At 60.4% G+C, this 48,159-nt stretch carries 41 protein-coding genes; 22 read left to right on the top strand and 19 right to left on the bottom strand.

Annotated features, from left to right (window positions below):
• The 4 genes from QZ540_RS00835 to QZ540_RS00820 all read right to left on the bottom strand — a co-directional run.
• Window positions 1–388: ATP-binding protein (locus tag QZ540_RS00835; protein ID WP_294626993.1), on the bottom strand; the 388-nt coding region annotated here is incomplete at its 3' end.
• A 2-nt stretch (window positions 389–390) separates the two neighbouring features.
• Complete coding sequence (locus tag QZ540_RS00830) at window positions 391–1,443, bottom strand: DNA cytosine methyltransferase (RefSeq protein ID WP_294626991.1); 1,053 nt, start codon at window positions 1,441–1,443, stop codon at window positions 391–393.
• 18 nt (window positions 1,444–1,461) lie between these two features.
• Window positions 1,462–3,036: a restriction endonuclease FokI C-terminal domain-containing protein gene (locus tag QZ540_RS00825; protein WP_294626989.1), complete on the bottom strand. Its 1,575-nt coding sequence runs from the start codon at window positions 3,034–3,036 to the stop codon at window positions 1,462–1,464.
• 28 nt (window positions 3,037–3,064) lie between these two features.
• Complete coding sequence (locus QZ540_RS00820) at window positions 3,065–4,120, bottom strand: DNA cytosine methyltransferase (RefSeq protein WP_294626986.1); 1,056 nt, start codon at window positions 4,118–4,120, stop codon at window positions 3,065–3,067.
• Window positions 4,121–4,424: 304 nt separating this feature from the next.
• Here QZ540_RS00820 and QZ540_RS00815 point away from each other — a divergent pair, with 304 nt between their 5' ends.
• From QZ540_RS00815 to QZ540_RS00790, 6 genes are all read left to right on the top strand, one after another.
• The gene (locus tag QZ540_RS00815) at window positions 4,425–5,120 is read left to right on the top strand and encodes a 3'-5' exonuclease (RefSeq protein ID WP_012903182.1); all 696 of its coding nucleotides are present in this window, start codon (window positions 4,425–4,427) and stop codon (window positions 5,118–5,120) included.
• 201 nt (window positions 5,121–5,321) lie between these two features.
• Window positions 5,322–6,689 (top strand): threonine/serine exporter ThrE family protein, encoded by a 1,368-nt coding sequence (locus QZ540_RS00810; RefSeq protein ID WP_294626984.1) that lies wholly within the window; start codon window positions 5,322–5,324, stop codon window positions 6,687–6,689.
• A 210-nt stretch (window positions 6,690–6,899) separates the two neighbouring features.
• Window positions 6,900–8,249, top strand: coding sequence for a glutamate-1-semialdehyde 2,1-aminomutase (gene hemL, locus QZ540_RS00805; protein WP_294626982.1), 1,350 nt, complete (start codon window positions 6,900–6,902; stop codon window positions 8,247–8,249).
• A 32-nt stretch (window positions 8,250–8,281) separates the two neighbouring features.
• Complete coding sequence (locus tag QZ540_RS00800; protein WP_294626980.1) at window positions 8,282–9,463, top strand: sugar dehydrogenase; 1,182 nt, start codon at window positions 8,282–8,284, stop codon at window positions 9,461–9,463.
• A gap of 132 nt (window positions 9,464–9,595) precedes the next feature.
• Window positions 9,596–10,813: a carboxylate transporter gene (locus QZ540_RS00795; RefSeq protein ID WP_294626978.1), complete on the top strand. Its 1,218-nt coding sequence runs from the start codon at window positions 9,596–9,598 to the stop codon at window positions 10,811–10,813.
• A 69-nt stretch (window positions 10,814–10,882) separates the two neighbouring features.
• Window positions 10,883–12,061, top strand: a complete 1,179-nt coding sequence (locus tag QZ540_RS00790) for a transcriptional regulator (RefSeq protein WP_294626977.1) — start codon at window positions 10,883–10,885, stop codon at window positions 12,059–12,061.
• A gap of 93 nt (window positions 12,062–12,154) precedes the next feature.
• On the opposite strand, the gene hemB is transcribed toward QZ540_RS00790, so the two are convergent.
• The 7 genes from hemB to hemE all read right to left on the bottom strand — a co-directional run bounded on the left by hemB (window position 12,155) and on the right by hemE (window position 20,707).
• A complete protein-coding gene (gene hemB / locus QZ540_RS00785; protein ID WP_294626975.1) occupies window positions 12,155–13,156 on the bottom strand; it encodes a porphobilinogen synthase in 1,002 nt (333 codons plus the stop codon).
• Window positions 13,157–13,211: 55 nt separating this feature from the next.
• Complete coding sequence (locus tag QZ540_RS00780) at window positions 13,212–14,123, bottom strand: uroporphyrinogen-III synthase (RefSeq protein ID WP_294626973.1); 912 nt, start codon at window positions 14,121–14,123, stop codon at window positions 13,212–13,214.
• A 5-nt stretch (window positions 14,124–14,128) separates the two neighbouring features.
• Entirely contained in the window at window positions 14,129–15,265 is a 1,137-nt protein-coding gene (locus QZ540_RS00775) for a hydroxymethylbilane synthase (protein WP_294626971.1), read from the bottom strand.
• Window positions 15,266–15,439: 174 nt separating this feature from the next.
• Window positions 15,440–16,903, bottom strand: a complete 1,464-nt coding sequence (locus tag QZ540_RS00770) for a ferrochelatase (protein WP_294626969.1) — start codon at window positions 16,901–16,903, stop codon at window positions 15,440–15,442.
• The gene (gene hemQ / locus QZ540_RS00765) at window positions 16,900–17,718 is read right to left on the bottom strand and encodes a hydrogen peroxide-dependent heme synthase (RefSeq protein ID WP_294626967.1); all 819 of its coding nucleotides are present in this window, start codon (window positions 17,716–17,718) and stop codon (window positions 16,900–16,902) included. Before hemQ ends, QZ540_RS00770 begins: the two co-directional genes overlap by 4 nt.
• Window positions 17,719–17,833: 115 nt before the next feature.
• Window positions 17,834–19,384, bottom strand: a complete 1,551-nt coding sequence (gene hemG, locus QZ540_RS00760) for a protoporphyrinogen oxidase (protein ID WP_294626965.1) — start codon at window positions 19,382–19,384, stop codon at window positions 17,834–17,836.
• A gap of 141 nt (window positions 19,385–19,525) precedes the next feature.
• Complete coding sequence (gene hemE, locus QZ540_RS00755; protein ID WP_294626963.1) at window positions 19,526–20,707, bottom strand: uroporphyrinogen decarboxylase; 1,182 nt, start codon at window positions 20,705–20,707, stop codon at window positions 19,526–19,528.
• Between the two features lie 369 nt (window positions 20,708–21,076).
• Between hemE and QZ540_RS00750 the strand changes: the two genes are divergently transcribed.
• The 5 genes from QZ540_RS00750 (at window position 21,077) to QZ540_RS00730 (ending at window position 27,353) form a co-directional block, all read left to right on the top strand.
• Window positions 21,077–22,339 carry a glutamyl-tRNA reductase gene (locus QZ540_RS00750; RefSeq protein ID WP_294626961.1) on the top strand — a complete coding sequence of 421 codons (1,263 nt, stop codon included), beginning with the start codon at window positions 21,077–21,079 and terminating at the stop codon, window positions 22,337–22,339.
• A 262-nt stretch (window positions 22,340–22,601) separates the two neighbouring features.
• On the top strand, window positions 22,602–22,829 hold the full coding sequence (locus QZ540_RS00745) for a DUF3107 domain-containing protein (protein WP_044150274.1): 228 nt from the start codon (window positions 22,602–22,604) through the stop codon (window positions 22,827–22,829).
• Window positions 22,830–23,332: 503 nt separating this feature from the next.
• Window positions 23,333–25,075: a DEAD/DEAH box helicase gene (locus QZ540_RS00740; RefSeq protein WP_294626958.1), complete on the top strand. Its 1,743-nt coding sequence runs from the start codon at window positions 23,333–23,335 to the stop codon at window positions 25,073–25,075.
• Between the two features lie 8 nt (window positions 25,076–25,083).
• Entirely contained in the window at window positions 25,084–26,355 is a 1,272-nt protein-coding gene (locus tag QZ540_RS00735) for a site-specific DNA-methyltransferase (protein WP_294626956.1), read from the top strand.
• A gap of 206 nt (window positions 26,356–26,561) precedes the next feature.
• Entirely contained in the window at window positions 26,562–27,353 is a 792-nt protein-coding gene (locus QZ540_RS00730; protein ID WP_294626954.1) for an S-layer homology domain-containing protein, read from the top strand.
• A gap of 559 nt (window positions 27,354–27,912) precedes the next feature.
• Here the strand turns inward: QZ540_RS00730 and QZ540_RS00725 are convergent.
• On the bottom strand, window positions 27,913–28,884 hold the full coding sequence (locus tag QZ540_RS00725; RefSeq protein WP_294626952.1) for a PHP domain-containing protein: 972 nt from the start codon (window positions 28,882–28,884) through the stop codon (window positions 27,913–27,915).
• A 216-nt stretch (window positions 28,885–29,100) separates the two neighbouring features.
• Between QZ540_RS00725 and QZ540_RS00720 the strand changes: the two genes are divergently transcribed.
• Window positions 29,101–30,636, top strand: a complete 1,536-nt coding sequence (locus QZ540_RS00720; RefSeq protein ID WP_294626950.1) for an aminopeptidase P family protein — start codon at window positions 29,101–29,103, stop codon at window positions 30,634–30,636.
• 171 nt (window positions 30,637–30,807) lie between these two features.
• Here the strand turns inward: QZ540_RS00720 and QZ540_RS00715 are convergent, their stop codons facing one another.
• Window positions 30,808–31,815 carry a hypothetical protein gene (locus QZ540_RS00715; RefSeq protein WP_294626948.1) on the bottom strand — a complete coding sequence of 336 codons (1,008 nt, stop codon included), beginning with the start codon at window positions 31,813–31,815 and terminating at the stop codon, window positions 30,808–30,810.
• Window positions 31,816–32,063: 248 nt separating this feature from the next.
• Between QZ540_RS00715 and QZ540_RS00710 the strand changes: the two genes are divergently transcribed.
• The 3 genes from QZ540_RS00710 to QZ540_RS00700 are packed head-to-tail and all read left to right on the top strand — an operon-like array spanning window position 32,064 to window position 35,507.
• Window positions 32,064–33,392 carry a magnesium transporter MgtE N-terminal domain-containing protein gene (locus tag QZ540_RS00710; protein WP_294626946.1) on the top strand — a complete coding sequence of 443 codons (1,329 nt, stop codon included), beginning with the start codon at window positions 32,064–32,066 and terminating at the stop codon, window positions 33,390–33,392.
• The gene (locus QZ540_RS00705; RefSeq protein ID WP_294626943.1) at window positions 33,385–34,308 is read left to right on the top strand and encodes a DUF1003 domain-containing protein; all 924 of its coding nucleotides are present in this window, start codon (window positions 33,385–33,387) and stop codon (window positions 34,306–34,308) included. The genes QZ540_RS00710 and QZ540_RS00705 overlap by 8 nt, the downstream gene beginning before the upstream one ends.
• Window positions 34,305–35,507, top strand: coding sequence for a P-loop NTPase (locus tag QZ540_RS00700; RefSeq protein WP_294626941.1), 1,203 nt, complete (start codon window positions 34,305–34,307; stop codon window positions 35,505–35,507). Before QZ540_RS00705 ends, QZ540_RS00700 begins: the two co-directional genes overlap by 4 nt.
• Before the next feature lie 74 nt (window positions 35,508–35,581).
• Here QZ540_RS00700 and QZ540_RS00695 read toward each other — a convergent pair whose 3' ends face one another.
• The 4 genes from QZ540_RS00695 to dapE form a co-directional block, all read right to left on the bottom strand.
• Complete coding sequence (locus tag QZ540_RS00695) at window positions 35,582–35,959, bottom strand: twin-arginine translocase TatA/TatE family subunit (protein WP_294626939.1); 378 nt, start codon at window positions 35,957–35,959, stop codon at window positions 35,582–35,584.
• A gap of 183 nt (window positions 35,960–36,142) precedes the next feature.
• Complete coding sequence (locus QZ540_RS00690; protein WP_294626937.1) at window positions 36,143–37,513, bottom strand: hypothetical protein; 1,371 nt, start codon at window positions 37,511–37,513, stop codon at window positions 36,143–36,145.
• A gap of 5 nt (window positions 37,514–37,518) precedes the next feature.
• A complete protein-coding gene (locus QZ540_RS00685; RefSeq protein ID WP_294626935.1) occupies window positions 37,519–37,899 on the bottom strand; it encodes a taurine ABC transporter substrate-binding protein in 381 nt (126 codons plus the stop codon).
• Window positions 37,900–38,004: 105 nt separating this feature from the next.
• Window positions 38,005–39,183, bottom strand: coding sequence for a succinyl-diaminopimelate desuccinylase (dapE, locus tag QZ540_RS00680; protein WP_294626933.1), 1,179 nt, complete (start codon window positions 39,181–39,183; stop codon window positions 38,005–38,007).
• Window positions 39,184–39,284: 101 nt separating this feature from the next.
• Here dapE and dapD point away from each other — a divergent pair, with 101 nt between their 5' ends.
• The 7 genes from dapD to QZ540_RS00645 all read left to right on the top strand — a co-directional run bounded on the left by dapD (window position 39,285) and on the right by QZ540_RS00645 (window position 46,216).
• Entirely contained in the window at window positions 39,285–40,250 is a 966-nt protein-coding gene (dapD, locus tag QZ540_RS00675; protein WP_294626931.1) for a 2,3,4,5-tetrahydropyridine-2,6-dicarboxylate N-succinyltransferase, read from the top strand.
• Window positions 40,251–40,492: 242 nt separating this feature from the next.
• A complete protein-coding gene (locus tag QZ540_RS00670) occupies window positions 40,493–41,377 on the top strand; it encodes a DUF4253 domain-containing protein (protein WP_294626929.1) in 885 nt (294 codons plus the stop codon).
• 201 nt (window positions 41,378–41,578) lie between these two features.
• A complete protein-coding gene (galE, locus tag QZ540_RS00665) occupies window positions 41,579–42,592 on the top strand; it encodes a UDP-glucose 4-epimerase GalE (protein WP_049341848.1) in 1,014 nt (337 codons plus the stop codon).
• A 374-nt stretch (window positions 42,593–42,966) separates the two neighbouring features.
• Complete coding sequence (locus QZ540_RS00660; RefSeq protein ID WP_294626995.1) at window positions 42,967–43,731, top strand: amino acid ABC transporter ATP-binding protein; 765 nt, start codon at window positions 42,967–42,969, stop codon at window positions 43,729–43,731.
• Window positions 43,732–43,746: 15 nt separating this feature from the next.
• Complete coding sequence (locus QZ540_RS00655; protein WP_294626926.1) at window positions 43,747–44,577, top strand: glutamate ABC transporter substrate-binding protein; 831 nt, start codon at window positions 43,747–43,749, stop codon at window positions 44,575–44,577.
• 20 nt (window positions 44,578–44,597) lie between these two features.
• Window positions 44,598–45,281 carry an amino acid ABC transporter permease gene (locus QZ540_RS00650; RefSeq protein ID WP_294626924.1) on the top strand — a complete coding sequence of 228 codons (684 nt, stop codon included), beginning with the start codon at window positions 44,598–44,600 and terminating at the stop codon, window positions 45,279–45,281.
• Window positions 45,278–46,216, top strand: coding sequence for an amino acid ABC transporter permease (locus QZ540_RS00645; protein ID WP_294626922.1), 939 nt, complete (start codon window positions 45,278–45,280; stop codon window positions 46,214–46,216). The genes QZ540_RS00650 and QZ540_RS00645 overlap by 4 nt, the downstream gene beginning before the upstream one ends.
• A gap of 114 nt (window positions 46,217–46,330) precedes the next feature.
• Here the strand turns inward: QZ540_RS00645 and dapC are convergent, their stop codons facing one another.
• Together dapC and fdxA are read right to left on the bottom strand one after the other, a co-directional pair.
• Window positions 46,331–47,470: a succinyldiaminopimelate transaminase gene (gene dapC, locus QZ540_RS00640; protein WP_294626920.1), complete on the bottom strand. Its 1,140-nt coding sequence runs from the start codon at window positions 47,468–47,470 to the stop codon at window positions 46,331–46,333.
• Window positions 47,471–47,663: 193 nt separating this feature from the next.
• Window positions 47,664–47,984 carry a ferredoxin gene (gene fdxA / locus QZ540_RS00635; RefSeq protein ID WP_005505213.1) on the bottom strand — a complete coding sequence of 107 codons (321 nt, stop codon included), beginning with the start codon at window positions 47,982–47,984 and terminating at the stop codon, window positions 47,664–47,666.
• Window positions 47,985–48,159 lie beyond the last annotated feature (175 nt).

Here is a 48,159-nt window from a genome sequence, read left to right as displayed (position 1 = left end):
GACCATCCTTATAGGTCATATATTTTCGAACCTTTGCTAAAATCCCTTTACCCCTAGGCAAGTCGTATAGGTAGACATATTCTGGATTATCAGAATCTGACACAGGCCGAGGAATTGGGTCAAGTTCCGTACTAAACCAGTAATCAGACAAACTTTTGCCTCGTGGACAACTTTCAAGAGCTCTAAGAATTGAAGTTTTATTTGTCCCATTCGGACCAACAATCAATGTAATAGGAAAGTTAAAATCTATACTTTTATCATTCATTACATTTTTGTAGTTTAAAAATTTTATACTCTTAAGCATCGGCGCATAATCCCCGCCTTGATAGGAACCTCTAATAGATTTAACAGTATCCGATATACTGTTTTCGGAAGGACATGAGACCATGTTTATTCAACAACCTTTCTGATTAAATTGGACAAAGACAAAAATATGTTCTGGGACATCTGTACGGGGACAGCGTTACCAATTTGTCGAGCTATCGAGACCTTTGATCCGAACCACAAGAAATCGTCAGGAAACCCTTGCAGACGAGCGGCCTCAAAATGTGTGATTGCTCGGTCTTCAGTAGGGTGTATATACCGACCCTTCTCAGGTTTAAAGAACTCAGTACGGATAGTGACCGACGGCTTGTCCCAAGATAACCGTCCCATCACGTCCGCTGCTCCGGTCTTATGCTTGCGCCAGCAGGGAGAGAGCAGCTCATCTGGTATATCGAATCGATTGCCACCGGGGGAAATGTGCTTAAACCTTTCAAGCGACAGGTCAGTATAGTTCCGCCCAAGGTGTAACGCATCTGTCCTGTAGAACTCTTGATTACCAGGTAAGTTAATACCTGAGACTTCTAGCGGTATCCCTTGGAAGGCATCTTGAAGAGTTCGAGGTTCACACTCCTCAAATTCGATGGGCTCCTCAAGATATTTCTGATATCCGACGATAATTCCTCGCTTACGCTTCTGAGGAGAGCCTAGAAGCGATGAGTCTAGAACTCGAGAATAGATAGAATAGCCTTCAAGAAGACCACCTTTATTAGTCAAAGAACAAAATTCTTCAAATTCCTTAGATTTCAGGAATGGAGGGACATTCTCAAGCACAAAAATCTTTGCCTTAGATTTCAGAATTACTTGAATATATTCCTGCCATAGCTGATTCCTAGGGTCAGGCGCAGTCTTCTTGTTTAGCAAGGAAAATCCTTGACACGGTGGACCGCCAATGACTATATCCGCTTCAGGGATTTCATTACTTTGAACCCAAACACCAATATCTCCAACGTACTGGTTATCAGGGCTGAAATTTTTTGCGTACGTCTTTGCTGAGTCTTTATCAAGCTCCACAGAGGCAACAACTTCAAAATCTATCCCTAAATCTTCCATCGCTTTATGGAACCCTAGGGTAAGACCACCCGCCCCTGTAAATAAGTCAATAGCTCTAAGCGTTCTCATGTTTTACGAGCGTTACTCCTATCCAATATCTTCGAAAGTAATTGCGCGGTTCAACGAGAAGATTTCACGAATCTCCGCGTGAGTATATGGCTTCTTCTTGTGGCGTTCCACCATACGCACAATATCGCGTGCAGTAATCACAGATCCAGGAACTCCAGATTTCTCTGAGATAAGACGAATCTGAGGAGTTACCGAATTCTTGTAGTCAGAAACCACATACGAGAAGAACGCGAGCGCCGCGAATTCAGGGCCATACTTCGGGTACCGTTCGATGTACTCGACCATACGGTTACGGTGGTCATGTCCGATGCTGTATCCCTTGGCATATGCTTTACTGTCCAAAATGCCAGACCAGCCCTCTTCACGAGAGGCAATGACCACGTCAGGAACAATGCCCTTCTGACCGATATGTTCAGCATAAAGACCAAAAATATCGGCAAAAATTGAGGTCGTTGCCTTCTCAAATTCAGTAGCCCTATCGCGTGATTCAAAGGCCATCTGTACGTACTCGGAGAGGAAGGAATCAACAAGACCATTCGGGTACTTAGCGGAAAGAATACGTTCGGTTTCTACGGCAGAAACGCCCGCTTCCGCTGCGATATCAGCGATAAGCTGGGTATCCACCCGATTGATAAGACGCTCAGCCACGTATTTTTCAGCAACTAGGAGGACGTTCTTTTCTTCAATCTTCTTCGATGAAACGCTACCAGTCCCTTCACGACGCCGGTTGTCCCTGAACTTACCCGGGCGCAAACCATACCGACGTTGGAAATATTCCTCATCGTAAGGCTTAGCGACTAGCACTTTCGATGAGTACTCCTCAACGAGCTTACGTGCTTCATCTTCAGCACCCGAAGCAATCGTCCAGATACCCTTATAACGTTCGATAAGTTGGGTGTACCCCAGCCAGTTGCCGCAGGTATTCGCGATGTCTCCGTGATTCGCAAAAATCTTTTCTAAAAGAGGAGCTGCCCTAGGGGTGGCATAGAGCTCTACATAGTTCTCTTCCAGGGATTCGTCACCGATACGACGGTGTTCAAGGATACGAGATACGACGTCATCCACACACGACTGCTTATTCGATACGCCATGTGCGATGACGATTTTCCCGATTTCTTCCTTCTCGTTCAGGTAGCCTTCAAGACGCTCGTCCAGAAGAAGCTGCAGAAGAAAGACGAAAGGGCGAACCTTGAATCGTGAATCGACAGCAGACTGCCCCTTGTAGGTAAAGGCGCTGGGGAACTGATAATCCAAAACCTGCTTCTTGAGCACCGTAAGAGGAGGCATTTCCTGCTTTACCAGTGCTTCTCCAGCGTCTGTTAGCCAGAACTTCCCGTCCTCATCCATAAAGACAAGGCCGAGACTTTTCAGCCAGGCTCGATACGTGCGGGCCCCGCCACCAGTCTGATCTCGACGTTTTCCCTTCGCTTTAAGACCGGCAAGCTCCAGGTTCTTTTCGATGGTCAGTTCCGTTGTCTTATCAGTCGTTTTCCAGACCTTGCCCTCTGCTTCAAGAGCAATTGCCATCAGACAGCGGGGAACGGGCGGCAGACTACGCTTGGGGCGGGTAACCCACCACGTATTACGAGCCATACAAACTACTCCTTTGCAGTTTCTTTAATTAGTAGGAGGCTTCTTGACTAGGGTATTCTTCGCCCTTAAACGTCCTCAAAATCGCTTCAAATATAACACGGGCTCCTTCGGCAGGAACCGCCATGCCTATCTGCTTGCGAACAGACTCTTTACTACCTGCAAAGTTGTAGTTATCGGGGAAAGTCTGCAAACGTGCACGCTCACGGTTAGTGAGCGCACGGTTCTCTTCCCAGTGGTACATGTGAGTACCGCCGCCGCCAGAGCCAGTTACGGTGTAAGCGGGCTTTTCTGGGTGAAGACGCTTATAAATCTGAGAGATTTTCGCGCCCTTAACCTTCAGCTGAAGATGCTCAGGAATATCCGCAGTGAAAGCGTTCTGTCCCGGCTTAATGTATGACAAACGTTCCTGAACGACCTGCGACTGCTTAGTCAGTTCGGTACCAGTCATCTCAGCAGTGATAGGAGGCTGCTCCAATGCGGTACGAGCCGACACATCATGATTGCGATAAGGCTCAGTAGAGGGAACCTTGAACTCTACATCCTGGTCATTACGAATACCCACAATGATAATTCGGTGACGTGCTTGAGGAACGCCGTACTCTTCAAACTTGTATAGGTTGGTTACAAGCTTGTAGCCCGCCTTCTCAAAGGTTTCGAGAATCTGGTTAAAAGCTTTACCCTCGTTAGCGCTACGGAGTCCACCGACATTCTCGGCAAGGAACCACAGAGGCTGGAACATTTCTAAAGCCTTTGCTCCGTAGGTGTAAAGCGGACCGTAGGTGCCATCCAGCCCCTTCTGCTCCCCCACGGTGGAGAAATCATTGCAAGGGAAGCCGAAGGCTAGACCATCAATATCGCCCAGCTCTTTCAGCACGGAGTAGTCGAGCTCTCGAATATCAGCATGCACTACAGACTCGGGGCGATCCGGGCAGATATTTTGGCGGTAAGTATTGCAAGTATCTTCGTCGTAGTCAGTCGCCCACTGGTGAACAATCTTCCAGTCGGGGTCAGAGATAGAAGCGCGAGTTGCGCCAATGGCAAGGCCACCGGGGCCACAGAAAAGTTCACCTAGCTTAAATTCCATGCCCACAACTATACACTAATATATTCGAAAATATAACTATTAGCTGCACATATTTTCGAATATTGAAAACATTAAAGTATCTAAAAATATATTTAATTGAATCAAAAATCACATTCTCATCATCCTCTTAGTATTCGAATGCACAAGCAACCACATGTATAGCCTCCCCTCTCGTTCCAATGAGTGCCCAACTTACAGGCCTTTGACGGATGTCCCATATCTATATCCAGCTTCCAGCTCACCGGTCGGGGTGGCAATGACCACCGGACGCGCGCCTCCTTCTCCGCTGGGTTAGTCTTATAGCATGACCTGGATGAACGGCCTGCGCGCCACTTTTGACCTTGAAACCACCGGTGTGGACGTCACCACCGCCCGCATCGTGACTGCTTCCCTGATCCTGCTGGACCCTCAGGGTAATGTGGTGCGCCGTGGCGAGTGGCTGGCCGACCCCGGCGTTGAGATCCCCGCCGGTGCCGCCGCCGTGCACGGCATCACCACCGAGTACGCGCGTGAGCACGGCCGTCCCGCCCGCGAGGTCGTGTGGGAGCTAGCCGGCGCGATTGGTGCGCTGAACCTTGACGGTGTGCCGATTATTGCGTTCAATGCCGCCTACGATTTCTCGGTGCTGCACCACGAGATGCTGCGCCACAATATTGCCAATGGTGAGCTGCCGCCGGGTGTGGTGCTCGACCCGTATGTTCTGCATAAGCACGTGATTCCGCGTAAGCGCGGCAAGCGCACCCTTGAGGTTCTCGCCGCCGAGTACGGTGTCTCCCTGGAGAATGCGCACACCTCCGCAGATGATGCTCTGGCGGCGGAGCGTCTGCTGGTGAAGCTGACCGAGCAGTTCCCCGAGGTCCTCAACGTGGATGCGCGCCAGCTGCACGAGCAGCAGATTCAGTGGGCGGCGGAGCAGGCGGCGAGCTTCCAGGCGTGGTTGCGTACGCAGCCGGGTAAGGAATCTGAGGTCATTGACGGCCGCTGGCCGGTACGCCGCTAAACCTGCGCCGCTAAACCTGATCCGCTAAACCTGCCCCGAATATAAGCACCCCGCAGCCCCTCCCGTCTGCGCTCAGCATGCCCGTCGCATCCGCCTTTACTGACGGGCTGACACTATCCCCGCTTGGGCTTCTCCCCTATGCTAGAAGGTAACCGCACCTACACGTATAGCACGTGAATAGCACGACCCGGAAGGCCTCTCATGGATGATCAGCCCCGCACTACCGAGCCGTACCCTGACACGAATACGCGCAGTATTTATCTGGGGTCTACCCGCCTGGCTCATGAGCACTTGGTGGCGCAGTCGCAGGTGGTGCTCCGCCTGGGCCGCATCCTGATGAAGTCGGGTGCGAGCGCGTACCGTATTAAGGCGTCAATGGCGCGTTTGGCGAAGGCTGTGGGGTTGAAGGAGCATCACGCGCAGGTGACCTTCACCGAGATTTCGACTTCTTCGTACACTGACGGTAATTTCCGTACCGAGGTGGCTGAGCAGCGCACGATGGGCATTAACGCTCATAAGCTCGATCAGTTGGGTAAGTTCATTTCTGAGCTGCCCGAGAAGATTACCCCTGCGGAGGCGAACGCCGAGCTGGACCTTATCGATTCGGCGAAGCCGCTGTACACCCGCTGGATGCTGGCGTTGGCGTCGGCGGTGGCGTGTGCCGGGTTCGCGTTCCTGAACCGTGGCGGTCTGGTGGAGTGCACGGTGGTGTTCTTCGCGGCGGGTGCCGGCCAGTTTTTGCGTTCGACCCTGCTCAAGCGCGGGGTGAGCCATTTGGCAACGTGGATGGCGTGCGGCTTCCTGGCGGCGGGCCTGTACATTGCGATTGTTAATGTGCTGGTCGCGGTGGGTTGGATTAGCCCGAACCATATGATTGGTTTCATTTCGTCGGTACTGTTCTTGGTGCCCGGTTTCCCCATGGTGACGGGCATGCTCGATATTTCCCGCATGGACTTTTTGGCGGGTATTTCGCGTCTAACCTATGTGGGTTTGTTGTTGCTGAGTGCGTCATTTGCGGTGTGGGTTTTGGGTTCACTCTTCCACCTGCCGTTGGCGGCTCCTGCGCCTCTTAACCTTGACCCGACCCTGTATTTGGTGTTGCAGGTGCTTTCTTCGGGTGTTGCGGCGGCTGGCTTCGCGATGCTCTTTGCTGCCTCCCCCGTGGCATGTGTGTGGGGTGGTTTGATTGCTGCGGTGGCGAACCCCGCCCGTATTCACATGGTGGAGGCGGGCATGCCCGCGCATATGGCAGCGACGATTGCCGTGTTTGGTGTGGGTATTTTGGCTGAGATTGTGGCGCCGCTGCATCAGCGTAAGTACACGCGTATTTCCCTGTCGGTTCCGGCGGTGGTGACGATGGTTCCGGGTGTTCCGTTCTACCGTTCGATGTCGCATTTTGCTAGCGGTGACATGTACTCGGCGGCGAGCGGTTTCGTGCAGTCCCTGCTGATTTTCATGGCGTTGGGTATGGGCCTGGCGTTTGTGCGTCTGCTCTTTGATAAGAACTGGCTGTTCGATCAGGACACTCAGGTGCTCAACCGCCTGGATACTGACCGGCACCTGCGTTAGCGCGTTGCGCATCCTCTCTGTTCCCTAACTTGTTTGTTGTGTTTTATCGTCACCTTTCGGTACGTTCAGGTGCTTGTCACCTGCGGTTCATCTGTGGCGCCTATGATGGTTAGGGTACGGGACGTTAGTAACGTGCGGGCTCTGTCGCCTGCCGTGCGTCGTCCCTTGTAATTCTTTAGTTCGCCGTCTCGTTTGAAAGGCACCGATACGATGACTCCTTCCTCTACCCATCCGCTGCACCACGAAGCCAGCGAGAAGCTGTTTGAGCGTTCTCGCGCGGTGATTCCCGGTGGTGTGAATTCCCCGGTGCGTGCTTTCAATTCTGTGGGCGGCACCCCCGCGTTTGCGGCGAAGGCTAAGGGCGCGTACCTGTACGATGCGGACGGCAACGAGTACGTTGACCTGGTCTGCTCGTGGGGTCCGTCGATTCTGGGTCATGCGCATCCGCAGGTGGTTGAGGCTGTTCAGCAGGCGGCTGAGCGCGGCCTGTCTTTTGGCGCGGCGAGCGCGCCGGAGGCTGAGCTGGCTGAGCTGGTGGTCAACCGTATTAACGCGGCGATTCCCGGCGCTATTGATCAGGTGCGTATGGTGTCGACCGGTACTGAGGCGACCATGACTGCGATTCGTCTGGCGCGTGGTGTGACCGGTCGCGACAAGATTATTAAGTTCGCGGGCTGCTACCACGGTCACGTGGATGCGCTGCTTTCCGAGGCTGGTTCGGGTGTGGCTACCCTGGCGCTGCCGGGTTCGGCTGGCGTGACTGCCGCAACCGCCGCGGAGACCATCGTTCTGCCCTATAACGACCTGGACGCTGTACGTGAGGCATTCGCGAACCACGAGGGTCAGATTGCCGCAATTATTACTGAGGCGGCGCCCTGCAACATGGGTGTGGTGACCCCCGAGCCCGGTTTCAACCGCGGCCTGCACGAGATTGCTCACGCCAACGGTGCGCTCGTGATTTTTGATGAGGTGCTGACCGGTTTCCGTGTGTCTTCGGCTGGTTACTGGGGTTACGCGGCTCCCGAGGATGGCGGCTGGGTTCCCGATATTTTCACCTTCGGCAAGGTCATTGGTGGCGGTATGCCCATCGCGGCGCTGGCCGGTAAGCGTGAGGTCATGGAGTACCTGGCGCCGGTCGGCCCGGTCTACCAGGCTGGTACCCTCTCGGGTAACCCGCTGTCCGTTGCGGCGGGCATTAAGACCCTGACCCTGGCTGATGCAGCGGTCTACGCGCATCTGGATTCGCGCAGCGCCCAGCTGCAGCAGGCGCTGACCGAGGCGTTCAACGCCGCCGGTGTGGACCACTCCATCCAGAACGCCGGTAACCTCTTCTCGGTCGCGTTCGGCACCTCTCAGGAGGGCGTGCACAACTACGCCGACATCAAGGCCTCGGCAACCAGCCGCTACAACGCGTTCTTCCACTCCATGCTCGAATCCGGCGTGTACCTGCCGCCGAGCGCATTCGAGGCATGGTTCGTTTCTGCCGCCCACAATGATGAGGCGATGGACCGTATCATCTCGGCTCTTCCGGCTGCCGCAGCTGCTGCCGCATCCGCTTAGGGGTTCGAGAGACGTAAGGAGGTGAGCCGCTCATGGATCTGAGCGCTCTGGGACTGCCTATGGAGCAGCTACGCGACGTGTGGCTGATCGCCTTCATGGTGTACCTGGGCTTGTGCCTGCTGGTGGATATCGCCTACCCGGTGCCCATCAAGAAGGAGAAGGCAGCCGAACTGTACCTTGAGGTGTCCGGCTCGCCCGTTAATGAGGCGCGCCGCGCCACCGCGGAACGCACCGCGATGGGTGCGCCGCTAAGCTCCTCCCGTAAGGGTAGCGCCACGAAGAAGGCGAAGAAGAAGCTGGATTCCATTGAGGGCGCCGGCGTGTTTAGCGGCTGGTTCCACGTGGTCATGTACCTGTGGGGCTGGATTGTGGCGGTCTCCACTTTCAGCCTGTACTGGGATATCGTGTATGACGGCGTTGTACTGCCGGCGCTGATTCTGCCGTTCCTCATGGTGTACCTGGGCGCGCGTATTGGCCGCCGTCAGTGGCGTGCAGTTCGCGGATACAGCAAGGACGACCGTGTGCTGGGCATGCCGCGCATCTACTCGGCGACGCTGGGTAAGCTGAGCGCACCGTTCCGTGTGCGCGGCACGGTGCCGGGCGTGGAGCCGATTCGTGACGACCGCACCGCCTACTGGATCCTCGGTGGTATTGCGTTCCTGCTCGCCTCGGTCTTCTTGGTTTCGCTGGCGGGCTGGAGCATCGACGAGGATTGGGAAGCAATCTATATCGGTCACGCTTCTTGGTTCTTGGCGGCGGCGTACATTCCGCTGCTGATTATGCTACTGATGTATAACCGCGATTACGTGCTGTTCAACCCGGATTCGTTCCAGGCTGGGCGTCTGTTCCTTCCGGCGAAGTCCCGCCCCTACTCGGATGTTCGCGCGTTCCGCGTGTACCCGAAGAACCCGGACGCGATCAAGCTGAACCCGAAGGACGCGAGCCAGTGGAGGCTGGAGATTCTGCTTCCCGGCGGCCGCAAGCACAACTATTCGCTGAATGATCACCAGATTGATTGTTTGGTGGCGCAGATTGCATTCAACATTGAGCAGGGACGCTGGGCGCAGCTGGACTCGCCGGCGGACCGTGAAATGTTGGCGAAGTACTTCGTGGACGGCCGCGTGATCTGCACGACCATGGGTTACAAGCCTGCAGGTAAGCATGCGGAGGAGGCGGCACGCCGCGCATCCTTCCAGAAGGCGCAGTACAAGTAAACCTGTAGCCCACATACCGCGAGAAGCCACATGTGTTTCGAGAAGCCACGTTTTATGTTGCTTTTCGAAACACATGTGGCTTCTCAGCACCGTAGACACACCATCACCGATACCCCGTAGAGAGGACAACTCATGGACCTTGCCGCCCTCGGCCTGCCCATGGAGCAGGTACGCAACGTATGGCTAGTGGCGTTCTTCATCTACCTAGCGTGCTGCCTGCTGGTGGAGGTCGCCTACCCGACGATTATTGACGCCGAACGAGCCCGCAAAGTTTATATCTCAGTCATGGGTTCCCCCATCGAGGAAGCAAAGAAAAAGATTGAAGAGCGCGCAGAAGCAGGAAATCCCCTCACCCCCGAGCAGGAAGAAAAAGTAATCCGCAAGGCCGAAGCCCAGTTGGAGAGCATCAAGGGCTCCAGCGTCACTATGGATTTAGGGCACTTCCTCCTGTACGCCGCAGCATGTTTTATCACCTACGCGACCTTCGTCCTGTACTGGACCATGGTGTATGAAGGCAACCTTATCCCTGCCCTCCTTCTGCCCTTCGTCGTGACGTGTTGGGCGGCAGGCTGGGGCCGCCGAGGCTGGCGTGAAGCACGCGGTTTCGACCCATGGGACAGGCACCTGGGCATGCCCGCAATCTACATCAACACGCTGGAGAAGCTGAGTAACCTCTTCCGCCGTGTTATGCCCCGACGTGTTAAGCTCCAGCGGATTGAGGACACGTCGTTGAGGCAGCCGATCACTAGTTTTGGGACGGGGCACATGATTCTTTTCGCTGTGGCTATTCCCGCTAGTGGGTTCTGCCTGATCCTATACCTGAATTCCCTGTTGAAGGTTAACATGCACACGTATACCACATCCGATATTGGGCTGCCTTCTATTCTCATGTGGGTCCCGTACGTTATGGCAGCTTTATGTTTGTGGTCTATGGTCAGCACATACTACTGGTTCACCCTGGGCCGGGTGAAGAGAGGACGTTTCCTGCTACCTGCGAAGGTGTACAAATACTCCGATATTGAGCGGTTCAAGGTGTACCCCTGGTATGGCGAGGACACGAACCCTCAGGAGGACATGCCTAGTGGGTGGCAGTTCGTCGTCACGTTCTCGGATGATTCGTACGAGACTTTTGGGTTCTTCGATAGCTCTATCGACCATTTGATTGCGAACGCTGCGTTCAAGCTGGAACAGGGACGCTGGGCGGATGTGGAGTCCCCTGCCGACCGTGAGCTGTTGGAGAAGTACTTTGTGGAGGGGCGTGCCACCTGCCTCACGCTGGGTTACAAGCCGACGAACGAACTGACGGAAAAGGAGGCGGCACGTATCGCCTCCTTCCGTACCGTGAATTAGCGCCCGGCGAGAAGCCACACATCATCACCGATAACACTGTAGAGAGGACAACTTATGGAGCTAAGCGCTTTGGGGATACCCCTAGAGCCGGTACGCTACATATGGCTCATCGCCTTCTTGCTGTACCTGGTGGTGTGCGTAGCAATCGATATCGCCTACTCCTCAACCATGAGCAAGGAAGAAGCGAGGCGGCTGCACGTTTTCTACAAAGGCTCCCCCGTAGACAAGGCGATGAGGTACGCCGAACGCCGCTCCCTAGACGGTGACCCGCTCTCCAAACATAAGTTGCGTTCCAACCTCACGCGCGCCCGGAAAGAACTCGACAGTATTTCTGGCGTATCCAAATTTGAGGCGTGGTTGCACGCCGTCATGTATGTGTGGGCTTGCGTTGTCGCACGGTCCATCTTTCTGCTGTACAAGGACATTGCCCGTGACGGCATCCTGATACCCGCTCTGATATTGCCGTTCTACATGGTCTATCTGGGTGCGTGCTGGAGCCGCTTCATTTGGCGTAGTTCCCGCTACTTCAACCTCGATAACCACACCACGGGTATGCCCCGAGTCCTGGGCGAAATATTGAACCGTATTGACGCGTTCTTCGTTCCGCAGGACGCTCACCCCCAAGCCAAACCGGTACGTTCGACGCCTAGACTCTACCTGGGGCTCTGCGTGACCGTGGTGGTGGCGTTGGTGCTGGCACTCATCGTTTTCCTCTACTCGCTGGTCGGTTGGACAATTCTGTACACGCCGCCGATGCCTATTGGTGGTGCCTCAATCCTGCTGGCGGTTACTGTCTCCGCGGCGTTAGCGTTGCGTTGGCATTATTTGAAGGTCTACCTGCTGTTCAACCCCGATTCGTTCTACATCGGGCGGCTCTTCCTACCCGCGAAGAAGTACAGCTACCCCGATATTGAGGAGTTCTGCGTCTTCCCGAAGAACCCCGAACAGATCAAGCCGACCTTCTACGAGCCGTCGCAGTGGCAGATAGAAATCAAGGTGCCGTCCAAGATTCCGCCGAACCTCGCCAAGCGCATGCCGTGGCTGCGCAGGCATATTGTGGCGGTGCACGATGAGCGGGTCGTCTGCCTAACCTCCCAGATTGCGTTCTACCTGGAGCAGGAACGCTGGGCTAATCTGCGCTCCCCCGCCGACCGTGAAAAGCTCGCAGAGTACTTCACCAACGGCAACATCGTGTGCACCTCCCTGGGGTACAAACCAGTCACTGAAGAACCGGAAGAACAAGAATAAAACAGCGAAAAGCCACATGTGTTTCGAGAAGCCACCAAAGACGTGGCTTTTCGAAACACATGTGGCTTCTCAGCGTTAAAAGTTGGAGGGTGTTTAGGCGTCCAGCTCACGGAGCCAGCCCGCCGCCTCCGTACCGTAATAAGTCAGAATAACGTCCGCACCGGCGCGGTGAATCGAACGCAACGACTCCAACACCACAGCCTTACGGTCAATCCAGCCGTTCGCCGCAGCCGCCTCAATCATCGCGTACTCACCCGACACCTGATACGCCGCCACCGGCACCGGCGAAAACTCCGCCACCTCACGCACAATATCCAGGTAGCTACCGGCAGGCTTCACCATCACCATGTCCGCGCCCTCCTCCAGGTCGGCGCGCACCTCCAGAAGCGACTCACGGCGGTTCGCCGGATCCTGCTGATACGTCTTGCGGTCACCCTTGAAGGTCGATTCCACCGCGTCACGGAACGGGCCGAAGAACGCCGAAGCGTACTTCGCCGAATACGCCAGAATCGACACGTCCTCGTAGCCTGCCTCGTCCAGGGCGGCACGCATCGCCGCAATCTGACCGTCCATCATGCCCGAAGGCGAGACGGTGTGCGCACCCGCGCGAGCCTGCGAAACCGCCATCTTGCAGTACAGCTCCACCGTCTCGTCATTATCCACCACAAGCGTGCCGTGGCCGTCATCGACCAGCACGCCGCAGTGACCGTGGCTCGTGAACTCGTCCAGGCAGGTGTCAGCCATGACCACCAGGTCGTCGCCAAACTCCTCACGGCACACCGCAATCGCACGGTTCAGGATGCCCTGCGGATCCCACGCGGTCGAGCCGATCTCGTCCTTATCCTCGTCGCGGGGAATACCGAACAGGTCGATGCAGCGGATGCCCGCCTCGTACGCCTCGCGCACGGCGGGAATGATGCTCTCCAGGGTGTGCTGGTGCTGGCCGGGCATGGAGCGAATCGGCTGCGGCTCGGTGATGCCGTCACGCACGAAGAACACCTGAATCAGCTGCGAGGGGCGCAGGGTGGTCTCGGCGACGAGGGAGCGCATGGCTGCGGTGGTGCGCAGGCGGCGCGGGCGGCGGGTGAGGTTCATAATCTCTCCTGAAAATTCTTGCGAAATAATGTGAAGTCTTAGATGAGGGACGCGCCTACAAGAGGGACGCGGCGGCGCGCGCCAAATCCTGTGGGGAGGGCGAATCCGCCTGCACGTGGCGCAGGTTGAGGGCGCGGCAGGCGGAGGCGGTACTCGCCCCAATCGCCACCACCGGCGGCACGGATTCGGGGGCTAGCGCGGATGCGCCGTCTAGTAGGGCGTGCAGGCGGGAGGGGGCGGTCACCACCAGCACATCCGGCGCGCGGGTTTCGGGGGCGCTCGCCTCAGATGTGTTGCCCTGTACGAGTGCGCGGGCGGCGCTGAGGCTCAGCTCTCCGGACTCCACCTGTTCGGCGGGCACCATGTCGTAGAGCACGCAGCGGTGGCTGTCCCAGCCCAGGTTTTTGAGGCCTTCGCGTAGGGTCGGGCGGGCGTTGGAGCCCTCCAGAACCAGCACGGCGGCGGGCACGGTTGAGACGGGCTCGGTTGTAGGCTGCCCGAACTCCGCGAGCATGCCGGCGGCGCTCTGAACGCTCGGCTGAAAATCCGCGGCCAGCCCAAGCTGAGCATGCACAGCGCGGGCGGTTGCCGCACCCACGCAGGCGATGCGCACTCCCCCGCTCGCGCAGGCGCGGGTGAACTCGTCACCCCACAGCTGCGCGCAGGCGCGAACCGTGTTGGCGCTCGTGAAGCTCACCCACGCATAGTGACCGGAGGCGAGCGCCTCCAGCGCGGCGGCGTGTTCTGTGCCCGGCTTGACGGTGCGTGCTTGCTGTAGCGGTGCGAAGAGTACCCGGTACTCCCCCAACCCGTTCTGTGCGCATTCTTCGGTGAGGGCGCGCGCGAAGGCGGCGCCTTGTGCGGCGGAGCGGGTCAGCAGAACCGTGCGCGGGGTATCAATTTCCGGGGGCTCAGTTTGCGCGGACTCAGCTTGTGCGGACTCAGCTTGCGGGCTAGCGGCAGACATGACGCCTACTTCAGGTTCAAACCGGCAAGGGCGGCGGCGCCCATCTGCAGCAGGTCTTCTGCCACGCGCACGCCCAGGCGTTCGGCGCCGGGCACGTCCAGCTCAGCGGTGGCGGAGGTGTGGCGCAGCATGTCGGTGCCGTCCGGGGACGCCACCACGACGTTGAGCACCAGGTCGCCCTCAACCACCTGCGCGTACGCGCCGATGGGTGCGGCGCATCCGGCTTCGAGGCGGCGCAGCAGGGCACGTTCTGCACTGACGGCGAGGCGGGTTTCGTGGTGGTTTGCGGCGAGCAGAGCGCGGCCAAGAGCGCGGACCGGGCGTGCCACCTCGGGGTCGGCGAGTACGGCGGGGTCCGGGTTCTCGAATTCGCTTTCGCGCACTTCCAAGGCGAGCGCACCCTGGCCGGGGGCGGGCAGCATGCGGCTGGGGTCAAGGTACTCGGTGATGAGTTCTTCCTTACCCAGGCGCTTGAGGCCGGATACGGCGAGCACCACGGCGTCGCAGTCGCCGCTGCGTTCGGTGCCTACACCGTGGTCGGCGCGCTCGGAGGTTTCGGTGTTCTGGCGGAGCACAACCTGCTTACCGGCGTGCTCTTCCAGGCCCTTGACGCGGCCGATGCGGGTGCCCACGTTACCGCGGATGTCCACGATTTCAAGGTCGGGGCGTAGGGCGCGCAGCTGGGCGGCGCGGCGCGGCGAACCGGTGCCCACGCGGGAGCCGGTGGGCAGGGTGTCGAGGGTCAGACCGTCGCGTGCTACGAGGGCGTCGCGGGGGTCTTCACGTTTGAGGGTTGCGGCGATGACCAGGCCGGGGCAGGGTGCGGAGGGCAGGTCCTTGAGGGAGTGTACTGCCATGTCCACGCGGTTTTCTTCGGAGGCGTTCTCGCCGTCGAGCAGGCGCTGGCGCAGTGCGGCGGCGAATACGCCGGTGCCGCCGAGGGTTGCCAGGGGCCCGGTGAGCACGTCGCCTTCGGTTTTGACGGTGCGCAGGGTGAAGTCCACGACCTCCGCGGCATCTGCGGTACCGTGGTGTGCCTGGTGTTCGGTGTAGAGGGCGGTGACGGTTTCGGCGGCGATACGGCTTTGGGTCAGGGCGAGGGCAGACCCGCGGGTGCCCAAGATGTACTCGTGATGGCTCATATCTCTCCTTGTCGGTGATGTGTGTGATAGCCCGTAGGTGCGTGTGTCTGTGCGTTGAGCTACGCATGCAGCTGTGTGCGCTGCAGCTGTGTGTGGGCTTGTAGGCAGTGCGGCTCCGACCCGCCCGCACACCCGGTGATGGGGTGTTGGGGCGAGCCGGAGCTACAGGTGGTGTTAGTGGGAGCAGCATCCGCCGGAGCCGCATCCACCGGAGCGGCTGGCGGCGGTGTTCCCAGAAGTACTGGCCTCAGAAGCGGCGTTATCAGCACCGTCAGCACCGGCTGCGTATTCGGCAATAACCGGCTTCTCCGCACCACGGCCGGGCTTGCAGCAGCCCGGCTCGCACTCGTCGAACCAGCCGTACTGGCCGCTCGCACTCGGGGCGAGGACGCTCTCACGTTCGGGGCGCAGGTCGGCGGGAACACCGTTCTCCACGCGCTCCTCAATGAGGCGGCGCAGCGACTCCACGTACGCCGGATGCGTACCCGGAGTGGGGGTGCGCACGGCGACCACGCCCAGGCGCTCGCAGGTGTCCAGAGCCTCGGTGTCCAGGTCCCACTTGACTTCCATGTGGTCGGAGACGAATCCGAGGGGCACCAGCACGACGCCTTCCACGGGGGCTTCGCCGTCCTCCGCCGGGTTGGCGGGGGTGGGCAGCGCCTCCAGGGCGTCGTTGACGTCCGGTTCCAGCCAGGGCATGGACGGCGGGCCGGAGCGGGACTGGTACACCAGCTCCCATTCGACGTTCTGCAGAAGCTGCGGGGCCTCATCGCGCACGAGCGACAGCACGGCGCGGGCGACCTGCAGGTGCTTCTCCACGTAGGCGGAGCCGCCCTCGTAGTTCACGCCGCGAGGGCCAGCCTCGTTCGCCGCGGAGGTCGGCACCGAGTGGGTGCAGAACATGATGCGCAGGCGCGGGTTCAGCGAACCGCTATCGCGTGCGGCAAGCTGCTCACGCACCGTGGCGAGGCCGTCCTTCAGCCCGTCAGCGAAAGCGCGGGAGAAGCCGGGCACGTCAAAGAACTGGCGAATCTTGCCCACATGCACGCGACCTTCCAGACCAAGCTGTTCAATCGCGATGCCGTAGTCCTCGCGGTACTGGCGGCAGCTCGAATAACCCGGGTAGGCGCTGGTCGCCAGCACGAGCACGTTGCGGTGCCCGGCCTCATAAGCCTCAGCGAGCACGTCCTTCACGTAGGGCTTCCAGTTGCGGTTCGCCCAGGTGATCGGGATGTGCGGGCCGCGCTCGGCGAGCGCCTGCTGCAGCGCGGCAAGCAGGGCACGGTTCTGCTCGTTAATCGGCGAGACACCGCCGTTGGCGCGGTAGTGGGTGGCGACCTCTTCGAGGCGCTCATCCGGAATACCGCGGCCAGCGGTCACGTTGCGCAGGAACGGGATGACGTCCTCCTGCCCCTCGGGGCCACCGAAGGAGGAGAGAATCACCAGGTCGTAGGGGCGTGCCTCTTCGGCACGGTCACGGGTGATGCTGCGTTCGCTTCGGTAGTCGCCGAGGGTCTGCTCGTTGAGCGCGGCAGGGCCGTTGGAGGCGGTGTTCGCCGGGTCGGTGCGGTTGGGTACCACGTCGTCCGGCAGGAGCGTGCCGTTGAGGGTTACGCCGTCGTTCGGCTGGTGGCTCACGCCAGAACCTCTGCTACTTCGTCTGCGCCGATGCGGCGGCCGGTGTAGAAGGGGGTTTCTTCGCGTACGTGCAGGCGTGCTTCGGTATTGCGGAAGTGGCGCATCATGTCGACGAGGTCAACGAGTTCGGGTGCTTCGAGGGCGAGGACCCATTCGTAGTCGTTCATGCCGAAGGTTGCGACGGTGTTCGCCAGAATCTGCGGGAAGTCGATTGCCTTCATGCCGTGGTTCTTGAGCATTTCTGCTCGGCGTTCGGGGTTCATGTAGTACCAGTCGTAGGAGCGTACGAAGGGGTAGACGCAGACCCATGCTTCGGGTGCCTTGCCGCGTGCGTAGGCGGGGGCGTGGTTGCGGGTGAATTCTGCTTCGCGGTGTACGCCCATGGTGGACCAGACGATGGTGGTGCCTGCGAAGAGTGCGGTGCGGCGGATCTTGCGGACTGCTGCCTGCAGCTTTTCGGGGGTTGCACCGTGGGTCCAGATCATGACGTCTGCGTTGTCGCGCATTGCGGAGACGTCGTAGATGCCGCGCAGGGTCACGCCGTCTGCTGCGAGCTGCTCGGCGACCTTCTCGAACTCGGCGCGTGCCTCGTCGGTGTTGGATTCTGCGGGGCGTGCGCCGGAGCGTGCGAACACGGTGTAGAGGGCGTAGTGCAGGGTTTCGCCTTCTTCGCGGCCGCGGCGGTTTTCGTCAGCTGCGGAGTGCTGGACTGCGTAGCCCTTGGGGGCGCCGCCGTAGCCGTGGCCGGCGTGGGTGTAGCCGCCCTGACCTGCGCCGTGACCGTGGCCGCCGTGTGCTGCGTGATCGTGAGACATTGTGTGTTCCTTTCTTCAGCGAGGGTTCGCTGTGCTGGAGGCGCGGCTTCCGTAGCCGCGCGTTTTCTCAAATTTTTGGCTTAGTTGTTGGCTGGTTTGGGAGGTTGCGGTGCCGTTATTTGGCGGTTGCGACCTTCGGGGAGGTGACGCCTTCCCAGTCCTGTGCCGCGTGGTAGATGAGGCGGTCCATCTGCTCGTAGGTGTCTTTGACGGTTACGACCAGGCCGGAGCCTGCTGCCCAGGAGCCGACAGTGCTGAGGGTTCCGAGTTCGCTGGCGCGTTCGCGGAATTCCTTGACTCGGTCGCGGTGGCCGGGGGTGGAGGCGGGCAGTACGCCGCGCCAGCGTACGACGTCCGCGTCGACGAGGTTGCTGTGGGTGAGGGCTACATCCATCATGCGGCTTGCGTCGCGCAGAGCGAGGGTGATGAGCTGTTCGTCAGCGAGCGCCACTTCTGAGAAGCGGGCGTCTTCGCCGCCGCGACCGTAGGAGAGGCGCACGACATGGCGTCCGGGGCCTGCGGCGTCGGCTACCCACTGCCATTTGGCGGTGGCGTGGGTGAGTGCCTTGGCGCGTACGGCGGTTGCCTGTTCGGAGACAAGCAGGCCGGTGCCGCGGGGGTGCTTGTCCAGGGCGGGGGCGTCAACAACGAGGGTGACGAGGGCGACTTCGGGGCCGGGTTCCAGGGCGGGTAGTGCGGTGGAGACGTGCGGGCCGATGAGTCGTGCTACGGTCGGACCGTCGGTGGCGAGCACCAGGTAGTCGGCGTAGAGGGGGGTGTTTTCGCCGTCGGTGGTGTGGCGCTGGATGATGAACCACTGGCCGGTGGATTCGTCGCGGTCCACGGCGATGACGTCGAATCCGGTGACGATCCGAACACCGGAGGCGTACAGGTCTTCGACGAGACGTTCGGACAGCTGGTTCATGCCGCCCACAATACCGGCGACCTGTGAGCCTGCGGGGGCTGCCGAGCGGAAAGCGTGCGCTGCGGCGGCGAGGGAGCGGTGCTTGCGGAAGGCTTCGCGCAGACCGGGGATGGTCGCATCGACGTCGAGCTTGTCGGGGTGGGTGGAGTACACGCCGGAGACGACGGGTGCGACGAGGTTGTCGAGCACTTTCTGACCCATGCGGATGCGCACGAGCTCACCGAGGGTCTTCGCGTTCTCGCCTGCGGAGACGGGCAGGAACTTATCCACCTGGGCGCGGCGCAGACCGTTCTTACCGATGACGGGGATCAGCGACTTATCGTTCACGTTGCCGGGGATGCCCATGATGCCGGTGCTGGGGGTGCGACGGGCGCCCTGCGGCAGGTACAGCCAGGAGCCGTAGGAGTTGGGGGTGACGATCTGGTCGCCCAGGCCGAGTTCCTTGACGAGGTCGCTGACAATGGGGCTGCGGGTTGCGAAGGATTCTGCGCCGGAGTCCAGCAGAAGGCCGCCAACTTCGTGGGCACCAACGGCACCGCCGAGGTGGTGGCGCTGTTCGAGCAGGGTGACGCGCATACCGGCTGCGGCGAGGCGGCGTGCGGAGATGAGGCCGGAGGGGCCGCCGCCGATGACGATGGCGGTGGGTGCCTTCTCGTTGCGGGTGAAAGCTCGTGCGTTCTGGGGCGCGGCGGAGGAACTGACCTGTGCGGTGCGGTGCGGTGCCTGGTTGGTGTGGCCCATGGTGGTTCTCCTTTGGTCTGCCTGCAGTGGAGTTGCCCATTGCGGTAACGGGTGTGGTGGTTGGTTCGGGGTGCAGATGTTCGGTGCAGATGCCGGGGGGGGGTGTCCGGCATCTGCGCCGTCTATTTATCGTTATTTATCCTAGGCCTGCGCGGTGCGTTCGTGGATATATGCCACGAGGTCGGTGAGCACCTGCGGGTCGGTGGTCGGGGGTACGCCGTGGCCGAGGTTGACCACGTGCGAGGGGGCGGCATTGCCTTCTGCGAGGACCTCGTCTACGTGTGCGTAGAGGTTTTCGTGGCCTGCGGCAAGCAGTGCCGGGTCGATGTTGCCCTGCAGGGGTACGGCGCCGTTGAGCAGGGTGTTCGCTGCCGAGAGCGGCAAGCGGTAGTCCACGCCGATGACGTCTGCGCCGGCTTCGTGCATGGCGGGAAGCAACGCGGTGGTGCCGGTGCCGAAGTGGATGCGCGGCACGCCGTATTCGCGCACCATATCGAGGGCGGTTGCGGAGTGTGCCTGCACGTAGCGGCGGTAGTCGCTTTCGCCGAGGGATCCTGCCCAGGAGTCAAAGAGCTGCACGGCGGATGCGCCTGCCTCGATCTGTGCGCGCAGGAACTGGCCTGCGGTGCGGGCTGCCCAGGCGGCGAGTTCGTGCCAGGCGGCGGGGTCGGAGTGCATCATGGTGCGCGGGCGCAGGTGGTCGCGGGAGGGGCCGCCTTCAACCATGTAGGCGGCGACGGTGAAGGGGGCGCCGGCGAAGCCGATGAGCGGGGTGTCGCCGAGCATTTCTACGGTGGCGGCGACGGCTTCGCGGATGGGGTCGAGGTCGCTGTCTTTGAGCTCGGGCAGGGCGCGCACCTCGTCGAGGGTGCGCACGGGCTGATCGAGCACGGGGCCCCTACCGGGCACGATGTCGACGTTGACGCCCGCGAGCTTCATGGGAATAACGATGTCGGAGAAGAAGATACCGGCGTCGACCTTGTGGCGGCGGACGGGCTGCACGGTAATTTCTGCGGCGAGGTCGGGGGTGAGGCACGCGTCCAGCATGGGGATGCCTTCGCGTACCTGACGGTATTCGGGCAGGGAGCGGCCTGCCTGGCGCATGAACCAGACGGGTCGGTGGCTGGAGGGGCGGCCGGTGAGGGCGCGGAGCATGGGCGAGTCTGCGGCGGTACCTGCGCGCAGGGGGTGGTTGGCGGGTAGGTGTGCAAGCTGCTCGTCGGTGAGCAGGGGTCGCTGGGCGTCGGTGGGGTGTGCGGGCAGGGCGGGTGCCTGTGCGGCGCCTTCTGCCGACGCGGGAGTGGTGTGCTGGTTTTCGCTCATAGTGTCTAGTGTGACAGGTTTATGTGGGTGTTTTTGCGACACTTTGTCATGGTGACTTTTACCTAATGGTGACTTTCTTAGTGGTGAGGGACACCTTAGTTCGCACCTGCTAGAACTCTGCCGACACCCTGCATATGCCCTATTAGACCCCTTGTTGACGCGAAGAATACACAGGTGAGGCACCGAATACGCCGCATCACATTCCGAGATGTTCTCCCCTCCCCCGCTTTTGAATCCTCATCCCAATAACCCTGCAGGTACCTCCCTCTCCTGTCCGCTATGTGGCACCCGCTAAGCCACGTGGAGCCGTGAACTTAGGTTCTATGAGCTTTACAGGGGCTTAGTCGGCGTGGTTATGATTAATCTCTAGTGAGTACTTATGCATTTGTGGCATCGCACCACACCGTTGATTTGACCACCGTCGCTGCGTTGAGCGCCGGTGCCTCCGGCGTACCCGATGTTCTGGCGGCGGATGTAGCGCGTCAGCTCGGTGTTAAGGGTGCAGTAGTTCTTGCCACCTGTAACCGTCTTGAAATGTATGTTCAGCTGCACGTGTCTGCCCATGTCCCCATGGTTCGTGAGCTGATTGTTGATTCGATTGCGCAGACCTCCGGCCTGGATAAGGAGCTGGTGGCCTCCAGCTTTGACCTGTTCGAGGATGAGGAGGCGGCACGCCACCTGCTGACGGTCGCCTCCGGCCTGGAATCTGCCGTGGTGGGCGAGCGCGAAATCGCCGGTCAGGTGCGCCGTGCTCTGGCTGCCGCTCAGGCGAAGGCTCAGGAGGAGGGCGTAGCTCTTCCGGGTGAGCTGGTGCAGCTGTTTGAGCATGCGGCGCATACGGCTCGTCAGGTGGGTCAGCATACGGCGCTTGGCGCTCAGGGCCGCTCGATTGTGTCTGTTGCCCTGGATCTTGCGGATGAGGTCGCCGAGAAGGATTGGTCGACCCGCCGCGCCCTGATTTTTGGTACGGGTGCTTATGCGGGTGCGACCATTGCGGCTCTGCGTGAGCGCGGTTGCACCGATATTTGGGTGAATTCCCGTTCGGGTCGCGCCGCCGAGTTCGCCGCGAAGCGCGAGGTTTCTGCGGTCCCGGTGGACGGCATGGAGCAGGCGATGGCTTCTGCCGACGTCATTATTGGTTGCTCCGGCGGTTCCGATCCGTTGCTTCCCGAACAGATTCCGGCTGGCCACCACACGATTCTTGACCTGGCGCTTTCGCGTGACTTTGATCCCTCGGTTGCCGACCTGCCGAACGTTGAACTGATTACCCTCGAATCGGTGCGCCTCGCCGCACCCGAGGAGACTGAGGAATCCGTGGCGACGGCTACGCGCATCGTGGAGTCTGAGCTAGCGGCGTTCCTGTCTCGTCAGCGTTCCCGCACGATTGACTCGGCGATTGTTGCTCTGCGCTCGCACACGCTGGATGTGCTGGATTCTGAGCTGGAGAAGGTGCGTAACCAGTTTGGTTGCGGTGCGGCGACGGAGCAGTTTGAGTTGGCGATGCGCCGCATGGTGAAGTCTCTTCTGCACACCCCGACGGTGCGCGCCAAGAAGCTTGCGGCTGAGGGCCGCGCGGAGGATTACGTGCAGGCGCTGGAGACTCTCTACGGTATTCAGGTGGAGGAGTCCTAGAGGAGCCTCAGCGCTCCCCTCCCCCCGCCCTGCGCTTCTGCTCCCCCGCCCTACGCTTTTTGATGATACTTTCGCGCGCGTTTTGCACCGGTTTTCGCGCCTGCTTCTGCGCATCCCGCGGCGAGTATTTTATTAGCCCCCGGCGAAGTACCGCCCGTTCACGGTGCCGACGGGCGCATTCACGCTAGAGTAGATGCTAGATAAGACAGTTCCCATACCCGGCGCGCGCTTGGCGGCGCCGGACTATTCTGCGAGGAGACTCATGGAAATCAAGATTGGCGTTCGCCACATCGCCCGCGAAATCGTTGTTGAGACCAGCGAGGCTAAGGAAATTCTCACCGAGAAGGTCACCAAGGCCATCGAGGACGGCTCGATCCTGGAAATCATGGACGATAAGGGCAACACCACCCTGATTCCCGGCGGCCAGATCAGCTACGTCGAACTCGGTAGCGACGCCAAGCGCCACGTGGGCTTCGGCATCGGCGCCTAAGTATTCAGCCGACTGAGCCCCTATAGCTTTAGCTTTCCCCCGCATCCGCAACGATGCGTAACCGCGCTTTGTGCGCTGTGTGCGTGCGCTTTCTGCGCCGTATGGTTACGCCGTGCCGAATGCGGGGGTTTGCGTTTTAAACCGCCCGCACAAAATCCTCACGATACCCGGTTTTGGGGCGGTATATCGCCCATCACGGGCGCACACCACAACCGCTTGAGGGTGCGTCGGAAGCAAATCCGGGTTAATATTGAGGGGTTAAGTGAATGACCGGTCGTACCTTTTTCAAGACCCCGAGGCTGCACCGCCTTTTCATCATGAATCAACCGTGAATATGAACCATGTGTGCAGGCGGCGTCTCGGCAAGAATTTCCCGTGTAAGAATTTCCCGCGGCCGGCTTTCGACGCCCGCCCGTCACCGCCTCCACCGTTGGGGCGCTGGCTGGTACACCCCCGTTACGGGGAGAAACACACCCCGAGCAGGGGTAGAAAGATACGGTCCAGTGACTGAAACGAACACGCAGGAAACCACTCAGACTGCAAAGTCCTTCGCCGACTTCGGCGTTCGCCAGGATATTAGCGACGCTCTCGCGGCGGTTGGCATTACTTCTCCCTTCCCCATCCAGGAGCTGACTCTTCCCGTGGCTCTGTCTGGCCAGGACATCATTGGTCAGGCGAAGACCGGTACCGGTAAGACCCTCGGCTTTGGTCTGCCCACCATTCAGCGTGTGGTCGGCCGCGACGATGAGGGCTGGGCTGATTTGGAGTACCCCGGCGCACCTCAGGCGCTGATTCTGGTTCCGACCCGTGAGCTTGCTATTCAGGTGGGTGAGGACCTGGCGATTGCTGCGAAGCTGCGTAACGCCCGCGTCGCGACCCTGTACGGTGGTGTGCCGATTGAGCCTCAGGCTGAGCTGCTGCGCCGCGGCCTGGAGGTTGCGGTGGGTACCCCCGGCCGCATTATCGACCTGTACCAGCAGGGCTTCCTGAACCTGAAGCAGGTTAAGATCGTGGTCCTCGATGAGGCTGACGAGATGCTGGACTTGGGTTTCCAGCCGTCGGTTGAGAAGATTCTCAGCTACCTGCCGGAGGACCGCCAGAGCATGCTGTTCTCCGCGACCATGCCCGGCCCGGTCATTGCGATGGCACGCCAGTACATGACCAAGCCGATGCGCATTAGCGCCGCTGACCCCGAGGACGCTTCGAAGACTAAGGCGTCGATTCGCCAGGTCGTCTACCGTGCGCACCACCTGGACAAGGACGAGATGATTGGCCGCATTCTGCGCGCTACCGGCCGTGGCCGTACCGTCATCTTCACCAAGACCAAGCGTGACGCTGCCCGCGTAGCGGAGGAGCTGGTGAACCGTGGCTTCGCTGCCGCTCCCCTGCACGGTGACCTGAACCAGGTTGCGCGTGAGCAGGCTCTGAAGGCGTTCCGTACCGGCAAGGTCGACATTCTGGTCGCTACCGACGTGGCGGCTCGCGGTATTGACGTTGAAGACGTGACCCACGTGATTAACCACCGCGTGCCCGAGGATGAGAAGACCTATCTGCACCGTACCGGTCGTACCGGTCGTGCGGGCAATGAGGGTACCGCCATCACCCTGGTTGACTGGGATGACCTGCCGCGCTGGAAGGTCATTAACGATGCCCTGGAGCTGGGTGTTCCTGAGCCGGTTGAGACCTACTCTTCCTCTGAGCACCTGTTCTACGACCTGAACATTCCGGCTGGTACGAAGGGCCGTCTGCCGCGCGAGGAGCGTGTGGCTGAGGGCATGGGCGATGAGTTCTTTGAGAGCGCCCGTGACTCGCGTGATGGCCGTCCGGCTCGTTCTCGCGGTGGCCGCGATGGTTCCCGTGAGGGTGGCCGTAGCGGTGAGAAGGGTTCGCGCCGTTCTCGCGGCGGCCGTGACGGCGGCCGCGAGGGTCGTTCCGGTGAGGGCCGCGGCGAGCGCCGTAGCCGCTCCGAGGGTCGCAAGCGCACTGAGCGTTCCGAGCGTTCTGCCGAGCGTGCGGAGCGTACCGAGCAGGGCGCATCCGAGCGTACCGAACGTTCTGAGCGTGCGCCTCGCCAGCGTCGCCGTACCCGCCGTGTTGAGGGTCAGCCGGTGGAGGGTGAAGGCCGCCGCCGTACCCGCCGCCGCGCTGAAGGCTCCCGCGGTGAGGGTTCTCGCGGTGAAGGCTCCCGTGCTGAGGGTTCGCGCGGTAAGGGCCGTGGCGCTGACCGTGCTGGTTCTGAAGGCTAGGGCCGGGGTTGGGTATTTCAGCATCCCCGGTGCCCGCCGTGCCCTCCCCTGCCGCTGAGGCGACCCCCGCGGATTCGGCGCTTTTCGACCCGCAGGGCCCGTCGCTGCTGGTGCAGGCAGATAACCTGGAGTATCTGCGTGAGCTGCCCGATGGTGCGTTCACCGTGATTTACATTGACCCGCCGTTCAATACGGGTAAGAAGCAGACGCGCCGCACCTTGAGCGCGGAGGCTTCTGAGAAGGGTGACCGCACCGGTTTTAAGGGCAAGAGCTATTCGAGCACCCTGCAGACCCTGGCGAGCTATAACGACTCGTTTGAGGATTATTGGGCGTTCCTTGCTCCGCGTATTGAGCAGGCGCATCGTCTGCTCGCGCAGGACGGCACCCTGTACCTGCACCTGGATTGGCGTGAAGTGCACTACGTGAAGATCATGTGCGACATGATTTTTGGTCGTGAGAACTTCATTAATGAGCTGATTTGGGCGTATGACTACGGTGCGAAGTCTACGCGCCGCTGGCCGACGAAGCACGACAATATTCTGGTGTACGCGAAGGATCACCGCAGCTATTACTTCAATACTGCGGAGGTTGATCGTGAACCGTATATGGCTCCGGGCCTGGTGACTGAGGAGAAGGCTTCTCGCGGTAAGCTCCCTACGGATGTGTGGTGGCATACGATTGTGTCGCCGACGGGTAAGGAGAAGACGGGTTATCCTACGCAGAAGCCTACGGGTCTGTTGCGTCGTATGATTGCGGCGAGTTCCCGTCCGGGTGATTGGGTGTTGGATTTCTTCGCTGGTTCTGGTTCTACGGGTGCGGCGGCGGCTCAGTTGGGCCGTAAGTTCGTGTGTGTGGATCAGAATCCGCCGGCTATTGAGGTGATGGCTAAGCGTCTGGGCGTGGATCCGGCGTCTTTTGAGGCGTACCGTGGTGTGCCGCGTGGGGCGAGTGTGCTGTTCACGCCGAAGCGTACGGTGGGCGTGCGCGGCGGTACGAGTCGTGATGCGTTGACGGCGGCGAGCCGTCATGCGTTGAAGGCTGTGTTGGATACGTTGACGGAGACTACGCAGCCGGTTGAGGGTGCGTCGTGCCGGTTTGTGCGTCACTGGTCTATGGATGCGGTGGATAAGAAGATGCGTATTGATGGGCGTGATGAGTTGCGTCGTCAGCGTCAGCATCAGGCGCGGGCTAAGGCTCGTGCGGCGCGTGTGGCTGCTCAGCTGGATGCGGCGGCTGCGGGTGCGGTATTGCAGCATCATGCCTCGCGTGAGAGCGTCTAGGCGGTCTTTTCCACGTGTTCGTGAGAGTTACGCGTTAAGAGTGTGGGGCAGGTTCCTTGAATAGGAACCCGCCCCACACTCTTTTGTTTTCACCTCATTGCATATTCCCTAAATCTCTACCTGAAGGTTAGGATTTTTGATACGCTGAGGATGTTCTACTCATTGGGGCGCACAAAGATTGTGCCCCCCCTTAGTTTGAAGGAGCTATGATGCTTCGACAATTATTCGCCCGCCCCACAAAGCGGGCCATCCAGGCCGGCGGCACGGTACTGCTGGCAGGCGCCATGGTGTGCGGTAGCGTGCCGGCGTATGCCATTGGGTCGATTAAGCCCCATCAGGCTACACCTATCGCACAACCAAACGAACCCGCAGTAACCTGCAGCGACCGAGCAGATTACGGATACGAGAGTAGCGGACCTAGCCGTAAGCTTGTCTTCGAATGGGCTCAATGTGCAGGCCTAATTACCGAATACCAGAAGCATGTGCTTTTCAAGAATGACAGTGTTGTTTCTCGAGGCCAGTTTGTGGAGTATTTGTATCGCCTGTCGGGTTCTCCTGATGTGAAGAATCTTCCGACTCAGTCACCGTATGGTGATATTAAGACTGATGACCCGCGTTTTCCTGTGGTGATGTGGGCTCGTGAGCGGGGCATTACCTGGGGTTGGAGTGATGGGAATTTCCATTACGATGCCCCCGCAAATGATACAACGACAGTAATCATGGCATACCGCCTAGCTGGTAGCCCGAAAGTGAACCTGCCCGATAAGAACCCTCCTGACGCTGTATATCCGTGGGAGGAGCGTCATCACAACCTCCCCTATGGTTCAGAACTGCATCGGGCATATGTCTGGCTGGAATTTACCGGGGATGGCCGAACGTATTTACCTAGTGGCGTTGCAACTGTCGACGATTTGTGGTTCAAAGCTTGGACTTTTAAAGCCACTCATACACAGGCTTTTGAGGTATTGCGCCTAGCTGATATTCGAGGTGCTTTCTAATCTAAAAAGATGGCTCCCTCCACTATTTGCTAGTGGAGGGAGCCGATCTCTATCTAGAGATTAAAACCTTTATCTCCCACGACTATGGGCTTCTCAATAATTATTGATTTGCGCACATGCTCATTAATTTCAATTCTGTATGGATTATATATTTGAGATTTAACGAAAATTTTCCATGGATCTTCCAGAATTTTTGGCTTATTTGTCTTTCCCTCATATAGTGTTTGGCACTCATCGTGTGCATTGGCTCCAATGATATTAAGACGTCCGGCTCCACCTTCAAGATAGAAGCCCCACAGTGAAGCGAGGATTCTTTCTAGGGGTACTTCTTGGCTTGGCCCGTAGGGGTTGTCTGAGCGTACTCCCGTGAAAGTGCAGTCGCTAGCCCACGAGCTGATATACCAGTTCGCTGCCTCGTGGTTATGCGCTTTATCTGAGACTGCGTCATGCCAGCTGGAGGACTCACCGATACAACCCACATAGTTATATGGCACTTTAGGACAACACAAAAGAGTGTGGGGCTGGTTCCCTTACAGGGAACCCGCCCCACACTTTCGTCTTAGTGCTGTGCCGCCAGCTGCTCGCGGATACGCGCCACCGTCGCCGCATCCGTCGTATTCTCACCCAACAGGTTCGGCTTACCCGCGCCGTGATAATCACTCGAACCCGTCACCAGCACCTCACGGCCCGCCGCACGCTGACCCTCAATAAACTCCAGCAGACGCACCCGGTCTTCCGCGGAGTTTTCGCGGTGGTACACCTCCACACCCGCCAGGCCAGCCTCCACCATCAAACCCAGGTACTCCAGGCTCAACGCGGGCCCACGCATCGTACTCATCGGATGCGCAATCACCGGCACGCCCCCAGCCTCACGCACCAGACGCACCGCCTCCAGCGGGTCCAGCGCATCCTGCGGCACATAGTAGGGGCTGCCCGTGTACAGCAGCTTCGCGAAAGCCTCAGAACGGTCAGCCACCATGCCAGCGGCAACCAGCGCGTCCGCAATATGGGGGCGACCCACCGCCGTGTTCCCCTCCCCCACCTGCGCCAACACGTCATCCCAGGTCAGCGGATAGTCAGCGGCAAGACGCTGCACAATAGCCTGCGCACGGCCCGCACGGCTGGCACGAATCGCCTCCACACGGTGCGCCAACTCCGAACCCACCGGGTCAAAACCATAAGCAAGCAGGTGAATGGTCTTCGTGCGTGCACGGCCCTCACCGTCGGTGTAACGGTAGCGGCAAGAGAACTCGGCACCCGGCAGAAAATCCAGACCGTACTCATCCGCCAGCTGAGCAGCCTGCGCCCACCCAGCCGTCGTATCGTGATCAGTCAGCGCGAAACCCGCCAACCCGGCGCGAGCAATCAGCGGCACCAGCTCGGTCAGGCTCTGCGTGCCGTCAGAAATAGCGGAGTGAATATGCAGGTCGTAGCGCCCAGCAGGGTTCAGGTTTTCAGGCGCGCCCAATTCAGCGGGCCGCGGTGCCTGCTTCGCATGAGGTGCACTATTCCGGTGTTCTGTGTGCGTCATATTCTCTCCTTCCCCGCCCCTGCTAGTTCGTCGCCACCTCAGCGGGGTTTTAAGGCATGTCATCTACTCTTCTGATTCAACCCTACCAATATCGGCGGCACAATATCGGGCACCCGGTCGCAGGTCAAAGATATATTCTGACCCACCGCCCCCTCTCTTATGGTCAAAAGCGCTAAAACGCCTGCCCACCAGTATTGAAGAGGCTATGATTAACCCATGACTGAGAACAATGAGAAGAGCACCGAAGCTCAGAAGACTGACCACCGCAGCACCCCCAAGGCGTCTGCGTTCACCGAATTCATTGCCGCAAACTGGGCACCTGCCGAAGACGACGGCTACACCCGCGAGCCCGTAGCAGACTACGCCGCTGAGCGCCGCGCCAAGATCTCCAAGGCATTCCCCGGCGAGCGCCTCGTCCTGCCCGCAGGCCCTCTGAAGGTCCGCTCCAACGACTGCGACTACCGCTTCCGCCCGCACTCGGCGTTTGCGCACCAGACCGGTCTGGGCATCGACCACGAGCCCGACGCCGTGCTGATTTTCGAGCCCGTCGAAGAGGGTACCGGCGACAACGGCTCCAACCACGAAGTCACCCTGTACTTCCGCCCGCTGGCTGGCCGCGACACCGCAGAGTTCTACGCGGATGCACGCTACGGCGAGTTCTGGGTTGGCCCCCGCCCCACTCTGAAGGAGTTCTCCGAGCGTTACGGTCTGCGTACCCGCGACCTGTCCGAGCTTGAGGTTGCTATCACCAAGAACGCCGGCAACCAGGGCCTGGGCGGCGTGAACATCCGCCTGGTCCGCAACGTTGACCCGGCTGTTGACGCGCTGGTTGACACCTCCCGCTACAACACCGGCGTGGAGCTGGAGCAGGCTGACAAGCTGGACTCCGAGCTTGCCGTGGCTCTCTCCGAGGCTCGCCTGATCAAGGACGCTATCGAGGTTGAGAACCTGCAGCGTTCCGTTGACCTGACCGTCAAGGGCTTCGAAGAGGTCGTGCGCGAGCTGCCTAAGGCTGTTGCGCACCACCGCGGCGAGCGCGTCGTTGAGACCGCATTCTTCTCCGTGGCACGTACCGACGGTAACGACCTGGGCTACGACACCATCGCAGCGTGCGGTAACAACGCAACCATCCTGCACTGGATCCGTAACAACGGCACCGTCGATGACGGCAAGCTGCTGCTGCTGGACGCAGGCGTTGAGGACGACACCCTGTACACCGCAGACGTGACCCGCACCTTCCCCGTGAACGGCAAGTTCACCGAGGTTCAGGCGAAGGTCTACAACGCTGTGCTGGACGCAGCTGACGCAGCGTTCGAGGTCGCTAAGCCGGGCCGTAAGTTCCACGAGATTCACGACGCCGCAATGGAGGTTCTGGCTCACCGTCTGGAAGAGTGGGGCCTGCTGCCGGTTTCTGCCGAGGTTTCCCTCACCATTGAGGGCGGCCAGCACCGCCGATGGATGCCGCACGGCACCAGCCACCACCTGGGCCTGGACGTGCACGACTGCGCGCAGGCGAAGGCTGAGCTGTACATGTGGGCTGAGCTGGAGCCGGGCATGGTCTTCACCATTGAGCCGGCACTGTACTTCAAGGAAGAGGACATGTCCATTCCCGAGGAGTACCGCGGTATCGGCATCCGCCTGGAGGACGACGTGCTCTGCACCGAGGACGGCAACGTGAACATGTCCGCTGCTCTGCCCCGCACCGTTGAGGGCATTGAGGAGTGGATGGCGAAGCTCTCTAAGGAGGCTTAACCATTCCCGCCGGACTGTACCGGCTAGTACGGTCTGATGACAATGCGTAGCGAAAGCCCCTCACCGAGTGATTCGGTGAGGGGCTTTCGCGTGTCTTCTATGTTGCTTCTCTGCCTGTTTCCCGGCTTATTTCCCGCCGTTAGGGGCGGTTACCGCCGTTGCGGCGTGAGGTTATTCGGAGTCCTTTGAGGAATTATCGTGCGAGGACTTATCGTGCAGGCCCTGCGGGCGCGGGGTCGGACGCTGCGGCTTGGGCTGAATCAGCTTCGCGTATTCTTCCGGGTCGTCCACGCGCAGGCCGAAACGCTGAGCCGGGCGCTTCTGCGGCTCTGCCTTCTGGGCAGTGGTGTTCTGGTCGCTCGCCTGGTCGGTGTTTGCCTGTTCCGGCGCGGAAGTCTGAGCGGGCTGAACAATCTGCGTAGGCTGGGTGGGCGCGGGCATGTTCTGCGCCGCGCTCTGAGCCACCGCATCCTGCGCGGAAGTATCACGCTCGGGCAGATTCTGGTTCGGTGCCGGCTGACTACCCGCCTGCGCACGGTACGAGGGTGCCTTCGGGGCGCCGGTCGGAACCGGGGCGCCGTTCATCGAGACCGTGCTCTGGGCGGCACGCGCCTGCGAAGCTTCCGGGGCCGCCGCCGCACGCGCAGCCGCAACCGCCGCCGAGAAGCGAGGATGCGCACCCAGCACGCGGCGTGCATCCTGAGCGTACTCCGGCAGAGCGTACATCACGGTACGGGAGGGAATCGCCTCGGTACGCATCGGGTATCGAACCCCGCGGCCACGGCGCAGAATGTACATCTGCCAGAGCACAAACACGGCAATCGACAGCGGCACGTACTTTAGAGCCACCGACATAAAAGAGTCACCGGTCAGAGTCAACAGCACCGAAAACACCAGGCCCATCGACGCACCCTGAATCGCCGAGAAAATCAGGGCACGACCGTAACCGGGCTGTACCGGGTACTCCACCTGGCGGATACCGTCATTGACCAGGTACAGTGCCGTGACCGGATAATCCTGCTCGCTGAGCACGTCAAAGGCGGCGAGCGCATCATCGTGACGAACGAAGGAGGCGATTGCCTCACCGGCGGGTAGGGGCTTGCCCTGAGCCTGCGCCAGGCGCGACGCCAAGTACGAAGAAGGCGGGGTCGAGGGAATATTCGGCAGGTTAGAAGTCATGGCTCCTATTCTACCGCCCGGCAAAAACAGGGAGGGGTGAGCCGGTCAGTGCTCTCCCCCCAGCGTAGGGGCGCGGCGTAGAACCCTGCGTAGAACCCCGCGTAGGGACGCGGTATAGAACAGACGTAGGGCGCGGCATAGAGCGAATGTAGAGGGCACGTACACGTAGCATCAGCGGAGCATAAGAACACCTGTTCAAATAGGCCCCTCAAAGTGCGAATCCCCGCGGTGGAGCGTACCCTAGAGAGGTGAGCAATTCGAAGTTCAGCACCCCCAGCAAGATTTACATTGCCCGCCTTTTGGGCCTCGACGTTTTTGACCCCTTCGGTGACCGCCTCGGCCGTCTCCGAGACGTCGTCGTGCTCAAACGCGGCCTGGGCGCGTCCATTGCGGGCGCCCGCCCCGCCAAGGGCAGCGAACCCATTGTTGTCGGCATCATCGTTGAGGTGCTCGGCAAGAAACGCGTGTTCATGCCCATGACCCGTGTGCGAAGTATCGACGCTTCACAGATCATTTCGACTGGCCTGGTGAACCTGCGCCGCTTCGAACAGCGCAACTCTGAGACCCTCATCGTTGGTGAGCTTTTCGACCGCCGTGTGCGCCTGCTCGACGGCAGCGGTGACGCCGTCATTGAGGACGTCGCCATTGAGCAGCGCCGCAACGGCGACTGGGGCGTGACCGAGCTGTTCGTCTCCCGCGTCAGCTCCGGCTCCAGCACGTGGCGCCGCCGCTCCAAGGAGACCCTCATCGTCGACTGGGACGAGGCGGTGCTCTCCACCGATGTGGAACCGCAGGCGGCAACCGCGTTCGTGGCAAACCACGAGAACTCCAAGCCCGCCGACCTTGCGGACGCCATCCACGAGATGAGCGATAAGCGCATGGTCGAAATCGCCGCCGAACTGCAGGATGAACGCCTCGCGGACGTTCTGCAGGAGCTGCCCGCCGAGGACCAGGTGCAGATTCTTTCGCACCTGGACGACGAGCGTGCCGCGCAGGTCCTCGAAGAGATGGAACCGGACGACGCCGCCGACCTGCTCATCGAGCTGGACGACGCCCAGCGTGAAAAGTTGCTCGAACTCATGGAACCCGACGAAGCAGACGACGTGCGTCGACTGCTCGAATACGACGAAGGTACCGCCGGTTCGCTCATGAACCCGGTGCCGATTATCCTCTCCCCCGAGGCGACCGTCGCGGAGGCGCTCGCGCACATCCGCGCCGAAGAGATTCCTCCGGCGATGGCGGCTGCTGTCATGGTGACCCGCCCGCCCTTGGAAACCCCGACCGGCAAGTACCTGGGCCTGGTGCACATGCAGAAGCTGTTGCGTGTGCCGCCGAGTGAGCCGATCGGTCACATCCTCGATACCGACACTGAGCCTGTCTCTGACCAGGCTAGTTTGGAAGAGCTGGCACGCGTGCTGGCAACCTACGACCTGACCATCGTTCCCATTGTGAACGAATCGCACCGCCTAGTAGGCGCAGTGACCATCGACGACGTGCTCGATGCGCTCCTGCCCGAAGACTGGCGCACTTACGATGATGGAACTCCCGTACGAAAGGTAGGACGACGCTTTGCCTGATTCGAACCGCCGCGACGCAAACCGTACCGAAGAGAACCCCCGCATCGATAAGGCGCGCATCCTCAAGGACCGCCTGGAGAAGAAGTACGCTGAACGCAACCGCGAGCGCGGCGACTCCCGCCCGCAGCGCAGCGACTCGCAGCTGAGCACCCCCGGCACCCGCAAGCCGAAGCTGTTCGCAAGCCCCAACCCGGACGCTTTCGGCCGCATGACCGAGGGTTTCGCACGCTACATGGGTACCCCGCAGTTTTTGATGTGGATGACCATTTTCTGTGGCGTGTGGCTTGCTTGGAACTCCCTGGCACCGGAGGAGATGCAGTTCGACCCGCGTAGCCTGAACTTCACCCTGCTGACCCTGATGCTGTCCCTGCAGGCTTCTTACGCTGCTCCCCTGCTGCTGTTGGCGCAGAACCGTCAGGATGACCGCGACCGCGTGGTGGCATCCGAGGACCGTAAGCGTGACCAGCAGAACCTGGAGGAGACCCAGTACCTGACCCGCGAGATTGCTTCGCTGCGTATTGCTCTGCGTGAGGTTGCGACCCGTGACTTCGTTCGTAGCGAGCTGCGTGACATTCTTGAGGAACTGCAGAACATTGCGCAGGAGCAGGAGCGTCACGCCGAGCAGCTGCAGGACATCAGTGAGGACATTGAGGACCTGGAGGAGGCAATCGACGATATCGATACTTCCGAGGGTGAAGAGAAAGACGCTGAGGAGCAGGGCTCCGAGAAAAACCCTGAGCAGAAGGAGTCTGCGGGCGCCGAGAACGGTACCGAGAAGTCTTCTGACAAAGCTGAACGCCCGGCAAAGGACTCCGTGAAGGACTCCGTGCAGGATTCCCACCGCGGCGATCTGAGCCAGCCTCAGAGCCGTGAATCCCAGCAGGCACAGCGCACCCGTGAGGGAGGCCGCCCGTGAGCGCTGATAACCCGCTACAGGACGCGCTCTACGCGGCGCTTGCCCGCGTTGAAGACCCCGAGCTGCGCCGCCCCATTACGGAGCTCGGCATGGTTGAGACTGCGCTCGTGCATCCTGAACTGGATGAGCAGGGCGAGCCGATTCCCGGCCGCCACTGGGCGCAGGTGACGGTGTTGCTCACCATTGAGGGTTGCCCGCTGAAGAACACCATCGAGCAGCAGGTTCGTGACGCCGCCGCCACCGTTGAGGGTATTGAGCGCGTGCAGCTGCAGGTGGGTGCGATGAACCCGCAGCAGCGTTCCGCCCTGCGTTCGATGCTCAAGCCGGAGCGTTCTAACCCGTTTACCGCGCCCGGTTCGCTGACCCGCGTGTTCGGCGTGGTGTCCGGTAAGGGCGGTGTGGGTAAGTCCTCCATGACCGCAAATCTTGCCGCCGCGTTCGCTTCGCGCGGGCTTGCGGTGGGCATTATTGACGCGGATGTGCACGGCTTCTCCATCCCTGGTTTGCTCGGTATTACCGATGCCCCAACCCGCCTGGATGACCTGATTCTTCCTCCGACCGTGGATGTGCCCGCCCCCGCCCAGCGTTGGGGTGAGCAGAAGGTCAGCGGCGGCTTTATTCGCGTGATTTCTATTGGCATGTTCCTCAAGGGCAACGAGCCGGTGGCGTGGCGCGGCCCCATGCTGCACCGCGCCCTGGAGCAGTTCATTATGGATGTGCATTTCGGCGCCCTGGATGTGTTGCTGCTCGATTTGCCGCCCGGCACCGGCGATATTGCAATCTCCATGGCTCAGCTGTTGCCGAATGCGGAGCTGGTGCTCATTTCCACCCCGCAGCACGCCGCCGTGGATGTGGCGGAGCGTGCCGGCACCCTGAGCTTGCAGACCGGTCAGAAGGTTGTGGGCGTGGTCGAGAACATGGCGGCAATGACCCTGCCGGACGGCACCGTGCTCGACATGTTCGGTTCTGGCGGCGGTCAGGTGCTCGCTGAGCGTCTTTCGGAGGCGCTCTCCTACCCGGTACCGCTGCTCGGCTCGGTCCCTTTGGATGTGAACCTGCGCACCGGCGGCGACGACGGCATGCCCGTCGTGTGGGGTCACCCCGACTCCCCCACCGCCGAGGAAATCCAGTCCATCGCCTCGCAGCTACTGCAGTCTGGCGAGTCGAGGGCGGGTCAGAGCCTGCCGCTCTTCGTCTAGGTTTGAGCCTCTATAAGCTGATATAGAAAGAACCCCGCACCATCACCGGTGCGGGGTTCTTTCATCTCAAAATCTTAGGTGGCGTCCACGTCGAAGGGGGCGTACGCGCCGCGCGGAAGGGAACGGCTCTCAGCCTTCTCCTTCTCCTTCAGCAGCGCCTCTTCACGTTCCCTCGCCTCACGCTCACGCTCGGCGTCATCCTCAGCGAATGCCTGCTTCACAATCACGCGCGGATCGTACTGGCGGGGGTCGTACTGGCGCCAGTTAATATCTTCCAGACCCGTCTCGCCCAGGGCCTCCTTGAAGTCGTCCTTCGCGTCGAACGCCATGCGGCGCACGGTCTTGACGAATTCACGGATCTGTCGGGCGTATTCGGGCATGCGTTCGGGACCGATCACCACGAACGTGATGATGGCCAAAATAATCAACTCGGTGCCACTAATACCAAACACAGAATATAGATTATCAGTTCCGAGCCAGCACCGCCGAACCCGCGGCGCTTTCTGGACGTGTCTTTAAGCTCTGGACAAGCAGAAGGCGTGCGATACCGCGCTACGGAGGGGCATTGCGCCCACGGCTAAGATGGCAAAAGACCGCCGGCAGCGCACCGGCGGTCCCCTGACACAATATTCGGTTTACGGCGGGTAATCTCCACCGCCGGGGAGCTGCTTCCAATGCCACAGCCAGCCCACCCAGCCCCACTGCGCACACGCACCCGCCACCAACAGCGCCCAACGATACGCCCGCGAACGGCTCGCCGCCGCCACCACAATCACCAGCGGGAACAACGGCAACAACAGGCGGAACGTCGACGACTGCGGATTCAAAAACAGAATCAAATACGCAAAATAGCTCAGGCACCACAGGTTTAGCGGAGCCGCCAAAACCCTACGCGCCAGCGGGCTCAAACACAGAGCAATAAAACCCAAAATCAGCAGAGTCAGCAGCACCGGAGCCGCATACCCAAAGTACAGGTAACCCTGAGACAGCCACGGCTGAATCGGCGCCAAATGCGTACCGCGCCACGCCGTCTCCGTGGCGGTGTACGCATCCACACGACCAGTAGCCCACCACGCAATCGCAGGCCACACCAGCGCACACGCACACACCACCAGGGCGCTCACCAGCTGCCCCAGATGACGCACAAACGCCGTGCCAATGCCGGACTGGCGGCTCGAACGCACCCAGCACGCAAACCACCACAGGCCGGCAGCCGCGCCCAGGGGCACACCCACCGGACGGGACAGGCACGCCAACGCAGCCACAGGAACCAACAGACCGTAGCGTCCCTGAACCAGGCACAGCAGCGCACCGGCAAGGAACACCAGGTTCAGCGACTCCGCATACGGCACCTGAAGCACCGGTGCCACCGGCAAGAACGACACCAGCGCCACAGCCCACATGGACAGCGCAGAAGGCGACTCCTCACTCTTGAAACCGGTCGCCTTCAACGACGCCTCAAACAGCAGGTAAATCACCCACGCCGCCGCGAAACCGGCAAGCAGAGCAACCGTCGCCGCCACCGGGTAGTACCCGATGCCCGTCGCATGGCTAATAGCACCGGAAAGCTGCGGAAAAATCGGGTAAAACGCCCACTGATTCTGCTGCACCACACCCGCCGCGTTCACCGGCAGCTCACTCGGATAACCCTGTACCGCAATCTGCTCATACCAGCCGGCATCCCAGATGCTAATGAACGACAAATAATCCAGGTGCTGACCCCAGGGGCTGCGCAACTGCTGCTGACCGACCACGGCAAAAACGATGAAACCCCACACGCGGGACAGACCGTAAATCAGCAGCACCGACAGCCACGCGGGCAGGGCACGCAGACGCTCCCCCACGCGGTGCAGGCGCTCACCGGCGGCGGTGTACGCCCAGGTCAGGAGCTCATCAAAAGACTCACTCTGCTCCTTGTCGGAGGCGGGGGTAGCAGCATCCTGCGCGGGGGAATGTGAGGGGGAATGCGCGGGGGAAGCACTATTACGTTCAGGCGAAACACTCACGGGCGTTAGTTCCCCTCAGCCTGCGGGTTCTTTCGCTTCTCCACAAAGTCATGCGCGCTCAAGGTGCTCTCAGCCTCGTCAGCCAGTGGAACCGCGCCGCGGCGAACCGGCTCAGCGGCAGCCACGTTAGCATCCGCAGATTCTGTGGTCGAAGCGGCAGCCTCCGCGGCGGGTGCGTTCTCAAGTGCCTTGTCATCTTCGGGAGCACCGACGTGAGGAGCGATAAAGCTCAAATCCTCCACGCGGTCAAAGGTGCCCAGGCCGTCACGGCCCACGCCACTAAAGAACGCGGCACCGGGCACGGCACGCTCACCACCGAGCGCCACAACGGAAAGCGCTGTGATGCCCACAATCAGCAGGGCAAGCAGAATCAGAAGAAAGTTCATGTCAATCTCATATCATGCAGGACCGTCAACCCCTGACGGTCACCTAAATTCAAATAGTAGCGTCAGCACCGGCAGAATTAGCGCCGCGACTAGTCACCATCTTGGCTAGTCTTCGTCGCGGTCGCTGAGCAGCCAGGCACGCAAATCCGCGTGGCAGCGGGTCAGCTGGCTAAAGCTCACGTGCTCGTTATCGGTATGAGCCAGCAGGGCGTCACCGGGGCCGAAGTTCACGGCCGGGATTCCGATTTCGCTCAGGCGCGCCACATCCGTCCAACCGTACTTGGGCTGGGGCTCTTCGCCCACCGCCTCAATGAGGGATGCCGCCAGCGGAGTGTCCAGGCCGGGGCGAGCCGCCGGGGAGAGGTCCACGAAGTCCAGCTCGTAACCGGCGAAGACCTCACGCACGTGGGCAACCGCCTCGTCCAGGGTCTTATCGGGCGCGAACCGGTAGTTCACGTGCATTGCCGCCGCATCGGGAATCACGTTACCGGCAACGCCACCAGAAATCTGCACCGCATTCAGGCCCTCACGATAATCCAGGCCCTCCACCGCGATGGTCTTCGGCTCGTAGGAGGCGAGCGCCGCCAATGCCGGTGCCAGGGCGTGAATCGCGTTCTCGCCGCGCCATGCGCGACCCGAGTGGGCGGCAAGGCCGCGGGTGCGCACGAAGAAACGCATGGTGCCGTTGCAGCCGCCCTCAATGGTGCCGTTGGTCGGTTCAAGCAGCACACCGAAGTCGGCGTCGGTGATGAGCTCACCGTGGTTACGAATCAGGCGCGCCAGGCCGGAAAGCTCGCTCGCAACCTCTTCATTGTCATAGAAAATGTAGGTCAGGTTATAGTCGGTGTCCTGCGCGGTCAGCTCGGCGGCAAGCTTCAGCTGAACCGCCACACCGCCCTTCATATCGGTGGCGCCGCGGCCGTAGAGCACGTACCCGTCCTCTTCTTCACGCACCGTGGCTGGCACGGTACCCAGGGAACCCTCGACGGTGGGCAGGGGCACGGTGTCCAGGTGACCGGCAAGAATAATGCGGGTGCGCTCCCCCTCAGCGCCGGGCAGCGGCGGGAATTCGGTGCGGGCAATAATGGCGTCCCCGTCACGGGTCAGGTGCAGGTGCGGGCAGAACGACAGCGCCGTGTGCACGGCGTCAGCAATCGTTCGCTCGTTACCGGAAACCGACTCAAGATCCAGCAGGGCACGCGTCAGCTCGGGCATGGACACGTCCAAGTTCAGGGGCGGCGCCGGGACCGGGTGACGTTCAGAAGTATTCGGGGAAACGCTCATCCTTCAACCTTACAGGTTCCCCCGCGCGCACACCCGCGAGCGCAGCGCCCTTATCGAGCATATGAGACGGTCTTGAAGGGGCGCCAAGCCCCAAAACTATAATGGAAGGCATGTCTGAAAACACTCCCCGTTACGCCTCCGGCGTCGCACTGGTCAATGTTGTTGTCTCCGGCGAGCACGCCGGCACCGTCCTGGATGCCTGGTTCCCTGCCCCCTCCCTGACCCAGACCCCCGACCTGTCTATCGCGGACGAACTGGAAGACCTGGTCGCTGAGCATCCGGCGCGCAACGCCCGCACCGAGGTACGCACCGCCTCCATCAACCTGGATGAGGCACCCGAAGACGCACTCGACGCGTACCTGCGTCTGCACCTGCTCTCCCACACCCTGGTTCGCCCCAACGAGCTGAACCTGGACGGCCTGTTCGGTACCCTCGCGAACGTGGCGTGGACCAACCACGGCCCGGTGCTTGCTGCCGAGTTCCAGAAGCTCGCGATTGGTCTGCGCAAGCTGGGCCACCTGAGCGTGAGCCACATTGATAAGTTCCCGCGCCTGGTGGATTACGTGGTTCCCGCCGGCGTGCGTATTGGCGACGGCGACCGTCTGCGCCTGGGCGCGCACCTGGCGTCCGGCACGACCGTGATGCATGAGGGCTTCGTGAACTTCAACGCCGGTACCCTGGGCACCTCAATGGTTGAGGGCCGTATTTCTCAGGGCGTTGTGGTGGGCGACGGCTCGGATGTGGGCGGCGGCGCCTCCACGATGGGTACTCTCTCCGGTGGCGGCAAGAAGCGTGTGTCGATTGGTGAGCGTTCCCTGCTGGGCGCGGAGTCCGGTATTGGTATTGCCCTGGGCGATGACTGCGTGGTTGAGGCGGGCCTGTACGTGACCGCCGGTTCGCGTGTGAGCGTTCTGCTGCCCGGTCAGGAGGCGCGCGTGGTGAAGGCTGCGGAGCTGTCCGGCGTATCGAACCTGCTGTTCCGCCGTAATTCGCTGAGCGGTGCGATTGAGGTTCTGCCGCGTGCGAAGAACACCGTGGAGCTGAACGAGGCGCTGCACCTGAACTAGCCTGCACCTGGACTAATACGGGTCGCCTTTGCAAACTTTAGGGGTCGGGATGTGTGAAGCATCCCGACCCCTTCTCTGTGCCCTGTGCTCCCTCTCCGCCGCTCTTACGGGCTGGGCGTGCATCCGCGGCGGCTACGATGACCATTTTCAGGGCGGGCTGCTCGGGTTTTCGTTAGGCTGGTAGTACCAGGCACACCGCCCCGCCATGACTGACCACCCGCACAGTTCAGAGAGGAACTCAGATGCCCGAATCAGCTAAGTCAGAGTCGACGATGAGCGAAACCTACCGGCACTTTACGCGCCTCTTCCCCTACCCGCACGAGCGTATTCCGGCGGGCACTCCTGCCGCTGATGCCATGGCTCGTTACGATGAGCTGGCAGAGTTGGGGCGCACGGAGGGGTTCGTCCCCTTCTTCCTGAACCTGAACGATACGGTGCTTGAAAGCATGGTCATTGCGGTGTCCCTTGAGCACGACATTATTGACGATGTTGAGACTCTCACCCCCGAGCAGGTGAGTGCCTGCACCCGTGCAGTTCTGGAGCGTTACCGTACCGCCCGAGGCGGTGCCTCCGCCGAAGAGTACGGTAGTGCCGCCATTGCCCGGCAGCTGCGCCGGGTTATGGACGACGGCGAAGAGGCTAACGAGGACGACCCGGACGACTTCAACCTCAACAAACTTATGGGCGAGTTTATGAGCTCCGATTTTCTGCCCGATGAAGAGCCCGAAACTGACGCCCCGTGTCTTTGTGCCCTGCTCCGCTATGAGCTTGTGGATGAGGAGGATCAAGGCGAGATGCTCCTGCTACAGATTCCGACCGATGACCCCGCAGATATTCCCGCGTATCTGCCCTTCGGCGGCTGGAATGACTGCCCGGACGCCGAAACGCAGCTGGCGTTCACCCACTACTGGCGTGAAAAGTACGGTGCCATCCCGGCGGCTCTTGACGGTGCTGACTGCCTGGAGTTTCTGGTGGAACGCCCCGTCACCGACCCGGTCGAGGCGAAGAATCTGGCGGTCGAGCAGTTCGCGTTTTGTTCCGATCTTCCGTTCCAGGTGTTTGAAGATGTTGAGCAGCTGGCGGAGTTTATTCACCAGAGCCGCCAGTGGTATTTCTGGTGGGATTAGAGGCGAGCTACACAGCGAGGTGGGAGCGAGTGTCGACACACCTCAATAACGTCTCCCACGTGCTCACACCAGAGTGCACAAGCGCACAGTGTCCCGCAGTACTTACACCCCGTGCACAGCTGTACTATTAGATACAGCTCAACAGCTTTTGTCCCCCATCCGGAGCGCTTTTTCCGGATATATAAAGCCCGAAAGGACATCATGAAGGTACTCGTTACCGGCGGCGCCGGCTACATCGGTTCCCACACTGTACTTGAACTGCTCAAGGCAGGCCACGACGTCGTCGTCATGGATAACCTCGCAAACTCTTCCGAGGAGTCCCTCAAGCGCGTCGCTGAACTCGCAGGCCGCGCCCCCGAGTTCCACAAGGTTGACCTGCTCGACCTCGAAGGTATGAAGGCTCTCTTCAAGCAGGTTCGCCCCGACGCTGTGATTCACTTTGCGGGCCTGAAGGCTGTGGGCGAGTCCGCAGAGAAGCCGCTGTGGTACTACCAGACCAACGTGGCTGGCACCCTGAACCTGCTGTACGCAATGGACGAGGCTGACTGCCACTCCATCGTGTTCTCCTCCTCCGCTACCGTGTACGGTGAGCCCGAGTCCATGCCTCTGATTGAGAAGATGAACATGGATGCGCAGTCCTGCTACGGCCGCACCAAGGAGCACATTGAGGACATGCTGGTTGACCTGGCTGCGTCCGATTCCAAGTGGAACATCGCTCTGCTGCGTTACTTCAACCCCGTTGGTGCACATGAGTCCGGCCGTATCGGTGAGGACCCGGCGGGTATCCCGAACAACCTGGTGCCCTTCATCGCGCAGGTTGCTGTGGGCCGCCGCGAGCACCTGAACGTGTTCGGTAACGACTACCCGACCGTTGACGGTACCGGTGTGCGCGACTACATCCACGTGGTTGACCTGGCTGACGGCCACCTGAAGGCGCTGGATTACATCACCCAGCACGGCGGCCTGCACACCTGGAACCTGGGTACCGGTAACGGCTACTCGGTTCTGCAGGTTCTGCACGCGTTTGAGGAGGCATGCGGTAAGGAGCTGCCGTACAAGATTGTGGATCGTCGCCCCGGTGACGTTGCGGTCTCTTACGCTGATCCTTCTTCTGCTCTGGCGGATCTGGGCTGGAGCGCTAGCCGCGACATTAAGACCATGGTTCGCGACCACTGGAACTGGCAGAAGAACAACCCCAACGGTTACGAAGCTTAAGCTTTTTAGCCCCGTGTGAGGGGTGTTGAAGAGTGCCCGATAGGTGTTATCTCACCTATCGGGCATTTTTGTGCGCTTTTTTCGAAATTTTTACCAAGTCGTGACTACCTCCCCAAAGGCAGTTGACACCTCGTGAGTGCGTAGAGAAAGGGAAGAATATATTCCCTAGTCAGAGCCTTTTGTGAAGATGGGGTGTTTTTGACCCATATTTTTACGTCAAAAATACTATAACTATGCATTCATGCTTAAAAATTCACATTGCTTACACAGTAAAGTGAATATTTTGCAGACAGGAAACCGCCTGAGGCGTAAGCTGAAAACTCAGCATACAGACAACCCGCATCATAGACGCACCTCACGTGAAAGGGTTCATGATGTCCGCACAGGCAGCTCCCGAAGCGCAGAAAAACCTCATCGAAATCGCCGACGTCAACAAGTACTACGGCACCAACCACGTTCTGAAGAACATCAACCTTTCCGTGGGAAAAGGTGAGGTCGTCGTCCTCCTCGGACCCTCCGGATCCGGCAAATCCACCCTCTGCCGAACCATTAACCGCCTCGAAACTATCACCAGCGGATCCATCACCATTGACGGACAAGAACTACCCGAAGAAGGCCGCGCCCTCGCCAAGCTCCGCGCCGAAGTCGGCATGGTCTTCCAGTCATACAACCTCTTCGCCCACAAGAACATCCTCGATAACGTAACCCTTGGACCCCGTCGAATCCGCAAAATGTCCAAGTCAGAGGCAGAAGCAGAAGCCATGAACCTACTCGCAAAGGTCGGCGTGGATTCCCAGGTGCACAAGATGCCCGCTGAACTTTCCGGCGGTCAGCAGCAACGCGTCGCCATCGCCCGCGCACTCGCCATGAAGCCCAAGGTCATGCTCTTTGACGAACCCACCAGCGCGCTCGACCCCGAAATGGTCAACGAAGTGCTCGACACCATGGTCTCCCTCGCAAGAGAAGGCATGACCATGATTGTGGTGACCCACGAAATGGGTTTTGCTCGCAAGGCGGCGGACCGCATCGTCTTCCTTGCCGACGGCGAGATCGTCGAAGAGGCGCACCCGGACGAGTTCTTCACCAACCCGAAGAGCGAGCGCGCCAAGGACTTCCTCTCCAAGATCATCAACCACTAAAGCGGAGGGACCGACATGCAAAAATATTCACGTAGGCTCGCGGCACTCGCCGCAGCAGCATCCCTCGCTCTGACCGGCGTCCTCGCCGGATGCTCCAGCGCAGACAGCGACCATAAGATCCGCATCGGCATCAAAGTAGACCAGCCTGGCCTCGGCTACCAGGACGGCAACCAGTACACCGGCTTCGACGTGGAGGTGGCACGCTACGTCGCCGGCAAGCTCGGCTACTCCGAAGAGCAGATTGAGTTCGTCGAATCCCCCGCCGCTAACCGCGAAAACATGCTCAACACCGGTCAGGTAGACATGATTTTTGCGACTTACTCCATCTCTGAAAGCCGCAAGAAGACCGTGGACTTCGCAGGCCCCTACTACACCGCAGGTCAGGACCTGCTCGTGCGTGCCGACAACACCGATATTCACGGCCCGGACGACCTCAACGGTAAGAATCTCTGCTCCGTGACCGGCTCCACCAGCGCTCAGAAGGTGCAGGACAAGTTCGCCAAGAACGTGAACCTGGTCAAGCAGAACAGCTACTCCGACTGCGTGGTAGCCCTCAACGGCGGCGTGGTGGACGCCGTCACCACCGACGACATTACCCTCGCCGGTCTGGCAGCCACCAAAGCGAACAAGGGCAAGCTAAAAGTGGTTGGCTCCCCCTTCACGACCGAACGCTACGGCGTGGGCCTACCCAAGGGCACCGACAAGTGCGAGGCCGTGAATAACGCCATCAACGAGATGGTTGCCGACGGTACCTGGGAGAAACTCATCACCAAGTACACCGAAGGCACCGGCTACCACTACAACACCGAAACCAACCCGCCGCACCTGGGCACCTCCTGCGCCTAGGCCTCTAGAGAGGTTCACGAATGTCATTCTTTGACCAACTCGGCACCCTCCTGTCCAAGTACGATGTGGTTGGCGCCTTCATGACCAATATTCAGCTGACCTTCTGGGCGGCTATTGGTTCGTTCGTTCTCGGTACCGTGCTGGCGCTCATGCGCATCAGCCCCGTCCCGTCCCTGCGCTGGGTGGGCACCGCCTATGTGCACACTGTCCGTAATACTCCGCTCACCATCATGATGACTTTCGCCATTTTGGGTGTGTGGACGCAGTTCCAGCTCTCCTTCTCGCACGATTTCGACACGAACTTCTTCGTGTACGCGGTCATTGCCCTGTCGATTTACCATTCGGCGTTTATTTGCGAGGCAATCCGTTCGGGCGTGAACACCGTGCCGAAGGGTCAGGCTGAGGCAGCACGCGCTATCGGTCTAGGCTTCTTCGACACCGCCCGCCTGGTGATTTTCCCTCAGGCTCTACGCGGTGCCATTACCCCGCTCGGCAATACTCTGATTGCGTTGACGAAGAACAGCACTGTCGCCTCGGTCGCGTCGGTGGCGGAGGCCTCCGGGCTAATGAAATCCATGATTGAGTTCGACGCGAACATGGTGCTCGCTATCTTCATCATGTTTGCGATGGACTTCGTCATCATTGTTGTTCCCATTGGTGCGTTGACCACCTGGTCATCCCGTAAGCTGGCGGTGAAGCGATGAAAAACCTTTTTATCAGTAATGACACCCGCGCCGCTTCTTCGGTGCTTTTCGACGAGCCGGGTCCTATTGCGCAGCGTCGTATCCGCATCTTCAACATTGCTGCGGTAGTCCTTTTCGCACTGTTTGCGGTGTATGTGCTGACCGTGATGGGTCAGAAGGGGCAGCTGGAGGCAGAAAAGTGGACTGATCTGTTCACCGCCCGCGCCTGGAGTTCCTACTACCTGCCGGGCCTTGCCTCGACCCTGTCGGCGGCAGCGGTTTCGGTGGTTACCTCGGTTGCGTTCGGTGTGGTCTTCGGTATTGCTCGACTCTCCCAGTACCGCGTTATCCGCTGGTTTGGCACCGTGGTGGTGGAGTTCTTCCGCGCCGTGCCGGTGCTGATTATGATGATCTTCTTCTGGCTCTTTTTGGGCAAGTACAGCGGTCTTCCACCGGCCCAGTTGCCCTTCATCGCCGTGGTCATTGGTCTGACCCTGTACAACGGTTCGGTGATTGCTGAGCTGCTGCGTTCGGGCGTGAAGCAGCTTCCTCGCGGCCAGGGCGAGGCGGGTCTTGCGATCGGTCTGACCCCGACCCAGACGCTGATTCGGATCCTGCTTCCACAGGCGTTCACCGCAATGATGCCCTCGATGCTTAGCCAGTTCGTGGTGATTCTGAAGGACACCGCACTCGGTTACATCATCTCCTACCCCGAGCTGCTCGCTTCGGCGCGACGCATCGGTTCCGGTGACGGCAACGTGCTGCAGACCCTGATTCTGGCGGCGGCACTCTTCGTGACGGTGAACTTTGTTCTGACGGCTGTAGCAACCGGCATTACGGACAGGCTGGCGTCGCGCACCTCCGCGAAGGTGACCCGAAACCTGATTCCGGACGCTCTGGATAACCCGAACCCGCCGACCGTTCAGATGTTCGTTCTGCCCGGCGGCCGCAAGTAGCCCTTCTCGTTCGGGCTCCCCAGCCAACGGCAATAAGCAAATACAGCAAAGCCCCCGCACTCCCCTTTCGGGAGGGTGCGGGGGCTTTCTGCTATGCAGGCTAGTTAGCTTGACTTACTTGGCGGCGGATGCCTTCAGACGCTCGGCAGCCTTCGCCACAGCCTCGTCGGAGGCGGTCAGGGCGATGCGCACGTAACCTTCGCCGTCCTCGCCGTAGAACACGCCGGGACCAGCAATAATACCCAGCTCCGCCAGGCGACCAATCGATTCCCAGGTGGACTCGCCGAAAGTGGTCCACAGGTACAGGCCAGCCTCAGAGTCCTCGATGCGGCCGCCGGCGGCGGTAATCGCCTCTTCCAGCACCTCGCGGCGGGCACGGTAGCGGTCCTTCTGCGCCGCCACGTGCGCCTCATCAGCCAGCGCCACCATCATGGCGGCCTGCACCGGGGCGGGCACAATCATGCCGGCGTGCTTGCGGCTATTAATCAGGTTCGGCATGAGCTCGGGGGCGCCGGCAATGAACGCGGCACGGTAACCGGCGAGGTTCGACTGCTTCGACAGCGAGTACACGGCAAACAGCCCGGTGAAGTCGCCATCGCACACGCGAGGATCCAGGATGGACGGCACCGGCTGACCGCCGCGCGCCTCATCCCAAGCACCCCAGCCGAGCTCCGCGTAGCACTCATCGGATGCCACCACGGCACCGATTTCACGCGCCTGCGCCACAATCTCACGCAGCTGCTCCACGGTACGTACCACGCCGTTCGGGTTCGCCGGGGAGTTCACCCAAATCAGCTTCACACGGCTGCGGGTGTCAGCGTCCAGCTCGTCCAGGCTGTCGGCGGGCACAGACTCAGCGCGAGCAAAGCGGGCACCCATATCGTAGGTGGGGTACGCAACGCGCGGGTACACGACCACATCACCCGGGCCCAGACCCAGCAGGAACGGCAGCCACGCCACGAGCTCCTTCGAACCGACCGTAGGCATGATTGCGTCCGGGCTCAGACCCTTCACACCGCGGCGGCGCTCAAACCACTCGGCAATAGCCTCACGCAGGGCGGGGGTGCCGTGAGTGGTCGGATAGCCCGGAGCGTCAGAGGCAGCCGCCAGCGCCTCACGGATGTTCTGCGGGGTCGGGTCGACCGGGGTGCCGATGGACAGGTCCACCGGACCGTCCGGGTGGGCGGCTGCGGTTGCGCGGTAGGGGGCAAGCGCCTCCCAGGGGTATTCGGGCAGGTTCAGGCCGTAAGTCATTGTGTCACCTGGTTGCTTGGGAATAGTTTCGTCATTTTAGTCTAGCGTCCGTGCGCTGGCGTGCCTATGGCAAGAGCCTCCATTCCAGCGCCTAGACGGTGCGTGGGCACCGGGTGCTGTGATGGAGGCTCTTGGCACCCGTTATCGGGTGCATTCGTCTATGCGGTTATACCGTAATTACTCGCCGCAGGGATTACTCACCACGAGGGGGCAGTGCCGCAATGAAGGGCACATCCTTGCCGGTGGGGCCGAGCTTTGCTGCGCCGCCGGGGGAACCCAGGTCGTCGAAGAAGTCGGCGTTGGCGCTGACGTATTCGCTCCACTCTTCGGGAACGTCGTCTTCGTAGTAGATTGCTTCTACGGGGCAGACGGGCTCGCAGGCGCCGCAGTCCACGCACTCATCCGGGTGGATGTACAGGGTGCGTTCACCTTCGTAGATGCAGTCGACAGGGCATTCTTCAACGCATGCGCGGTCTTTGACATCCACGCAGGGAAGCGCGATTACGTAGGTCATGATGTGCCTTTCTAGAAGCTGTTCGCCCCGTGCCCGCCGGTCTGCGGGTCGTCTGCTGCAGGGCAAAATCTACAGAGTAAACCGCCGAGTATTCGGTACCCGGCGGGGAAGTCTGTGTATAGTCTATCGCGCGCTGGCTGTTTAACAGTATTTTCGTGGTGTATCAGACAGTCGC

Source organism: uncultured Rothia sp. (assembly GCF_916049665.1).
GTDB lineage: Bacteria > Actinomycetota > Actinomycetes > Actinomycetales > Micrococcaceae > Rothia.
Note: the sequence above shows the minus strand (reverse complement) of the source record. Positions and strands in the feature narration are given on the sequence as shown.

What these genes read in the sequence shown, in the direction of transcription:
- dapE (WP_294626933.1), bottom strand. Translation starts at nt 39,183, where the DNA reads ATGAGCGTTTCCCCGAATACTTCTGAACGTCACCCGGTCCCGGCGCCG.
- QZ540_RS00670 (WP_294626929.1), top strand. Translation starts at nt 40,493, where the DNA reads ATGCCCGAATCAGCTAAGTCAGAGTCGACGATGAGCGAAACCTACCGG.
- QZ540_RS00795 (WP_294626978.1), top strand. Translation starts at nt 9,596, where the DNA reads ATGGACCTTGCCGCCCTCGGCCTGCCCATGGAGCAGGTACGCAACGTA.
- QZ540_RS00660 (WP_294626995.1), top strand. Translation starts at nt 42,967, where the DNA reads ATGTCCGCACAGGCAGCTCCCGAAGCGCAGAAAAACCTCATCGAAATC.
- dapD (WP_294626931.1), top strand. Translation starts at nt 39,285, where the DNA reads ATGGAAGGCATGTCTGAAAACACTCCCCGTTACGCCTCCGGCGTCGCA.
- QZ540_RS00810 (WP_294626984.1), top strand. Translation starts at nt 5,322, where the DNA reads ATGGATGATCAGCCCCGCACTACCGAGCCGTACCCTGACACGAATACG.
- fdxA (WP_005505213.1), bottom strand. Translation starts at nt 47,984, where the DNA reads ATGACCTACGTAATCGCGCTTCCCTGCGTGGATGTCAAAGACCGCGCA.
- QZ540_RS00725 (WP_294626952.1), bottom strand. Translation starts at nt 28,884, where the DNA reads ATGACGCACACAGAACACCGGAATAGTGCACCTCATGCGAAGCAGGCA.
- QZ540_RS00780 (WP_294626973.1), bottom strand. Translation starts at nt 14,123, where the DNA reads ATGTCTGCCGCTAGCCCGCAAGCTGAGTCCGCACAAGCTGAGTCCGCG.
- QZ540_RS00830 (WP_294626991.1), bottom strand. Translation starts at nt 1,443, where the DNA reads ATGAGAACGCTTAGAGCTATTGACTTATTTACAGGGGCGGGTGGTCTT.
- hemB (WP_294626975.1), bottom strand. Translation starts at nt 13,156, where the DNA reads ATGAACCTCACCCGCCGCCCGCGCCGCCTGCGCACCACCGCAGCCATG.
- QZ540_RS00650 (WP_294626924.1), top strand. Translation starts at nt 44,598, where the DNA reads ATGTCATTCTTTGACCAACTCGGCACCCTCCTGTCCAAGTACGATGTG.
- QZ540_RS00775 (WP_294626971.1), bottom strand. Translation starts at nt 15,265, where the DNA reads ATGAGCCATCACGAGTACATCTTGGGCACCCGCGGGTCTGCCCTCGCC.
- QZ540_RS00715 (WP_294626948.1), bottom strand. Translation starts at nt 31,815, where the DNA reads ATGACTTCTAACCTGCCGAATATTCCCTCGACCCCGCCTTCTTCGTAC.
- QZ540_RS00815 (WP_012903182.1), top strand. Translation starts at nt 4,425, where the DNA reads ATGACCTGGATGAACGGCCTGCGCGCCACTTTTGACCTTGAAACCACC.
- QZ540_RS00720 (WP_294626950.1), top strand. Translation starts at nt 29,101, where the DNA reads ATGACTGAGAACAATGAGAAGAGCACCGAAGCTCAGAAGACTGACCAC.
- QZ540_RS00645 (WP_294626922.1), top strand. Translation starts at nt 45,278, where the DNA reads ATGAAAAACCTTTTTATCAGTAATGACACCCGCGCCGCTTCTTCGGTG.
- hemL (WP_294626982.1), top strand. Translation starts at nt 6,900, where the DNA reads ATGACTCCTTCCTCTACCCATCCGCTGCACCACGAAGCCAGCGAGAAG.
- galE (WP_049341848.1), top strand. Translation starts at nt 41,579, where the DNA reads ATGAAGGTACTCGTTACCGGCGGCGCCGGCTACATCGGTTCCCACACT.
- QZ540_RS00745 (WP_044150274.1), top strand. Translation starts at nt 22,602, where the DNA reads ATGGAAATCAAGATTGGCGTTCGCCACATCGCCCGCGAAATCGTTGTT.
- QZ540_RS00820 (WP_294626986.1), bottom strand. Translation starts at nt 4,120, where the DNA reads ATGGAATTTAAGCTAGGTGAACTTTTCTGTGGCCCCGGTGGCCTTGCC.
- hemG (WP_294626965.1), bottom strand. Translation starts at nt 19,384, where the DNA reads ATGGGCCACACCAACCAGGCACCGCACCGCACCGCACAGGTCAGTTCC.
- dapC (WP_294626920.1), bottom strand. Translation starts at nt 47,470, where the DNA reads ATGACTTACGGCCTGAACCTGCCCGAATACCCCTGGGAGGCGCTTGCC.
- QZ540_RS00655 (WP_294626926.1), top strand. Translation starts at nt 43,747, where the DNA reads ATGCAAAAATATTCACGTAGGCTCGCGGCACTCGCCGCAGCAGCATCC.
- QZ540_RS00730 (WP_294626954.1), top strand. Translation starts at nt 26,562, where the DNA reads ATGATGCTTCGACAATTATTCGCCCGCCCCACAAAGCGGGCCATCCAG.
- QZ540_RS00825 (WP_294626989.1), bottom strand. Translation starts at nt 3,036, where the DNA reads ATGGCTCGTAATACGTGGTGGGTTACCCGCCCCAAGCGTAGTCTGCCG.
- QZ540_RS00800 (WP_294626980.1), top strand. Translation starts at nt 8,282, where the DNA reads ATGGATCTGAGCGCTCTGGGACTGCCTATGGAGCAGCTACGCGACGTG.
- hemE (WP_294626963.1), bottom strand. Translation starts at nt 20,707, where the DNA reads ATGAGCGAAAACCAGCACACCACTCCCGCGTCGGCAGAAGGCGCCGCA.
- QZ540_RS00685 (WP_294626935.1), bottom strand. Translation starts at nt 37,899, where the DNA reads ATGAACTTTCTTCTGATTCTGCTTGCCCTGCTGATTGTGGGCATCACA.
- hemQ (WP_294626967.1), bottom strand. Translation starts at nt 17,718, where the DNA reads ATGTCTCACGATCACGCAGCACACGGCGGCCACGGTCACGGCGCAGGT.